The following is a 56,661-nucleotide window of genomic DNA, read 5'->3' as shown; positions in this document are numbered from 1 at the left end:
CGGAGGCGAGGATGAAGTTGTTCTTGCGCTGGTGCGACACGCTGACATTCACGGCGCCGGACGAATAGCCGAGGGTGGCGCCATACGCGCGGTTGTTGGCGCTGCTGTAAGGCGACTCGCCGAAGCTGTAGATGGCGCTGGCCGTCACGCCGCGCAAGGCGGGCGTCACGTATTTGACGGTATTGTCGTAGCGTTTCACGCTGTAGCCGGCCAGGTTGCTGGCGCTGCCGGCCATGCCGCCCTTGAACGGGTCGGCCACGTCGGTGAGCGCCAGGTATTGCAGGTTGTACTGGCGCCCCAAGGTCAGCGCGCCCAGGCGGCTGTCCAGGCCCACGTAGGCTTGCCGGCCGAACAGGCGGCCCTCGTCCGACTGGCCCGTGTCGTTCTGGACGCCCGCTTCCAGGGTAAACACGGCGGAAACGTCGTTGCCCAGCGCTTCGCGCCCCTGCACGCCCAGGCGCGAGCCGGAGGCGACGCCGCCGGACACCTTGGTGCCGGCGCAACCGGCGGCGCAGCCCCGCTCGGCCACGATGCCCGCGTCGAGCACGCCGTACACGGCAACGTTGGTGGATGCGGCACTGCCCGCGCCATCGGCAGCCTGGGCCGTCGCGCCCAGCGCGAAAGGCCCCATCCCTATCACAGCAAGCGCAAAATACGAGGTCTTCATGATAAATATCTCGGTGACGTGAAAAGTAAACTACCCGGTATTGATCAGGACATGCGCTGTGTGTCTGATCCAAGTGTTACCTTATCCTCGCTTTTTGTCCAGCCATCCGTGCGTTGTACAACAGAAACTTCAGCTTAGTCCCAAGAAACACGTCGCACACTGACAACACGCAAGATTGACCATGATTGTGGCAATATGCGGCAAAATGGCGTGAATTGCAGGCCCTGCCGTAAAGCAATGTTCGGTGGCGAACGTTGCGCGATCTGACGCAGGCGGTACACTACTGGTTTTACCGACAGCGGCTCGCCCGTTTTTTCTGCATGCTAGCTATCCTCGAACGCATTGACCCCAACTCCAGCAATATCGACTTGCTGGTGGAATTATTCAACTCATTGCGTCCCAAGCGCCCCCACGACAGCGCTACCGCGATCGCCAACGTGCGCACCCTGCGCCAGCTTCTCAAAGGTAACCCCGCCCAGGCGCGCGCCCTGCACGAATACGTGCTGCGCGTGCTGGCCGCGCGCCGCCACGCCAGCCTGTACACGGATATCGGCGTGCTGTCGAACAGCGGTTTCTTTACAGAATTAAAACGCCGCATCGCCTACCGCATGCTGCCGCCCGCCCTTGGCGATGAATACCTGAACGACGCGCTCGACCAGGTGCTGTACCTGAAGACCGATTATTTGTGGATCAGCAACGTGCCCGCCACGGACTGGCTGGAACTGTTCGACGTGCTCACCAGCGACGAGGTCGAACTGGCCGTCGGCGACGGCAATATCATGCTGCCAGGCATGCTCGACGCCATCCGCACCCTGTCCTACCGCGTCTGCGCCATGGGCCTGGAACCGGAACTGACGCGTTTCCACAATGAAATCGAAGTGTTCCAGTCGCCGTTCATGGTGCAGAACACGGAAGTGAACGCCTACCTGGATGCCTACTCGAGCCTGCTGCAAGGCGACATCGAGCACATCGAGGACGCGCGCCATTTGCTGGTGATGCTCGACCAGTGCGACGCCGTCATCGCCAAGATCCGCAAGAAGGCGCTGTACCAGGGCACCAGCATTCCCCTCACGTATTTACTGGTGGCGCTGGCGCAGAGCATCGACCGCCTGCGCAAGCTGCTGTTCCTCGTCGACACGAGCGGCGAGCTGCCCGCATCGAACAACGTGGACATTAACGCCATCACGGTCGACGCCACGCAGGACTTGCTGCACCCGCAGCCCGTCAGCCGCCGCCGCGCGGGCGCCGTGGGGCTGGCGCTGGAACTGATACGCGCGCACAACCACAAATACAAGGTCAGCGACCTGTTTTCCGACAATATCAACTTGCTGGCGCGCAATGTGACGGAAAACGCCAGCCGCACGGGCGAGCACTACATCGCGGAAAACCGCCGCGAAATGGGCGCCATGTTCCTCTCGTCCGCAGGCGCGGGCGTGATCATCGGCTTCATGGCCCTGTTCAAGATATTGATGTCGTATTTGCGCTCGGCGCCGCTGGTCGAAGCGTTCATGTTCAGCATGAATTACTCGATCGGCTTCATGTTCATCCACTTGCTGCACTTCACGGTGGCCACCAAGCAGCCGGCCATGACGGCCTCACGCATCGCCGCCGGCCTGCACAGCAAGGACGGCCGGAATATCGACCTCGACAGCATGGCGGAACTGATCAACAAGGTCTTCCGCACGCAAAACATGGCCGTGCTGGGCAACCTGGCGACGGCCATCCCCACGGCGTGGCTGATCGCGCTCGGCTACAAGGCGATCACGGGGCACAACCTGGTATCGCCGGAAAAAGCCATGCATCTGCTGCACGATATCGATCCCATCGGCAGCCCCGCCATCTTCTACGCCATGATCGCGGGCGTGTGCCTGTTCGTGGCGGGCCTGATTTCCGGCTACTACGATAACCAGGCCCTGTACACGCGCTGGGCGCAGCGCATCGCGCAATTGCGCGGCCTGGGCCGGGTGATCGGCCAGGAGCGCTTGCAGCGGCTGGGCCTGTACCTGGAAAACAACCTGGGCGGCCTGATGGGTAACTTCTATTTCGGTATTTTGCTGGGCTCCATCGGCACCCTCGGCTTTTTGATCGGCTTGCCCATCGATATCCGCCACATCACCTTCTCGGCCGCCAACTTTGCGACAGCCCTGGTGGGACTCGACCACAACATGAGCTGGCAACTGGCCGTCAAGTCGCTGTCGGGCATCTTCGCCATCGGCACGGCCAACCTGCTGGTCAGCTTCGGCCTGGCCCTGTGGGTAGCCCTGCGTTCGCGCCAGGTGCGCTTCAAGCACGGCATGCAATTGTTGAAAATCCTGGGCAAGCGTTTCCTGCGCTCGCCCATCGTCTTCTTCTTTGGTTCGAAAAACCCGCCGCCACTGGCGCTGGCCGATGATACGGCAAACCTGTCACTGACAAACAAGGCTCAAAAATGACCGCTAGGCGCATGCAACCCTGTCTCACCGCCCTCCTGCTGTGCTGGACCCTGGCTGCATGCGCTTCGCTGCCCAATGTCAAGAACCTCAACACCACCCTGGAACCCGTAGCCAAGCCCAAGGTGATCACGGGCAAGGGCGCCGTGCTGAACGTCAACAGCCGGGCCGCCCTGCTCAACAAACGCTGGGCCAAGTCCGGCATGGACTTGAAGACCCAGGCCGCGCTGGAAGAGGCGGCAACGGGCGTGCCTCTGATCAAGGGCAACAAGGTAACCCTGCTGTTTGACGGCCCGCAAACCATGGCCGCCATGTTCCAGGCCATCAGCGACGCCAAGACCAGCATCAACCTGGAAACGTACATCTTCGACCAGGACCCGCTGGGCCTGAAGTTCGCCGACATGCTGATCGAAAAGCAGCAATCGGGCGTGACGGTCAACGTCATCTACGACAGCGTGGGCACCATCGGCGTGCCGCAAGCGTTTTTTGAGCGCATGCGCGCGGCCGGCGTGCGCCTGGTGGCCTTCAACCCCGTCAATCCGGCCAAGCTCAAGGGCGACGACTGGAAGATCAACAACCGCGACCACCGCAAGGTGCTGATCGTCGACGGCAAGACAGCGTTTACGGGCGGCATCAATATCAGCGATACCTATGCGAAAAGCTCGCTGTTCCGCTCGAAATCAAAGCCCACCGACAAGAAGGACGTGGGCTGGCGCGACACGCACGTGAAAGTGGAAGGCCCGGCCGTGGCCGCCTTCCAGTGGCTGTTCATCCGCACCTGGGCCCAGCAAGACCAGACTGACTTGCCGGACGCCAATTATTTCCCCGTGCTGTCCGAAGTGGGCGACAAGCTGGTGCGCGTGGTGGCCAGCGAGCCGGAAGGCGGCTTTGAAATCTACAAGGCGTATATCCTGGCCATCCAGGAAGCAAAGAAATCGATCCACATCACGTCCGCCTATTTCGTGCCCGACCAGCAGACGGTCGACGCGCTGGTCGCGGCCGCCAAGCGGGGCGTAGACGTCACCGTGGTGCTGCCCGGCGTGTCCGACAGCGGCCTCGTGTTCCATGCGGGACACGCGCTGTACGACCAGCTGCTGGCCGGCGGCATCCGCATCTTCCACTTGAAACTGGCCGTGCTGCACGCCAAGACGGCCGTCATCGACGGCGCCTGGTCGACGGTGGGCTCGACCAACATCGACATGCGCAGCTTCCTGCACAACAGCGAGCTGAACGTGATCGTGCTGGGCGACAGCTTCGGCAGGGAAATGGAAAACGCCTTCCAGGAAGACTTGCGCGACTCTGAAGAGATCACCAAGGCGAAATGGGAAACCCGGCCCATCTCCGACCGCATGAAGGAATGGGCGGCCCGTTTCATGAATTACTGGTTATAAGCACCGATCAGGCGACTGGATATTTGCACAAATATGCACTATATTGCACCAATAGTATGACGATCGTCGTACTGCTCATATCTGGAGTGAACCATCATGGGAACCGTGCGCAAGACCATTACCTTGACGGACCAGCAGGACGACTGGATCAAGGCGCAAATTGACGCCGGGCGCTATACGAACGACAGCGAATACATCCGCGACCTGATCCGGCGTGAACAGGAACGCAGCGCCGAACTCGATGCGATCCGCGCGGCGCTGGTGGAAGGCGAGGCCAGCGGTGAACCCCAGCCTTTCGACGCCAGGGCTTTCAAGCAGAGAATGCTGGCAGCGCATGGCTGAATACCGGCTGACGCCCGCCGCCGAGCATGATCTTGAGGCGATCTGGGCGTATACGTCGCAGCGCTGGAACGTGCAGCAGGCCAGTCTTTATCTTGACAACATGACGGCGGCCTTCGATGACCTGGCACGCGCACCCGAGACGGCACCGGCATGCGAGCAGATTCGGCCTGGCTACCGGCGCCGCAAAGTGGGACGGCACATGATTTATTTCCGCATCACTCACTATGGCATTGCCATCGTCCGCATTTTGCATGACCGCATGGATGCGGCACGCCATCTGTAATTAAAACATCACCGATCACAGCGGCCGCAAGCTGGCCCACACGCCGCCCTGGCGTTCGAACGCTTCCGTGCTGACCTTTTCAAACTCGGCGCTGTCTTCATTCCAGCTGTAGCGCTCGACCCGGATGCAACTGTTTTCCACGCGCAGCACATTGAAGGAGTTCGACTCGCCCCTGCCCCGCGTGGACGTGGCCGTGCCCGCCTGCACCATCAGGGCCGCGTAGCCGGCGATCTTGTAGCGCTCGGCCGTATTGCCCGCCACGCTGGCATGCAAGTGTCCCGCCAGCAATAAATCCACGCCGCATTCGGAAAACATCTGCAGCGCCTGCGGCGCGCGGTCCACCAGGTCATCCTCGTCGAAGTGCTCGGGCAAGTCGAATGGATGGTGCGTGACGATGATGCGCGTCAAACCGGGCGGCAAGCGGCCCAGGCGTTCACGCAGGAAATCGATCTGCTCGTGGCTGATGCGGCCATCCTTGAACGTCAATGAACGGGCCGTGTTGATCCCCAGCACGGCAATTTCCTCGTCCACATATTCGGGCGACAAATCGTCCGTCACGTGGCGCCGGTACTTCACCAGCGGCGTCAGGAAACGGGAAAAGACGTTATACAGGGGCACGTCATGGTTGCCCGGCACCACGATCTGCGGGCCCGGCAAGCTGTCGAGAAAGTGCCGTGCCGCCTGGAACTGGGCGCTGCGGGCCCGCTGGGTGAGGTCGCCCGAGACCACCACCACATCCGGTTCCAGGCGCTCGACCAGCGCGCGCAAGGGCGCCAGCAAATCCCCGTCGACCCGGCCGAAATGCAAATCCGATAAATGCACGATGGTACGCATGGCGTTCTCCTAGCTGGCGGCGGGCACGGACGCCGGCACGATCACTTCGAGCGCGGCCGTGCGGATGCGGTATTGCAGCGGCGTATTCATGACGGTCACTTCGCCATCGGTGGCCACGCGCAGGCGGCGGTGTTTCGTGGCGATCTCCAGGTCGGTGGCCGTCAGCACATCGAAATCCTTAGCCTGCGACAACTTGCCGAACAGCGCGTGCAGGGCCAGGCGCACGAGGCCCAGGCGGCCCGGACGCTGCGCCACGTACAGGCTCAGCTGGCCACCGTTGAGGCGTTCGCGCTCGCCGATATTCAAGCCTTCCATCCGGTATTCATTATTGCCGATGAAGACGAAGGGCGTGCGCCGCGCATGCACGGCGTCGTTGAGTTTCAATTGCACGCTGAGAAAGGGATAGCGGCGCAAGGCGGCCACCAGCGCCCAGCTGAAGGCCAGCCACTTGCCCCGTCCCAGCCGCCGCTGCTGCTTTTCGCGGTCGCGCACGATATCGGGATACAGGCCCAGGCTGGAATTGTTCAGGAAGATGCGGCCATTGACTTCCCCCACGTCGACCTGGTGCGGCACGCCCTGCGCCACATTGGCAATCGCCGCATCGAGGTCAAGCGGGATATTCAAATCCTTGGCGAAGTGGTTCAAGGTGCCCAGCGGCAAGACGCCAAACGGCGTGCCGCTGCCGACGACGACGGACGCGACAGCATTGATGGTGCCGTCGCCGCCGCCGGCCACGACGATGGGCGCGCCATCGCGCAGGGCTTGCTCGGCAGTGGCGATCATCTCGGCCCCGCTTTGCGCCAGGGTGATGGCGGCGTCGAGACCCACGGCCAGGAATTGCGCTTCGAGCTGCTGCGCCCAGTCCGGCGCATAGCCGCAGCCGGCGCCCGCGTTGATGATGACGGCGATTTTGCTCAGGATCGTTCCCCTTATTTGGTTTGCCGGATATGCCGGCGGCGGCGCAGGGTCGACACGCCGGCGATACAGATGGCCAGCCAGCCATAGCTTTCCGCCATGGCCGCCAGCACATCGCTCAGGTAATGCGCGCCCAAATAAATGCGGCTGAAGCCGACGAGCGACGCCATCAGGAATGCGCCCAGCGCGATGCCGATGCGCTTGCCCCAGGCGCCCGGCGCCGTCTGGCAAATCAGGTAGGCGGCCAGCAAGCCGTACAGGGCTGTCGAGGTGGCCGTATGGCCGCTGGGAAAGCTGTACGTGCTCAAGGCCGTCTGCAGGATGGGCTCGTCAAAGCTGGGCCGCGCGCGCACAAAAATGTACTTTAACAGCAGGTTCAAAAACATGACGCCCGGCATGGTGATGACCAGGGTAAACAGCCAATAGTCGGCGCCCTTGCGGTGCAGATACCAGCCCAGCAAGACGGCCAGGGTGATGGCGCCGATCACGCCATGCATATGCGTGACGACCAGCAGCACGCTGGTGATCCACGGCACGGCATGCCGGTTGAACCACTGCGCCACCTGCAGGTCGATCACGGTGATCTGCTCCATGCCCATCACGGCTTCGGCGATCTCGTGGAAGACCACGATGGCCACCAGCATCAAGGCCACGCCGACCGTCATATGCAGGCCCAGCTCGCCTTCGGGCGACAGGCGCGCCTCGACGAAGCGGCGCAGTTTCATGGTCCAGCCCGTGGTCACGCCCATGTCATTATTCTCTTGCAAACTGATCTCTCTTTCTTGTTCCTGGCGATGATCAAAAAAACCACACCAGCAAAAAAATACTGTTTATTCATACAGTAGCTGTGTATTCATACAGTAGTTATGCTATTCTGATGACTCGTTCAACACATCTCCCTCAAAGGAATTGTCATGGCAACATTGAATAGCGGTTTTGGCTCACGGTTCGGCCTGGAATACGCCCCAAGCTCTTTCCTCGTCCGCATGGGCAAGCGCGAAATCCTCGTTTGCCGCGACTTCCGCAAGCGCTACTACACCGTCAATCCCTTGATCGAGTGCGGTACGGGCATCGAGCCGGGCTATGTTGAAGTGCTGCTGATGCGCCGTTGGCTCCTCATTTTATCCAAGGCGCATTAAGAATGACTTTAAAACAAGGTGCTTGCACTCTGTTTTGAAGTCTGCTCCGCCCGGCCACGCCGGGAGCGCGCCAGTACCGGCCAGCGGCAACGCTGGCCGACCCCTCATTACTGCGTGCGTTCCGGTGCGGCCGGGCTGGCAGGTGTATTCGCGCCTGTTTTGACGGGCGCGACCTTGTCAGACACATTCGCCTCGTACCACAAGGTCACGAACAGCACCATCACGACGGGGCCGATGAACAGGCCCACGAGGCCCAGAGTTTCCACGCCGCCCAAAATGCCGAACAGCACGGCCAGGAAAGGCAAGCGGGTAGCGTTGCCGATCATCCCGGGACGCACGAAGTGATCGGCCACGAACAGCACCACGGTGCCCCAGGCGGCCACGCCGATGGCGGCTCCTACATTACCCTGGAACACCAGCAAAGCGGCCGCGCACAGGTAAGCGAGCGGCGCGCCGAACGGGATGATGGCCAAAATACCGGTGGCGAACGCCCACAGGGCCGGCGACGGCAAGCCGGCAATCGCATAGGCGAAGCCGATCAGCACGCCTTCGGCCAGGCCCACGAGCACCAGACCGTTGACGGTGGCACGGATGGCCGTGGGGATCTTTTGCGCATAGCGGCCCCAGCGCTCGGGACGCAGGAAATGGCTGCCGACGGCCGTGATCTGACGCGTCAGCGCTTCGCCATCCTTGTAGAAGAAAAACAGGCATAAGAAGGCCAGGCCGAAATCGACCAGGCGGTGGAAGACGTCCGCGCCCAGCACCTTGAGCATGTCGCGCGCGGAATGAAAACCGCCCACGGCGCTGCCCGCAAAAAAGTGACCGAGGCCGTGGGGCTGGCTCAGGGTGGCTTGCCACCAGTCGCCGATGGCGCTGCCGGCCAGCGGAATATGCGCCACCCAGTCCGGCACGGGCAAGCCGTCCGTATTCGCATGGACGACGAAATTGGCCAGCACGGGCACTTCGCGCGCCGCCTGCGCCACGCCGAACAGCACGGGGATGATAAAGATGCAGGCGAACGCCAGGGTCAGCACGGCGGCCGCGATGATGGTGCGCTGGCCCAGCGCCGCGCGCACGCGCAGATACAGGGGCCAGGTGGCCACGCACAGGATGCCGGCCCACACGAGCGGCAAAAAGAAACGCTGCATGACGAAGGCCGTCACGGCGATCAGGGCCAGGGAAAAGCCTGCGCTGACGATGTCGCGCTGGGTATCGGTCATACCACTCCATTCGTGCCCCGCACACTTTAAAGGTGTACGGGCTTATAGCGCCTAACAAAACCGTAGCGAGCGGAAGGAAGTTGTGGCTGAGAAGCGCAACTGTACGAAGGTACAGTGAGCATCGCAGGCCGCAAATTACGACGCGCAGTAGGTTTTGATAGGTGCTAGGCTACGCGCCAGTTGCGCAGGCGTAGCGTAACACGGAGCCATGGCGATTTATACGAGGCCCAGCTCCACCGGCTTGACGCCGGCAAACACATGATCGAGTTGCGCCGGCGTCAAACCGAAGGTGCGGCGCAGCAAGCCGCCCAGCACGGCGCGGTATTCATTGAGTACGGGCATGTCGCGGTTCTGGAACAGCGTCGCCTGCGACATCGCCACCTGCTCGCCCGCCACCTGCTTGCCCTTGATGCCGCCACCGAGCACCCAGAACACGCTGCCGTGGCCATGGTCCGTGCCGCGGTTGCCGTTTTCGCGGAAGGTGCGGCCAAATTCGCTGACGACGACGACGACGGTATTGCGCCACTCGCTGCCCATTTCCTGCGAAAACGCGGCCAGGCCCCGGCCCAGCTCATCGAAGCGCCCCGCCAGGTAGCCATTCGCGCCGCCCTGCCCCACGTGCGTATCCCAGCCGCCCACGTCGACGAAACCGAGGTTGTATTTGTCCTTCATCAAGCGCGCGATGCGCTGCGCTTCCAGTTCAAAGCCCTTGGTACTGATGGCGTTGCGGTTGGCCGCCTGCATTTCTCCCGTTAATTCCTTCGTCACGTCCTCGCGCACGGCAAAGCCCGCGCTGACCGGTTGCTGCAAGGGCGTGCCCTTGTACATGGCGGCGATGAGCTGGCTTTGACGCGCATCGATACCGGACTTGCCCACGGAACGCAGCCCCATGTTCGGCACTTGCACGCCGCCCTGGAAGATCAGGGGCAGCTGGTCCGTGAAGGAAATGGCGTGCTTGCCGCTGTTGAGGCTTTGCGCGAGCCGGTTCAAAAAGCCCGAGCGGAAATCGCGGCGCCCGCCCAGTTCCTGTCCCAGTTCGATGCTGTCCTGCGTCTCGAAATGGCTGCGCGTCAAATCCGTCGTGCCGGCAAACGGAATGAAGGCCGCCTCGCCGCCCGTGAACATCGGGTAGATGGTGTCGCGCAAGGCCGGATGCAGGGCCCAGTCGGCGTTCAAGGCCAGCGCGCCGTTGTCCGCACCCGGTTTCGCGATGGCGATATTCGGCCGCGATGCATAGTAAAAATCGCTGCCGATGGGCACCAGCAGGTTGTTCGCGTCATAGCCGCCGCGCAGGAAGACGAACAGCAGCTTCGCATTCGTGGCGGGCGCGGCCAGCAAGCCGCCCGCGTGCGACAACAGAGGCGCGGCGGCCAGGGCTTTCAACAGGTCACGACGGTTCATGGCGATCCTTTCAATCTAGCGGTGCATCATTTCCGGCGAAGAGAGCAGAAATGTATTCCACTCCTGCGGCGAGGCGGCCTGTTCCAGGGCCTGGCGCGTGGCGGGACTCAAGGTCGGCTGCAGCGACTGGTAATACAGGGCGCTGGCCAGCTGGGGAAACGCGACCTTTTCCTGCGGCTGCGGGCCGTCCGTCTTGAACAGGCCGGCGCTGCCCGAACCGATGGTGCGGGCGATATCGAAACGCGTCGTCATCTGGCCGGGGCTGGCCCAGGACGCATCCGTCAGCGGATAGCCGTCCGGCGTCTGGCGCCCGTACAGGGGCTGTCCCATGCGCGCGAGCCAGCTCAGCATGGGACCGGCGTTGAGGATGGGCTTGTCGTCGTAGCTGAGGCGCACGGCCGACACCACGTAATGCATGGGGTCCTTGAATTTCTTGCCCAGCGACTGACTGAACTCGGGACTGCTGAACATGGTCTGCAGCACGTCGGCGATCATGCCGTCGCTGTGCTGGAAAGTGGCCGCCATGCGCGCCACCAGCGCTTCTGGAGGGTTATCTCCCACGAAATACTGGGCCAGCTTGCCGCTGATAAAGCGCGCGGTGGCGGGACTGCGGCTCAGGCGGTCCAGCGCTTCATCGAGTTCGGCCAATCCCCGCCCCTTCACCGTTTGCCCAAGGAATTGCTTATCGCCGTAATCGTGGCGGTTCGGATTGAATTCGAACAGGCCCCGGCGCACGTATTGCGATTGCAGCGCCGGTTTCACCTTCGGCGTATCCGTGCCCAGGTTGACGCCCACGCCGGTGAGGATACGCGCCAGTTCCTGCACGTCGGTCTGGCTATAGCCGCCGTTCACGCCCAGGGTGTGCAGCTCCATCAGCTCACGCGCATAGTTTTCATTGATGCGCTTGACGGCGTTGGCTTCATTATCGAGGTAGCGCAGCATGGCCGGGTGGTGGACGGTCGCGCCCAGCAAGTCGCGGAATTTCCCGAGGGCATGCGGCGCGATGGCGTTCGCCTCGTAATCGCCGACCATGGCGCGCAAGTTGTGCTTGCCCTGGTGCACGCTGAAATGGTTGAGCCAGAACCAGCTCAGCTGCTGCTGCAGCTGGTTCGGCGAATACACGTCGAGCAACAGCGAGCGCGTGGCCGCCTCGCGCGCCAGGCGGTTGAGTTCCTGCTGGTATTCCTTTTGCGCTTGCTGCTTCGCCATGTCGTCCATGACGCCGGCCGATTCCTTGCGCTTTTGCTCCACGGACATGACGAGCTGATCGAGCGGCACCTGGCTGATGGTCATGGCGTCGATCTGCGCCTGCACGGCGGGCGGCAGGCTGGCTTTGCCTGGGTGTAACTGCGCCTGCAGCCAGGCGTTCCAGCCTTCCTTTTGCAACTGGCGCACGCTGCCGCCGTTCACGCCCCAGCTGACGCGCTCGAGCATCGCGATGCCTTGCGCGGCATTGTCGGGCGCGGCGACGGCATGCTGCGCGGCCGGCGGCGCCGTTGCGGCACAGCCGGCCAGCAACAGCAGGGATATCAAGGTCGTCGGCAATAATCGGTTCGGGCTCATGGCAATCTTTCAAGCGGTTTCAACCAGAATGCCTGAGGGTACGCCCAGGTTGACCCGCGCATGATTGCCATTTGCAACGAGTTGTAATCAAGCGGGCGTGTTCGCCAGCCGATCGCGCGCGGGCGCGGGCACGTTAGCAATGAACAATCTCGGATAAAATGATATCGAGAGAATGGCGTACTGCAATGGCAGCTGCGTATTTTCTCTTAAACCAGACATTATCCATACAATACGTCCACATTAAAAAGAAATGAAAATATTATTTATCGCCGCATTGGGAATCTTATCGTTCATTCAAACGCCCTTATCCTTCGCCGAGAATCTGAATGGAAAAACCCTGTATGTGCAGCGATGTGCCGTGTGCCACGGAGCAGAGATCAAGGGCACCGGGCCATTGGCGAATAAAAGCAATCCCCCTACACCGGATCTGACAACGGCCGCTTTTAAAAAACGCCTGAAGGATTATCCGGGCGTGATCGTATCGTCGGTCATACTGCGCCCGAATGGCGATTTGATTCCAAAGACCTTGAAAGAGAATGGCGTCAAGATCGCGCCATACGCCTGGCGGGTAAAGGATTTTCGCGATTTGAATCAATACATGAATGATGAGATTTTCAAAAACCGCTGATCTTGAAATCAGCGGAGTACACCTCGCGCAGGAATACTCCGAAATCAATTATCCTGTTTGAATAACTCCACGCACTGATCCCGCAGGAAGTCGCGCAACTGCAGCACCAGCGGCGTCACCTGCGCCCGGTGCGTGCAGACCAGGTGCAGGGGCGTCGCCTCGCCCGCCACGTCGGGCAACAGCGCTTGCAGGCGGCCGGTGGCCAGGTCGCCAGCCACGTCGAGCCGCGATTTGTAGGCGATGCCCAGGCCCGCCACGGCCCAGCGGCGCACGAGATCGGCGTCGTCGGCGCTGCGGTTGCCGCTGACGGCAATCGTCACCTGCTCGCGCTGGGGCAGGCGGTAAAAAGTCCAGCGGTCGTGCAAGCCGTCTTCCAGTGCGAAGCGCAGGCAATTGCGCTGCGACAAGTCTTGCAGCGCCAGCAAGGGGCCATGCTCGCGCAGGTAGCCGGGCGAGGCCACCAGCACCCGGTCGTTGGCGGGCGCGATGGGCATGGCGACCATGCTCGAATCATCCTGCTGGCCATAGCGCAGGGCAATGTCCACTTGCTGACGCACCATGTCGGCCACCCGGTCGCTGACGCTGAGCTGGTAGTGCAGTTTCGGATGGCGCGCCTGGAATGCGTCCAGCCAGCCCAGCATCAGGTTGCGGCCCAGGTCGGAAGGCATAGCAATTTTCAAGGTTCCGCCGAAACTGTCCTTGCCGGCCAGCAGTGCGTCGTGGCCCGCGCGCAGCAGGCGCAAGGCTTCGCGCGCATGCTCGAGATATTGCGTGCCTTCCGGCGTCAGGCTCAGCGAACGGGTCGTGCGGGCCAGCAGGCGCAAGCCCAACTCCCCTTCCAGGCGCTTGACGGCGGCGCTGGCCAGCGCGGGCGAGATGCCGATCTCGCGCGCGGCCGCCGACAAACTGCCCCGGTCAGCCGTGCGGACAAATACCTGCAAGTCATCGAGTCGCAGCAATTTTCAGCATTCCTTTGAAAGTGTTTCGGTACGCGCCCTCTTTTTCGCTGGCGAGAAAATGGCCATGATACGTCATCAAGCCTGTATGGCGTAGGTCGGATGAGGTCCAAAGGACCGTAATCCGACAACATTGTTGGCGTGGCCGATGGTGGTGTCGGATTACGCGCGGTACAGCCGCGCTAATCCGACCTACCCGACTCCATCACTGTTTTACCAAAGGAAGAATATGAAAGCCATCGCCTACCACCACAGCCTGCCCATCACGGATGCCGACGCCCTGGTCGACATCGAGCTGCCCGTGCCCGCCGCCACGGGACGCGACCTGCTCGTCGCCGTCAAGGCCGTCTCCGTCAATCCCGTCGACACCAAGGTGCGCCAGAACCGCGCGCCGAAAGACGGCCAGCCGGAAGTGCTGGGCTGGGATGCGGCCGGCGTCATCACGGCCGTCGGGCCCGACGTCACCCTGTTCCAGGTGGGCGACAAGGTCTGGTACGCGGGCGCCATCAACCGCCCCGGCAGCAACAGCGAATTCCAGCTCGTCGACGAGCGCATCGTGGGCCACATGCCGGCCAGCCTCGATTTCGCCCCTGCCGCCGCCCTGCCGCTCACGGCGATCACGGCCTGGGAATTGCTGTTCGACCGCCTGCAGATCAGCCGCGACAAGAATCTGACCGGCAAGTCGCTGCTCGTGATCGGCGCGGCCGGCGGCGTCGGCTCCGTGCTGGTGCAACTGGCGCGGCAGTTGACGGGCGTCACCATCATCGGCACGGCCTCGCGCGCGGAAACGGCCGATTGGGTCAAGCAACTGGGCGCCCACCACGTGATCGACCACAGCCTGCCGCTGGCCGCCGAAATCACGCGCCTGGGCTTGCCGCCCGTCGATTACGTGATCAGCCTGAACCAGACGGACAAGCATTTCGAGCAGATCGTCGAACTGATCGCGCCGCAGGGCAAATTCGCCCTGATCGACGACCCCGAGCACATCGACGTGCGCAAGTTCAAGGGCAAGAGCGTGTCCTTGCACTGGGAACTGATGTTTACCCGTTCGCTGTTCCAGACGGCGGACATGGTCCAGCAGCACGCCTTGCTCGAGGAACTGGCGCAGCTGGTGGACGCCGGTATCATCAAGACCACCGTGGCCGAGCGCTTCGGCACGATCAACGCGGCGAATCTGAAGCGCGCGCATGCCCTGCTGGAAAGCAATACGGCCAAAGGCAAGATCGTCCTTGAAGGGTTCTAAACTCAGGTAATCAGAATGGCCCGGAAATCATTGACATTCGTCAATGTCGGGCCCGTGATCACACTATCTCCCAGCGCCTGGAAGAAGCCGTGTCCATCGTTGTTGTCGAGGCTATCGCGGGGCTTGATGCCCTGCGCCCAGGCACGCTGCAGGGTGTCGGGCGCGAGATAAGCGCCGGCGATGTCTTCCTGGCCGTCGACGCCATCCGTGTCGCCGGCCAGCGCGTGGATGCCCGCTTGCCCATCCAGCGCGATGCCCAGCGCCAGCAAAAATTCCACGTTGCGCCCGCCGCGGCCCTTGCCGCGCACGGTGACCGTCGTTTCGCCGCCCGACAGCAGCACGCACGGGGCGGGAAACGGCTGGCCCCGCATCGCCGTTTGCAGCGCGATGCCGGCCATGACTTTGCCCACGTCGCGCGCCTCGCCTTCCAGGCTGTCGCCCAATATATACGGCGTGACGCCGGCCGCGCGCGCCACGGCGGCGGCCGCCTCGAGCGCCATCTGCGGCGTGGCGACCAGGGTCGTGCGCGTGCGCGCCAGCCGTGGGTCACCGGGTTTCACGGATTCGCCGCGCCCGCTTTCCAGCGTTTTTCTTATGCTGTCCGGCAAGTCCATGCCATAGCGGCGCACGATGGCCAGCGCGTCCTCGCACGTCGTCGCGTCGCCCACCGTGGGGCCGGAGGCGATATCGCCGAGCTTGTCGCCAGGCACGTCGGAAATCGCCAACGTCACCACTTGCGCCGGATGGCAGGCGGCTGCCAGCCGGCCGCCCTTGATGGCGGACAAATGGCGGCGCACGCAATTCATTTCGCCGATGGTGGCGCCCGACGCCAGCAATGCGCGGTTCAAGGCTTGCTTGTCTTCCAGGGTGATGCCGTCCAAAGGCAATGCCAGCAGCGACGAGCCGCCGCCCGAGATCAGGCACAGCACCGTGTCGTCCGCCTGCAGATTGCCCACCAGGTCCAGCATGCGCCGCGCGGCCGCCATGCCGGCCGCATCCGGCACAGGATGCGACGCTTCCACGATCTCGATGCGTTCACAGGGCACGGCATAGCCGTAGCGCGTGACGACGAGGCCCGACAGCGGCCCCGGCCAATGCCGCTCCACGGCTTGCGCCATGGCGGAGGACGCCTTGCCGGCGCCGATGACGATCAAGCGTCCCTTGGGCGCGGGCGGCAGATGGGGCGGTATGCAGTGCGATGGCTGCGCCGCCTCGACGGCGGCATGGAACATGGCTTGCAGCAAGGCGCGCGGCGCGGGGGGCGTCGTCATGGTGTTCTCCTCGGGTATCCGAACCCGATCATAGCAGGGACGGCGCTGCCCAGAGACTACAATGGCGGCTTGATCACGAACAGGAATGCAATGAGCGACGCCATCGAATGGACCAGTCTTGCCCGCACTTTCGGGCTGTTTACCGTCACGGCCGTGGCCGAACTGCTGGGCTGCTACCTGCCCATGCTGTGGTTGAGCAACAAGGGCAGCGCCTGGCTGCTGTTGCCGGCCGCCCTCAGCCTGCTGGTCTTCGTGTGGCTGCTGACCCTGCATCCGGCCGCCAGCGGCAGGGTCTACGCCACGTATGGAGCCGTCTACATCGCCACGGCGCTGGGATGGCTGTGGCTGGTGGACGGCGTCACGCCCGCCTGGACGGATGTGACGGGCGTGGGCCTGGCCCTGGCCGGCGCCGCCGTGATTGCCATGGGACACAAGGCGACGTAATTACGCCGCGTGCTGGCGGAAATTCGTTTCCGCAGACCACGCCGCGCTGGCGCGGGCCAGCAGTACGGCTTCGCCATCGGCCAGCCAGTCGTCCGCGTCGGCAATCTTCCACATGGCTTGCAGCAGCTTGCGGCGCAAGTCCGGGTCCGTGATTTCATCGAGCAGGCTGTCGATCACGCCATGGGCCAGCTGCACGGCGCCATGCACGGTCGAGGTCAGCATGTCATCGCACAAGTCTTGCAGCAGCTGTTGAAAGGCGGCCGGCGCCAGGTCGATGTGCTCGAGGATCTTGCTGCGGTGCATGGCTTGCAGCTCGGCGCTGGCCAGGTTGCCGTCGACCACCATCATCAGGGCCAGGATACGTCCCGCTGCCTGGGGACTGTTCGCTTCATAGGTACGCATGATTTCATTCTTTCATTGTGATTGATCAAAAGACGCGCCACCGCCTTGCGGGGCGCGCCGTACTGCAGTTTTACTCTGTTTATTTCTTGTCGCTGCGGGTGATGAATACGCTCGCCACGCAGCTCGACACGATCAGCACCGCCACCACCAGCAGCGACGCTTCCACCGGCACGTGGTACCACGGCATGATCAGCATCTTGGCGCCGATAAACACCAGCACCATCGCCAGGCCATACTTGAGCATGTGGAAGCGGTCCGCCACGTCCACCAGCAGGAAGTACAAGGCGCGCAAGCCCATGATGGCGAACAGGTTCGACGTGAAGACGATGAACGGGTCCGTCGTGATGGCGAAGATCGCCGGGATCGAGTCGACCGCAAACACCAGGTCCGTCACCTCGATCAGGATCAGCACGAGGAACAGCGGCGTGACATAGCGCAAACCGCCCTTGGCCACGAAGAAACGCTCGCCGTGGTCGCCGTCCGCTACCCGCAAGTGACGGCGGGCAAAGCGCAGCACGGGGTTGTTCGCCACGTCCGGTTCCGCATCGGCCGCCACCAGCATGCGCATGCCGGTAATCAACAGGAAGGCGCCGAACAGGTACAGCACCCAGCTGAACTCGCTCACCACCCATGCGCCGGCCATGATCATCACGGCGCGCATGACGATCGCGCCCAGCACGCCATAGATCAGCACGCGGCGCTGGTACTGGATCGGCACCTGGAAGGCGCTGAAGATCAGCAGGAAGACGAACACGTTATCGACCGACAGGGCTTTCTCGATCAGGTAGCCGGAGAAAAACTCCAGCGCCTTCTGGTTGGCGATCTCGGGACCGGCCGTGCCGTTCAGATACCACCACAGGCCGCCGTTGAACAGCAGGGCCAGGCTGACCCACACGAGCGACCACGTTGCCGCTTCCTTGACACTGACCTTGTGCGCCTTGTTGCCGCCGAAGACGAACAAGTCCAGCGCCAGCATGAACAGGACGAATACGATGAAACCGGCCCACATGGGTGCCGTTGCAATACTCTCCAGGCCGTTCATCGGCGACCTCCGCAACTGTCTGTCTCTATCCTGATGCCCATGGCACTCTCCTTGCATGAATTGAGCAGTCATCATAGGCTGAATATAAACATCGAACAAATCGAATATAATTTACGAATACATCGAAAAATTCGATGTATTAATTTTACCGGGAACAAACATGTCCACACTCAACTTCAAGCACTTGCGCTATTTCTGGATGGTGGCCAAGACGGGCAGCATCGCGCGCGCGGCCGAGCAGCTGCACCTGACGCCGCAATCGATTTCGGGCCAGCTCAGCGACTTTGCCGACACCCTGGGCGTGGAACTGTTCCGCCGCAGCGGGCGCAAGCTGGAATTGACGGAGACGGGCAGGCGCATCCTCAGCCATGCGGAAGAGATTTTCAGCACGGGCGACGAATTGCTGGAAATCGTGCGCGACCAGTCGCGCACGGCGACGACCACGTTTCGCGTGGGCTGCGCTGATTCCGTGTCGAAACTGATCGCCTGCCGCCTGGTCGAACCGGCGCTGGGCCTGGCCGAACCGCTGCGCATGATCTGCCGCGAAGGCCGGCTGGCCAGCCTGCTGGCGGACCTGGCCGTGCACCGGCTGGACCTGATCATCGCCGACCGCCCCATGCCGTCCCATCTGAGCGTGCGCGGCTACAACCACCTGCTGGGCGAAAGCGGCATGACCCTGTTCGGCACGCCGGCGCTGGCCGCCACGCTGGAAGGCGGCTTTCCGCTATGCCTGAACGGCGCGCCGCTGCTGCTGCCGGGCGAGGATTTCGCCATATATGGCCGCCTGCTGCAATGGCTGGGCGACAACCACCTGCACCCGCGCATCGTGGGCGAGTTCGACGACAGCGCCATGATGCAAGCCTTCGGCCAGTCCGGCGCCGGCCTGTTCTTCGCCCCCACCGTGATCGCGCCCCAGGTGTGCGAACAGCATGGCGTGGTGGCGCTGGGCCGGGTCGACAGCCTCGTCGAGCAGGTGTATGCGATCACCACGGAACGCCGCCTGAGCCACCCGGCCACCGTCGCCATCAGCCAGAGCGCGCGGCGCGAACTGTTCGTGTAGTAGTTCCACAACTGAAGTTCCACAATTAAAACCCCGTAAATACATTTGAGCAAATACATCTATATAATGGCAAGCCTCCCCGACGCCCTGCGCGCCCCTTCCAGGACTTGCCGCAATGAAGCACTTGCACGACATCCCCTCTGCCTTCAAGCATGAATTTGCCAACCCGCGCCTGTGGTGGTCGCGTGCCGTCGTCGTCGGCATGGCCGCCGTCGCGGGCCTCGTCGTCGTGGGCTTTACGTGGCTGGCGGAAACAGCGCTCGATTGTTTTCTCTTTTTTAACGGCAAGGCCTGGTGGTTCGCCCTGCTGTGGACACCGGCTTGCGCCGCCCTGCTCGTCTGGCTGACGCGCCGCTATGCCGTGGGCGCGGCCGGCTCCGGCATCCCGCAAGTGATGGCCACGCTGGATCCGGCCGTGGCACCGGAGCAGCGCTCGCTGTTCGTGTCCCTGAAACTCAGTGCCGCGAAGATAGTCCTGACGGCGGGCGGCTTGCTGGGCGGCTTGTCGCTGGGGCGCGAAGGGCCGTCCGTGCAGATCGCCGCCGGCGTGATGCTGGCCGCGCGCCGCTGGCTGCCGCGCCATTCGCAGGTGAGCGCCCATTCGCTGCTGGTGGCGGGCGGCGCGGCCGGCATCGCGGCTGCCTTCAACACGCCGCTGGCGGGCGTCATGTTTGCCATCGAGGAATTGTCACGCTCGCCCGAGCAGCGCAACAGCGGCCTCATCGTCGCCGGCATCGTGCTGGCCGGCATGATGGCCGTCTCGATCCACGGCAACGCCACCCACTTCGGCATCATCCACCCCGGCCCCATCGGCCTGGCGCTGGCCCTGCCAGGTTTACTGGTCACCCTCGTGGCGGGCGTGGCCGGCGGCCTGTTTGCGCGGCTGCTGCTGGCGTCCGCCCGGGGCAATCCGCTGGGAAAATTATCGGCGTGGAGAACAGGCCGGCCCGTGCTGTTTGCCGCCGTCTGCGGTTTGCTGGTGGCGGCCATCGGCATTGCCAGCCACGGCGCCACGTTCGGTAGCGGCACCGTGGCCACGCGCGCCATGCTGGAAGGCTCCAGCGACGTGGCGCCGGCCTTTGTGGCCTTCAAATATGTGGCGACGTGGCTGACCGTCTGGTCGGGCGTGCCGGCCGGCATCTTCGCGCCATCCCTGGCCATCGGCGCCGGCATCGGGCATGACATCGCGCAATTGCTGCACTACCCGCACGCGCCTGCCCTGATCGCACTGGGCATGGTGGGCTTCCTGGCCGCCGCCACGCAGGCGCCGCTGACGGCGTTTATCATCGTCATGGAAATGGTCGATGGCCACGGCATGGTGCTGAGCTTGATGGCCTGCGCCGTGGTGGCCAGCACCGTCTCGCGCGTGCTCAGCGAGCCGCTGTACGGGGCGCTGGCGCAGCTGCAGCTGCAACGGCTGCCGCAGGCCAGCCGGGACACTACATCGTAAACGGAAACGGCTGCATGCCCGCCTGCCTGTCATCGGGGGCGACGACGGCCAGCAAGGCGTTCAAGCCCTGGTTCAGGTGCGCCAGGCTGTCGGGGTCCAGCTGGGCCAGCGCACTGGGCAGCAAGCCGCGCGCCGGCTGCGGCGCGCCGGCGATCACGGCTTGCCCTTCCGCCGTCAGGGTGAGCGTAACGACGCGCTGGTCGGGCTGGTCGCGCGCCTTGCGCACATAGGTTTTTTTCACCAGCGCCTCGACCAGGTTGCTGGCCGTCGTCTGGTGTATCGACATCTTGCCGGCCAGCTCGCCCATGCGCAGGCCCGGCCGCTCCAGCAATTCCTGCATCACCCACAGTTGCGCGCCAGACACGCCGCATTGCTTCTCGATCTGCGCCGAGTGCCGCTGCGCCGCGCGCATGACGACGCGCATGTTTTGCAAGGCCATGCCCTGCGCCCGGGCCACCGCCGAAATGTCCGCTTCCACCACCATTGCCTCCGTTATCGTACCGGCTGCGCGCCTGCTGGCGGGCCGGAATCCCTGCATGATACCTGCAAAGGCGGGGGGATTCCTAGCGCATGGGGACTGGCTCTCCAGCTTGCCAAGCCTGCTCCAGCACCAGCTTGCCGGCCTGGTCCCACTGGCGCTCGATGCCCTGTTTCTTGTCATGTTCATACGGCACGACCTGCTGCGGGCTGCCGTCCGCGTACCAGGTCTGCAGCAAGCCATGGCGCTGGCCGTCGCGCATGGGCGTGACACTGGCGCGCGCGCCGTTGTCATGCCATTGCGTCACGTCGCCCTGCTCGCGCCCTTGGGCATCCTGCTGCCAGGCAACGGTCGGCTGGCCATTGCTGCCCCACTTCTGCATGCTCAGCAGCTTGCCCTTGCGGTACAGCGCTCTCTGCGCCAGTTGGCCATTGTCATGGCTGTCGAACGACCAGCCGTCGGGCTCACCATGGCGCCACATCGTGCTGGCGACTACCTTGCCGTCCGGCGCCAGGGTGACGGCCTCGCCATCCTGCTCGTCATGGATGAAATGGCTGCGCTGGAACAGCTTGCCGTCGGCGTAAAACACTTGCTGCAGCCCATGCATCCTGCCGCCTTTCAGGAAGGCGCGGCTGCTCACCTTGCCATTCGGGCCATACGACACATACTCGCCATCGGCCATTTGCTGGCCGTGGTAGCGGATGCGGTTCATCAGCTGGCCATTCTCATGGTAAGACTCGACAATACGGTCGCCTCCGTTCGGCAGCACGGTCACTTTTTGCTTGAGCTGGCCGTTGTCATAGAACGACGTGCCGCGAGCCGGTGCCTGTGCCTGCGCCGCCAGCGGCAGCACCGTCATGAGCGCTGCCAGCAGCGCCAGGCGCACTTTCTGTGCATACCGCATGCGCCCCCCCTACTTTGCCACGGGCTGGCCATCGTGCCACGTCTGTTCCAGCACCAGCTTGCCCGTCTTGTCCCACTGGCGCTCGATGCCGTGCTTCTTGCCGTGTTCGTACGGCACGATCTGCCGCAGGCTGCCATCGCTGTACCAGGTCTGCAGCAAGCCGTGGCGCTGGCCTTCGACAAACGGCGTCACGCTGGCGCGCACGCCGTTGGCATGCCAATCCGTCGTGTCGCCATGGTCGCGCCCCTGCGCGTCTTTTTGCCACGCAAACACGGGCCGGCCATTCGGGCCCCACGTTTGCAAGCTGAGCACGGCACCTTTCTGGTACAGCGTCTTGTTCGACACGACGCCATTGCCATGGCTTTCAAACGACCAGCCGTCGGGCTGGCCGTGCACCCAGACGGTCCTGGCCAGCACCTTGCCATCCTCGGCAAGCATGACAAACTCGCCCTCGCGCTGGCCATCGACGTGCCGTCCCCTTCGGAACAGCTTGCCATCCGGATAAAACGATTCCTCCACGCCATCCATCTGGCCATTGCGGCGATACGAGCGGTTGCTGACGGCGCCATTCGCGCCATACGACACGTGCTCGCCATCGGCCATCTCGTCGCCGTGGTACAGCGTGCGGCTCATCAATTGGCCGTTCTTGTGATACGTTTCCGAGATGCTGTCGCGCCCGTTCGGCAGCGGCGTGACCTTCTGCTGGATCTGGCCATTCTCGAAGTACACGCAGCCGCCCAGCAGCTCCTCGCCCTGGGCATTGAAGTAGGTTTCGCGCAGCAGCTGGCCATTCTCGTGGTAATACTTGCGAAAACGCACGAACCTGATCTGACTCAGGTCCAGGTCCGTGGCATAGGTTTCAAAGGCCAGCACGCCCGGCGTGTCGGGAAATTCGAGCCGCACATGCCAGGCGCCCAGCGACTCGTCGCGCACGGGCGGCGTGCGCAACGCATACACGGCGCGGCGTTGGTTGCTTGGCATGAAATTTTCATCCAGATACATGGTGTGGTCTTCCTCCTGCAAGGTTGGCGTTGGCATTTGCCCTTCGGGCTGTTCCTGAGCCGCCAATGGCAGGGCTGCGCCCATGCCCAGCGCGGCGGCCAGCAGCCAGCGCATCGTCTTGTGATTCTTCATGTTGCTCCATTGTTCATGTTGCTTTGCGGCCACTATCATAAAGGCAAGCGCCGTTCGCCATGGGCACGATTGCCGTCCCAACAATAAAAAACCGGGACCAGACCTGCTGGTCCGGCCCCGGTCCGGGGACATGCGCTGGCGCGGCAAGCGCGCCACACATCAGCCCATGCCATCCTTGACAGGCGACAACTGGCTCGCATGCAGCCTTGCATACGCGCCGCCCTGCTGCAGCAAGGCGGCATGGCTGCCCGACTCGACCAGGCGCCCGCCCTGCATGACGACGATGCGGTCGGCGCTTTCGATGGTGGATAAGCGGTGGGCGATGACGATGGTGGTGCGGTTGCGCATCAGCACTTCCAGCGCCGCCTGCACGGAACGCTCCGACTCCGTGTCCAGCGCGCTGGTCGCTTCATCGAGCAGCAGGATCGGCGCATCCTTGTACAGGGCGCGCGCGATGGCCAGGCGCTGGCGTTGCCCGCCCGACAGACGCGAACCGTTCTGGCCCGCCTGGGTCGCGTAGCCTTGCGGCAGCTGCATGATGAAATCGTGGGCGTAGGCGGCGCGCGCCGACGCTTCGATGCGGGCCATGTCCGGGGCCGGGTCGCCGTACGCGATATTCGCCGCCATCGTGTCGTTGAACAGGATCACATCCTGGCTGACGAGAGCGAACTGGCGCCGCAGGGCCAGCAAGGCGTAGTCGCGCACGTCGACGCCGTCGAGCAAAATCCGGCCGCCGCTGACGTCATAGAAGCGCGGCAGCAGGCCCAGCAAGGTCGTCTTGCCGCCGCCCGAGCCGCCCACCAGGGCCACCGTTTCGCCGGCGCGGATGTCGAGCGTGATATCGCTCAAGGCCGTGGGCGCATCGGGATCGTCGCTGTTGTAGCGGAAGTGCACGTTCTGCAGAGACAGATTGCCCTGCACGGCGGCCGGGGCGATGGTGCCCGGGTCCGGTTCCAGCGGCGTGTCGATCAAACCGAAGACGGACTCGGCCGCAGCCAGGCCCCGCTGCAGCGGCTCATTGATCTTGGTCAGGTTCTTGATCGGCGACTGCATGGCCATCAGCGCGCCCATGAAGGCAACAAAAGCGCCCGGCGTGATGGCGCCGCTTTGCGCGCGCAGCATGGCGAAATAAATCACGGACGACAGGGTAATGCCGACGAGCATCATGATGAAGCCGGAATTCATGGCCGAGGTGGCCGCGTGCTTGACGGCCAGCTGGCGGTTGCGCTTGACGACGTTGCCGAAGCGCGCCTGTTCATAGTCTTGCCCGCCGAAGATTTTCACCACGCGCTGGCCGCCGATGCTTTCATCGAGCACGGACGTCAGCTCGCCCACGGCCTGCTGCGAACTCTTGCTCAGGTGGCGCATGCGCCGTCCCGCCAGGGTCACGACGATGGCGACGATGGGCATCGAGGCCATGCAGAACAGGGCCAGTTTCACGTCGATACTGAACAATAAAATCAGGTAGCCGACGGTGGCGACGGAATCGCGCACCATCACGTTGAGCACGTTCAAGCCCGCCTGCGACACCTGGCTGGCGTCGAAGGCCACGCGCGACTGCGTCAGGCTGGTGGTGGTGGTATCGAAGAAGCGGCTGGGCAGGCGCATGATGGTGGCGAACATCTTTTCGCGCAAATCGGCCTGCACCCGGCTCGATAGCCAGACGGAACCGTAATCGCCGGCAAAGCTCGACACCATGCGCAGCACGGCCAGGCCCAGGATGGTGGCGGGAATCACCCACAGATCCACCTGTCCCGCCTGTGCCGGCAAGAAACGGTCGACCCAGCCCTGCAGCATGCCCATCACGCCGGACGCGGGCGCAACCTGCGTGCTGGCCGTCGTGCGCATGGCGTCGACGACGTTTTGCAACTGGCGGATTAACAACACATCGGTGGCGGACGCCACGCCCACGGCCAGCAAAGTGGCGGCAACGATGGCGCCATAGCGGCGAAACTGGCCGGCCAGGCGGAAGAACAGGAGGCGACTTTGCTGCATGCAGGAGAGAAAAGTAAGGGTAAAACGTGATTCTAACCGCTGCCAGACTCACCTATGAGAAAGTCGTCACCTTGCCGGCGCAGGACCGGCAAGGAAAACACGGACGATCAGCTCTTCGCCACTTTCCACGCGGCTGTGCCAGCCTTGCAGACTTTCAGCTTGAGGGTCTGTTCCTGGCCCTTGGCGTTCAAGCCCACCTGCACCTTGCGGCAGGTTTGCGCATCCGTCTTTTCCGTATCGCTGGCCGTGATGTCGGCGGCGATGCGCACGGAATTGCGCAAGCCTTCATTGCTCCATTGCACGGTTTCGCCATCCTTCTTGTCGTTGAGCACGTCGGTGACGGCTTTCACGAAGACGGGCTTGTCGTTCTTGTTCAGGTAAGCCATCGGCGTATCGGCCAGGAAACCCAGGCCGACGGCGGAAGCGGAAGCGCACAGGACGGCGCTGCCGAGGATCAGTGCGGAAAACAGTGGTTTGGTAGGGATACGCATCGTAAGACTCCTGGTAAGAAAATAAATAAGGGCAATTGTACGGGCAAGCCGTGCTTTACCGGAATCGGCTGGCGAAATACCGCCCGTTTCAACAGGGCGGCCGCGCGACAGATCGGCAGCACGCTCTGTGAATTTTCATGACCAAAGTTCCTATCTCCATTGCCGGGGCTGCCACTATGCCACCGTGACGGCGGAAACACGGGGCAAGTCTACCGTTTGGCAAGCCGATGCCACATTCTTTGCCGTAAAGCAAGTGCACGCTTGACTTGCCCCCGCTAGCGGCTTTCAATGGCAATAGTTTCTAATCATCAACTTTGCCTGCTGCTACGCTCCTGACGCGGCAGCGATGAAAGGATGGCGCGATGGCCCTGGCACACGAGCAGCATCTGGCAGATACCTGGCAGACGGGCGGCCTGAAGCCGCGCGCCTGCGACTGCGGCGGCACCGTCTTCACCATCCTGCACCAGCGCGTGATGGCGGACATGCGACGCCGGCAATTTCTCGGCGGCACGGCTGCCATGCTGGCGCCGTTCATCGGCCTCGGCCTGTCCAGCGGCAACGCCATCGCCCAGCAGCCGCAAGCATCCGACCGCCCCCTGTTGCTGACCAATCTGCGCCTGTTCGACGGCACGGGCAAGGCGCCCCGTTCCGGTATCCACGTGCTGGTGACGGGGGCAACTATCACGGCCCTGCTGCCGGCCGGCGAGAAAGTCGAGGGCGCGCAAGTGATCGATTGCCAGGGCAAGCTGGTGATGCCGGGCCTGATCGACGCCCACTGGCATACCATGCTGGCCGCCATCAACCAGGTGACGGCCATGACGTCCGACGTCGGCTATTTATATCTGGTGGCGGCGCAGGAAGCGCGGCGCACCCTGCTGCGGGGGTTCACGTCCGTGCGCGATCCCGGCGGCCCCGCCTTTGCATTGCAACGCGCCATCGATGAAGGCATCGTCGACGGTCCGCGCATCTTCCCGTCGGGCGCCATGATTTCGCAAACCTCGGGCCATGGCGACTTCCGCATGCGTTCCGATATCCCGCGCGCGGCCAACGCGCCGCTGGGCATGGCGGAAACGGCCGGCATGGCCATGATCGCCGATGGCGAAGCGGAAGTGCTGCGCCGCGTGCGCGAGCAGCTGATGCTGGGTGCGACGCAAATCAAGATGATGGCCGGCGGCGGCGTCGCCTCGATGTACGACCCGCTCGACAGCACCCAGTATTCGGAACGCGAACTGCGCGCCGGCGTGGAAGCGGCCGCCGACTGGGGCACGTATGTGATGACCCACGTCTACACGCCGAAAGGCATCCAGCGCGCCATCCGCGCGGGCGTGCGCAGCATCGAGCACGGCCAGCTGGCCGACGACGAATCCGCGCGCATGATGCGCGACACGGGCACGTGGTGGAGCTTGCAGCCGTTCCTGCAAGACGCGGATGCAAACGTGTATCCCGACGCGGCGCGCAAGGCCAGCCAGGCCATCGTCTCGGAAGGTACGATACAAGCGTATGCGCTGGCGCAAAAGTACGGCATCAAAACGGGCTGGGGCACGGATATCCTGTTCAACGCGAAAAACACGCCCACGCAGGGCCGCCAGCTGGCCAAGCTGACACGCTTTTACGATCCATTGACCCTGCTGGCGCAGGCGACGGGGCAGAATGGACAATTGCTGGCCCTGTCCGGCCAGCGCGCGCCCTACCCGGGCACTTTGGGCCGCCTGGCCGTGGGCGCGCTGGCCGACTTGCTGGTGGCCGAGGGCGATCCCACGAAAAACCTCGATTTCCTCGCGCACCCCGAGGAAAGCCTGTTCCTGATCATGAAGAACGGCCGCATCTACAAGGACAAACTGGGCGCGCCACTGGCAGGCTGAAGGCGGGCGCGTTGGCAACGGCGGTGGCTTGCCGCATAATGCGCCCATGTTCAAACTGACTTTTCTCGGCACGTCTTCCGGCGTGCCCACGCGCCACCGCAATGTCACGTCGCTGGCCCTGCAAACCACGCACAACCGCGACTGGTGGATGATCGATTGCGGCGAAGCGACGCAACACCGGCTGCAGCGCCTGCCCTTGTCCGTGCACGACTTGGTGGGCATCTGCATCACCCACGTGCATGGCGACCACAGCTATGGTCTGCCGGGCTTGCTGGCCAGCGCCTCGATGACGGGGCGCAAGAAACCCTTGCTGCTGATCGCCCCGGCCGCCATCAAGGCCTGGATCGACGCCACCCTGCTGCACACGGAACTGTTTTTGACGTACCCGTTGATCCATATCGACGTGGACAGCGCGCCAGTCGTGCATGCAGCAGCGGGCTTGACCGTCTCGCGCCACGCGCTGTCGCACCGCGCACCGAGCGTCGCGTATCGCTTCGCGCTGGAAACGAGCAGGTGGAAGCTGGACAAGACGGCCCTGCAGGCGGCCGGCGCGCCGCCCGGCCCCGCCTGGGGGCTATTGCAGGCGGGCCAGGATGCGCTGCTCGACGATGGCACGGTCTTGCGCGCCGCCGCTTTCCGCCAGACGGAAACGCAGCGCGCCACCGTGGTGATCGGCGGCGACAACGACACGCCGTCCTTGCTGGCGGACGCCTGTGCCGATGCGCAGTTGCTCGTGCATGAAGCCACCTACACGGAAGCCATGCTGCAGAAAGTGGGACCCGGCCCCACGCACAGTTCCGTGCAGCGCGTGGCGCAGTTCGCCGAAGCGGTGCGCTTGCCGAACCTGATCCTCACCCACTTCAGCGCCCGCTATCACAATGCGGATGGCATGGCCGAGCTGGAAGCGGAAGCACGGCTGCATTACTCGGGTGAACTGTTCCTGGCGCGCGATTTCGACAGCTATGAACTCGATGCGGCGGGCGTGCTGACCAAGGTGCCGGCGAAATCGTCGTTCAGTGGGGATTGACGCCGTACTGCGCCGCATACTCGGCCGCCAGCGCGCGCGCCGCCTGCTGCTGTGACGGCGTGAGGATTTCCAGCAACTGGTCGCGGTTCTTGATCGATTGCGCGCTGCCTGCCTCGGCCGGCATGGCGATCCATGCATACGCCTGCACGTAATCGAGCTCGACGCCCTGCCCTTGTGCGTACAGCAAGCCGTATTCGTTCTGCGCCGACAGGGAACCGGCCTCGGCCGCCTGCTTGTACCAGAACGCCGCCTCGGCATAGTCTTGCGGTACGCCATCGCCCTTGCGATAAGCCTGCGCCAGATTGAATTGCGACTGGCCATCGCCCGCCTCGGCTGCCTGGCGCCCGTAGGCCAGCGATTGCGCCATGTCTTGCGCGACGCCATCGCCGCTCGCATACATCAGGGCCAGGTTGGCCAGCGACGGCGGAAAGCCCGCCTGCGCTGCCGCCGTGAACAGTTCCACCGCCTTCGGCAAGTCTTGCGTCACGCCATGGCCCTGGTAATACAGGCTGGCCAATAAATGCTGTCCCGCGGGATCGCCAGTGCGCGCCGCGGCGTCGAATTGTTTAAAGGCCTCGGCGTAATTACCGTCGTTATAAGCGAGGATGCCCGCTTCATTAAAAGATGCGCTGGAAACAGTCATGAAGATTCCTTGTTCGGGGATTTTTGGCATTGTACACAGCACTGTTACAGGCAGAATGCACGATAGAAACCGTGTGGCGCCTTGCCCATATCCTGCGTTATGATCATTCTCCACCTGATGCAATCGGGGCATTGTGCCCGAAGAATAACGCCATGAAATTGATTGTTCTGCTTTTATCCCTGCTTTCCACGTCCGCTTATGGCGGCACCTTGCATCTGGATAAAGCCGCGACAGGGAAAGTACGGCAAGCGGCCGATATCCGCTATGCGAATCATGATGAAAAACAGACCTACCAGCTGAAAATCGGCAAGCAGTGGATGGCTGGCAGTTGCAGCACCAGCGGCACGGGCAATTTGCACGCGCTGCTGGCCGACATGAATTTCGACGGCCATGCCGACCTGTGGGTCACCGGCTATACGGATAGCCAGGGACGCATCCGCTGTTCCGACGTGTGGCTGTGGGATGCGCAAGCAAAACAATACAGTTTCAACAAACCCTTATCGGCCATTCCGAATCTCGATATCAGCATCGCCGAGCAAAGAATCGAAGGCGGCATCGCCAATTGCGGTTGCGCGGCGCAATGCTTTTATGAAGACAGCTATAAGTGGCAGGCTAACAAATTAATCACCGTCGCCCGGCGCGCACAGGATTGCGAGCGCTACCGGGAATATGGATTGAACGATAAAAACGACCTGGTCATCGTCAAGGATGAAAAGATCGATAGCGGCAATCCCGGCCAGCAAGCCATCGAACATACCCAAGCCTATGACTGGCAGCGCCACGCGCAGATCATGCGCAAATCCTGGGAATAAATCCTTCACTACCATCGAATAATTCACTTACACATGACGACACATTCAGCATCAATTACTTTCCATGCAGCCAGGGCGGAAGATACCGCGGCCTTCATCGCCTTGCGCGGCAAAACGCGGCAAAACGCCGTTTCCAAAGAACGCCTGGCGGAAGTGGGCATCACGGCCGACACCTGGGCCGAGATGATGCGCTCGGGCAGCCTGCCCGGCCAGGTCTGCCATCACGATGGCCAGCTGGCCGGCTACTGCTTCGGCGAGCGCGACACGGGCGAAATCATCGTCCTGGCGCTGCTGCCGGAATTCGAAGGCCTGGGCATCGGCAAGACCTTGCTGGAACTGGTGATGGCCGAGCTGCGCGCGCAGGGCCACCAGCGGCTGTTCCTCGGCTGCTCCAGCGACCCCGCCTCGCGCTCCTACGGCTTTTACCGCTACCTGGGCTGGACGGCGACGGGCGAGATGGACAAGTATGGCGACGACGTGCTGGAATTCGTGCTCAACTGACAGCAAGGGACGCCGTCGCAGCGCTTTCGTCGTCCCCTGTCATGCGCAGCTCCATCGTATTTCCCGCCACCACTCGCGCTGCCGAGCATGACGATTTCGCGTATTGGCGACAGCCACGCCACTGTTATCAAAAAAACGCCTGTTGACAATTTCCTCAATGCATGAATTGCCTACAAGGCAATCGCCTTGAAGCATGGGATTCCCGTCTGGAGCGGCATGTTCTCTCATGCCCACCGCCTCGTTGCCTCACGCTGCGCGCGTTTCCTTCCGATCATCATCTTCCGAAAACACGGAACTTTCAGCAGCATCCACTTGTAAAGAAAATCTTTACTGTTGTAAATAAGAGCAACAGTGATAGATAAAATTGACATTTCCCATATGGAAATGTTTTTATGTGTCTTCTAGGTAAAATGAATATCACATTTTACAAAAAAATGACTGCAATTGAACGGTCAAACTAGATCGAGTTGGCAGGCGCGTGCCTATCGCAAGGTGCTTGTTTCAACAGTTTTTCACATATAACGGGTCCTGAGAATGACTCGTACGGAGAAGTGAATTGACTAAGAAGTTTGTTTTGAAGCGCAGCGTCGTCGCTGTCGCATTGACATTGTCCTCATCCCATATGGCGTTTGCCCAGGAAGCACCGGCAGAACCGGCATTGCAAAAAGTCCTGGTGACCGGTTCGAACATCAAGCGCACTGAAAAAGAAGGCTCCTCGCCTATCCAGACCTTGAATGCCAAGCAGATTGCCGCTACCGGCGCCAATACTGTGGCCGAACTGTTGCACTCGATTCCTGCCTTCGGCTCGGGCTCGTCGGTGGACGTGACCGACGGCGGCTTTGCCCGCGGTGCGGCAACCGCCTCCATGCGTGGCCTCGGTTCGTCTTCCACGCTGATTTTGCTCAATGGCCGCCGTATCACCGCATCCGCCTATGCCGACCCGAATCAGGGAAAATCGGCCGTCTATGACTTGAACAGCATTCCCGTCTCGGCCATCGAACGCGTCGAAGTATTCAAGGATGGCGCATCGGCCGTGTACGGTTCCGACGCCATCGCCGGCGTCGTCAACTTCATTACGAAAACCAAGTACACTGGCGCCGAAATGAGCGCCAGCATCAGCGCCAACGACGACGGCGAATTTGCCCGCAAGAGCGCCAGCGGTATCTTCGGCTTTGGCAAGGACCGCTTCAATGCCTTCGTCAGCTTTGACGTAGCCAAGCGCGACAGCACCATCATCAAGAACGAAAATGACGTCGAGAAAGGCATGTATGCCGACATCAACGGCCGCCTGAACCCTTTCTCCAGCAGCCTGACCACGTCGCCTTTCTTCTACGCTGAAACGAAGCCTGGCACGAAGAACTTCGCCACCACCTACGCCCAGCGCGCGCAAATCATCAACCGCCTGGACTGCCCGGCGTCGCAGCAAATCACCGGCAACATGGCGGCGCATAACATGCTGGCAAGCGACCCGCTGGTAGGCCGCACCTTCTGCAACTTCAACATCGACGATTACGCCGAAGTGCAAAGCGCCGGCAAGGATGCCAACGTGCTGTCGCGCGCCACGTTCGAGATCAATGACGACGTGACCGCCTTTGCCGAAGCCGGCTACAGCCGTTCGGAGCGCACCTATCTGCGCGTGCCGACGGCCTTCCGCAGTACAGCTTCGACCACCGTGTATCAACTCAACGGCGCACCGCAGCAGTTCCAGATGATCTTGCCGGTAGGTCATCCTGACAATCCATTCCCGACACAGCGCGCCGCTGTTGGCTACCGCGTCAGCGCCCCGGGCGGCGCCTCCAATCTGAACGAAAGCTATCGCTTGCTCGCTGGCGTGCGCGGCACGACAGGTGCGTGGGATTGGGAAACGGCCGTACTGTGGAACCGAGCCGAACGCACCGAAAACTGGAACGGCATGCTGTATCGTCCGACCCTGGAAAAGGTCATGACGCAGAACTGGACCCTGGCGCAGGTCAATGCCGACCCTAGCGTCACGCGTGACCTGGAAAACCGCGGCTTTGCCCAGGTAACGCAAGTCGACGCCAGGGCGAGTACCGCATTTGGCCAGCTGGCCGGCGGCCAGGTCGGCGTGGCGTTCGGCGCCGAATTCCGTCAAGAAAAAATCGGCCTGACGCCAGACATGGCGACGCAGCGCGGCGACATCATCGGCCTGGCCAACTCGTCGGCCGATGGCCAACGCAATGTCAGCTCGACATTCATCGAAGTACGCACGCCGTTTGCGAAATACTTTGAAATGGACTTTGCCGGCCGTTACGATAAATACCCTAACCTGAAGGGCAACTTCGTGCCGAAAGTCGGCGCTAAGTGGACCATCAGCGACCGCGTAGCCGTTCGCAGCACCTATGCCGAAGGTTTCCGTGCACCAGCGCTGACCCAGGTTTCGCCTGGCGGCGTGCAATCGTTCAGCAACGTGGTTGACCCGCTGCGCTGCCCGGACGGCGTCAATCCGGCCACCGGCGCGGATAAAACTGATTGCAAGAAAGGCATTTCCAGCCTATCCGCAGCCACGCCTGATCTGCGCCCTGAAACATCGAAGAGCTACTCGCTGGGCCTGATTCTGGCGCCGACCAAGGAAATCGACGTGCTGGTCGATTACTACCGCATCAAGAAAGTGGATGAAACCGCTTTGTTCAGCGCGCAGTACATGGTGGATCGCCAGGACCGCTATCCTGGCAGCGTGATACGCGATAACAATCCGGCCAATCTGGTGACCGATGCCAATGGCAACGTGGTGCCTAACTCGGGTCCGATTTCCCAGGTCAACCGTTCGTATGTGAACCAGGGCAGCACCGAAGTGCAGGGCATCGATTTCGAAGTGGCGTACCGCAAATCGCTGGGCGATCTGGGCCGTCTGACCGCCAACCTGAACTGGAGCTATCTGATGAGCTTCAAGCGCGCCGAACGTCCGGGCGAAGTGGCAACCGATACCTCCGGTGCGAACGGCGGCCTGTCCGACTATGCTACTTCGGTCGGCGACAATCCCAAGAACCGCGGCAACCTGTCGGTCAACTGGACCCGTGGCGACCACTCGCTGACGACATCGGTAGATTTCGTCGGTCCCGTATCGTTGCTGCGCCGTAGCGACAACAATGTGGTCTACGAGAAACCATACTGCCAGTACGGCGTGGGTCAGCCGAAGTCGGCATATGGGCTCGGTGGTTTGCCGAAGTACAGCAACTACATCAGCAGCTGCGACGTGAAGAGCTGGACGACGACCAATATGGCGTACTCCTACACGGGCTTCAAGGATCTGACCCTGTCGTTCAATATCAAGAACCTGTTTGATATCAAGGCGCCATATGATCCACGTTACCCAGTGGAAGGCTTCAATCCGCAGTTGCACAATGGTCAAGGCCGCTACTTCCGCATCAGCGCCAACTACCACTTCATGTAATCCTCTGCTGCCGGCGTGATGGTGCGCCAATAGCCAAGGGCTGAGTCCTGTGTTGCACAGGGCTCAGCCCTTTTTAGTTTCAGATGGGGAATGCCGAAAGGTCAGCCCATGCACCAAGCCCGGAATCGACGGCTTCCGCCAGGTTTCAGCCGCTGACAAGCAGTGTGCCGCCTGGCCACCGTCGGCTCAAGGCGTCGTCGTATCCTCTTCCTTGTCGGCCGCCGCCAGCCCCCAGTCATTCCAGCCTTCGCCAAACAGCTCGACCGGATGCTGCGTGCGTTCGGAACCATTGCCGCAGCGCATGGCGTCCGGCGGACAATACTTGTCGCAACCCCAGCAGATGCGCTCGGGGTTCTTGGGGTTCAGGGGAAAAGGCTTGGCCATGGGGGCGATGGGGTCGGTTGAGGTCTCGTTGACGACTCTAGACCTGGCGCGGAGGACGGTCAAACGAATTTCGGTTGGGAATTTGCTTAAGTCAATTTTGCGAAGATTACTGCGGCGGCAGCTTGCACCCTGCGTGCCCCCAGAAGACCAGCGTATGTCATTCCCCCTCATAACTGCTTACCGCATCATTGGCATGACTCTTGATGACCTTCATTATTTTGGCATTGCCTTTATATTTCACCTCAAGAACTCTCAGCTGATTTTGCGCCACCTTGCAGTATTGATGTATGTTCTTGAGGAGATCATCCTGCTGCCGCTTAGGTAGCTCTCCATCAAATTCTCCCGCCAGGTGCTCACATGCTTCGGCGTTATAGATAAATCTGCTGACATCCTTAGGGAGTGGCTCGGCTGAAAAGGCAAAAGGAAGAACAAAGCAAATAGGCACTATCAGAAGAAATTTTCGCATGACTTTCCTTTAATAGCCATTATTGGACCAGTGTGGCCGGTCGCTTCCAGGCCCGCTGTATTTCTTTACCCCATATGTTGCAGCGACCGCAATAAGTTGCCTGTTCATGCCCGTCCTAGGCAAAGTGGCAATCCTCACCAGATTGCCGCTCGCATCTTTCACCTCAACCGTTCCGCTCCACAGCAAATCCATATCAATCGCCAGACCAGAATTGTGTTGCGAGCGCAGTGCGGGTTTGATGGGTAAATGATTAATCTGCAAGACAATCAACATTGCCTTTGCAGCCTTGACAGATGCGTCAATTTCGCCGTGATCCCATTCTATATGCACACCCGCCATTTTCGGGATGTGTTGGGGATCAAGCTGTTTTCTTGCGATTCTCCACGCATAATGCATCAGGTAGGAGCGCTGCGGCGGTCTGTAGGTGGCATTGATTGCAACCCTGATCCCCGCCTCTTTCATTGCATATAGAAAATCTTCTACTGCCAAACGAAAATTTCCTGACAAATCCCTGGTGTTGGTGCTGCCTGGAAATTTTCGCCCCCATTTCTCACCACTGAGTTCGTCGTTCATCTCGCCTCCATCATCATCAAATACCCTTAATTTAATGCAAACCTGGAGGGATGTTGTTGACAGAGAACAGGAGGCTTATGGCAGTGGTATCAAGTGGATATAAGCGCCTTATGACGCAGAAACGGACACTTCCAGCACGATCCGCGCGTAGCAGGCACCACCGTCAGCCGCCTGCGCCTTCATCTCGTCCAGCGCATACACCATCGTCACCGTGGCGCCGGGCACGAACAGCTTGATGTCCTGCTTCCGATGCGTGTAGATGCTCTCGTCGACTGTCGAGCCATCGGTCAGACGCAAAGTGAAGCTGTTGACTTGATCGCCGCGCCGGCTATCCTGGCCCGCGAAATACGTGCGCTCGATACAGCCCGTCAACGTTTGCGTCTGGATGCGGCCGGCTTTGATGCTTTCCCACCATGCTACGGAGGCGAACAGGCCGTGCCTGCCTTTCAGGCCCATGTGGGGCCGGGAGCTGTCGAGGGTAAGAGCCTGGGTCTTGGCCACGCGAGCGGGGTCTTGCGCCAGGGCTTCGGCGAGGGTGTAGACGGGTTTCATAAGGGCACAAGCGTTCCTGGAAGCGCTCACTTAATGTTTGCGCCGAATGATAAAAGCATTGGCGGCAGGCTCAAAACCGAGCGTCGGATAGTAGGACATGGCATCAGGGGCGGAAAGCAATATCAGGGACACTTCGTCGCCGATGACGGCCTGGGTGCGCTGGACAAGCGCTTTGCCGATACCCAGGCCCTGGTATTGCTTGTCTACCGCCAGATCCGAGAGATAACAGCAATACGCATGGTCGGTCAGCGACCGGGCCAGCCCCACAAGCTGGCCATCCACCCATGCCGACAGCACCAGACAAGGCGCGGCAAACATGCGCGCGATTCGCGGGAGGTTGCTGGTGGGCCGCTTGATGCCGGACTGATCGAAGACGCGAACAACGTCCAGCGGATCAAGAGGAAAGTTATGACGATATTCGACAGTGGTGTTTTTCATTGGTTCACGGGTGTAAGGAGATGGCGCATGGGAAACCTCTGCCATGCACCTAGTATAAGCAGCGATGATCGCGGCATGTGGACGATACGGCATCGGTGACGGGGCGCCAGGAGTGCGCGCCAGAGGCGCCATGCTGCCAGCGGCCACATCGCCGGCATGCCCGTTCAGTGATTAAACCGCCTCCGATCTGCTAAAATAGTTGAAAATTTTAATAATCCGTGAATAACCTGTATTTTCCGACACAAGGAATGTGTTTAGCAAATGAAAGCCATTATATTCTGCACCAGCTTTATAAAAGATGCACCATCATGGGAAAGCCGGTATCAACGGTGGCTCGATTACTATAAAGACATTCCAATCGATGCAGTAAAGAAGATAATGATTGACGATGGGTCGCCATTTCTTCCACCTGCAGACATTATCAAGACAGTTTCCGATAGCGCTCCTTTGGCTTCGAATGACGATAAAAATCTCATCATTCGCTTCGACAACAACCTGGGACGGCAAAGCGGGGCTGACTACCCTGGCTGGTGGCGCAGTTTTCTGCACTCGGTCAAGGTGGCCAATGAATTAGGCGTGGATAAAATCATCCATATCGAGTCGGACGCCTATATCATGACGCCGCGCCTGGTAAAATTCATCAATGAAATCGAATCAGGCTGGAATGTCCTGTGGTCCCCGCGCTATCGCATGCCAGAAACGGCCATTCAAGTCATCTGCAGAGATCAATTTGGAATTTTCGAGAAATTCAAGGATAACCACCCAGATTATTCTTTCCCGGATATTGCGGAAAAGTTGCTTCCTTTTACAACTGTACATAAACAGTTCAAGGGCGACCGTTACAGCGATTTCACGAAAAACAGATGGATATTTCGTTCGAAAAAATTCAACAAAATCCCCATTTTTAAACATGTTTTTTTCTGGGAAACAATCCCGCCCGATGCGGACTTCGTCACGCAAGGCATTCAGCGTCAACAATTCGTGTTCAGGCGCGATGAAGTGGCTTGATTTTGTGATGGCGGGGGATATCAAACAGCCTCGGCAAGGATTGTAAAGATGCAGCTACCGTTACGATGGAATCAACGCATGTGTGCCGCCCTTGCTTGCTCTCTTTTTCTAGTCGCTGGCATCGCCTCGGCAATCGCCGCCACGCTTGACGAAGATAGAACCCGCGGTGACATACATGGCTTGTTTGAGATCAGGGAGGCCGCAGTCAAGTTCATGGCAGCAGAAAATGCCAAAAACGGCACACGGTGGCAGGTATTGGAGCCGAACCGGAAGATTCTGGTGACGAAATGCGCGCTACCTTTGCATGTGGCATGGGTGCCGAAGAGCCATGGCCTTTCTGGACCGAATGTTGCTGTGAGTTGCGCCAGGACCGTAAAGCCGACAATACAACATAAATGGGAAGTGTTTGTGCCGGTCGACAAGAGGCCACAACGCGCCGCGGGTATGCCAGCAAACTCCTGAGATTCCCCAACGCGACGGGCAGTTCCGTCATTTGGACACGAACGGATGCGTTGGGCGTCGTAGAAGGCGGCTCGGCGCAAAAGCTACGCAGGCCGACTCGTCAGAGGCTCGATACAGTCGATACGGTGATGACGCGGACTGATGGTTACTCTCGCCCCATGCCGCTCGGTCAACGTCTTCCCAAACGGTCATGTAACGCACAACTCGTCCCTGCCCGAGTCAAGCTCCGCCAGGGACGAGACTCAAGTACATTGGCGGCGGAACTACTCTGCCGTAGTCGGATCAATGACTGAGATGACTTCCGACACGCGGTTTGCAGGAAAGCCACCTTGCTGGGCATGTTCGCGAACCTGCGCTTCATTTTCAGCGATGTAAACACAATAGATTTTATCGCCAGTAACATAGCTTTGCAGCCATTGAATTTGTGGCCCCATCTTGTTTAAGACACTGCAGGACTTCCGCGAAATGGCTTGAAGTTCTTGCTCAGACAACTTCCCGGCCCCGGGAATATCACGCTCAATAACGTACTTTGGCATAGCAGTCTCCTTATGAGGTTTCCGGGCGAGCACGACACTCGCCGGTTCTGTGCGTCACACATGCAGTGACATGTATTCGTTATATACCATGCTGATGGGGTGGTGTTGTTGGAATTGCCATGAAATGTACTGGAGTCTGGTCTGCTATTCAGAGACGGGCTGATGTGTGGCGTGCTGTGAGAGCTGGTTCGGCTGATTGGAACGACGAATACGCGGCTGGGGCGCGTGGAGCTGCGGCGCGGAGGCTGCAGGTGAATTGCACACATCAAGAATTGATGCGGGTTGCGAGCCTATTCACAATCTTATGCCTACAAAAATGCCTACAACGCCACGCCACCAGACGACATCACACCGCTCTTATTTGTGCTCACGAGCGGAAGCAATATAGCCAGAAGCATTGCTGGCCGGATCAATCTTCCTTCTTGGGTTCATCCGACGCCACGATCAACTTCGCTGCTTCGACAACCTTCACAGCTTCAGCCTTCGCACTCTTCGCTTGCTGAAGGCTTTCGCTGACCATCGCCATTATTTTCGCTGGTAGATCGGGCGCCGCTTTTAAAGCTTCTTTTACCGTATCCGAGTTGAGCAATTCTGACCAAGGAGAACCATGCTGCTCCGCCTCCACCAACCTCAACGGTGCTTCGTCCAAACGAGTCAATGCGGAGCGGAAAAGCGTCGCCTGGAACTCAGGATCAAGAACAGCAGCCTCTTTCCGGTAACCTTCGTAGGCTTTGGCAACAGATGCTTTAAAGGCATAGTCCTCCGACAAGCGGAATCGCTGGCCAATCTGTTTGGTGGCTAACCACGAAAACCATAGGGGCGCACCTACTCCTAAGAATGCAAGAAGTATCTGAGCAACTATGGCAGGCCAGTTTGGATTGTCTGCTCGGAGCTCCGCAGCCAATGAAGACAAACGGTTGATTCCCACTACAGAGCCGGCGATCAAGGCTACGACCAAACCCCCGACCCATAACTGCATAGAACTACCAAGCGAGGCAGCTTTTTGGTCGAATGCTCCTGCTAGTCCTTTGGTCGTTGTGATGTGGTAGGCCTCTTCACACTTTGCGATAAGTTTTTCAGCTATGTCTTCATTTTTTTTCATACTATCCAAAGTAGCCTGGATCTTCTTCTGCATGTCATCCAACGCATTCTCGGTTTTCACCTGAACCTCGCTCCAGGCAGTACTGGCTCGGCTCTCTATAGAATCGAGTACTTCCGCCGCCTTTGTTGCTGACTCGGCGCTTTTGGAGGCATTTCTGTCGGTTTCTTGAGCGGTCTGCTCGACTGCCTCCCGAGCCTCTCTCAAGGATTGCAAATCCAACTCAAGATTTTCTGCTACATGATGCGCGGTATTGATTGCTGCAACCTTCTCGGTCAGGCCTGGAATAGCTGACTCAATGTCTTCCACGCGACGTTGTGCGGCAACCGAGCGCCGGGCAAGCTGGGCTGGCAAAGAAGCATTAGATACGGCCACCCATCCTGACGAAGGTAGCAATTTATTACGTATATATTTTAGGGTTTCAAACATGGCTGGAAACCCCTGTACGCCTCCGTTGTAGGTATTCGGCAGCGTCTGGGTTTGCATCACAGAAATACGATGTGACAAATGCAATACCCATGGCTTCATCTCATCGGGGTACTTTTCGGCGTTCACGGAGCGTAGATCATCGGCAATACTGCGAACGACCCAAGAGAAATCTTGCCGGTTTAAGGCTGGGGCTGGCCACCCCCAGTAATCAGTGAAGATCTGGTCCGTATTATGGGGAAATGAACTCACTATTTCATCAGCGAACTGGTCGAGTGCGGTACACACTAAGGATAGATCTTGATGCATAGCTTGCTCCTCCCCGGAAACTAAATTATCCAAATGGTAACATGCGAGTGAGACTAGCAATCAGAAATTGTCAATGCGACGCGAGGGGAATATCCGCCATCCAGACACGGGATAACGCGCGGGGGCGTAGAAGCTGGCTAAGTCGGAAAGCAAATTAGGATCAAGACCGCGCGTATGCGGCGCTCGAGGTCGCCGCGTAGCTGCAGTTTGAGGAATCAGGGTGGGCTGGGCCGGTAGGCCCATTCCTTCGAACGTCACGAACAGGTTAAGCCGTCGCTAGTTTTCAAGTCTCCAAAAGAACGAATTTCAGTCCGCACTCAACGTTTTTCAAGCAACTTGCCCGCCCCTGCTAAGACAGCCCGGCACAGACAATGCGGAAATGGTTTTTGTCCGAGCAACGACTTTAATACAGTGAAGTATGCAGTGTATTGTCCCTACGAGTCGCGGCCATAGACTATACAAATTACGCCAAAAGCTGCGCTAATCATTTCCCCCCTTCGGTTCTGACTTGCGCCCTTTCGAAACCTCAATTGGCGGCGGGGTTGACTTGAGTTCTCTAGAAATTTCAACTGTCGGCCGGCTTGGCTTGAGTCCTCCAGAAAACTCTACATACCCTGACTCACTCACCCGCACTCTTGATCGCCCCCCAATTGAAGGGCGGCTTGAACCGGGGCGCGAGGGTCAGGTCCGCTATTCGGACACGAACTGATGCGTCGGGTGCTGTGAAAGCTGGCTCAATCGCAAACCTAATTAGAACCACGAACGCGCGCCCTCGGCGCGCGAAGCTGCCGCGCAGCGGCAGCGGTTGGAGGATTCGGGGCGGGCTGGGCCGGTAGGCCCAGCCCTTCGAATCTCACACGCAGGGCGCGAAGGCGCCCTGCTCGCTTCCGCCAGGCAATAAAAAACCGCCCGAAGGCGGTTTCTTTATTTCCTGGCGGAAGCGGTGAGATTCGAACTCACGAACAGTTTAACCCGTCGCTAGTTTTCAAGACTAGTGCCTTCAACCACTCGGCCACGCTTCCAGATGGCAGCATTATACATAAAGGTCACTGGCTTACCAATGGCTAGTACTGTCGTGGCCTTACTCCCCCAACGGCAAGGGCTGGGGCAGGCACCTACACCCCCCAGTTTTCCCGCAGCGCCCGCTCGAACTCTCTCGCCGGCAGCGGGCGCGAGAACAGGTAGCCTTGTACTTCGTCGCAGCCGGAACTCTTCAGGAAGGCCAGCTGTTCGGCCGTTTCCACGCCTTCGGCGATCACCTTGTGGTGCAGCTGCTGGGCGATGCTGATGATGGTGCTGGCGATGGCGCAGTCGCTGGCGTCGGTGGGGATGCCGGTGGTGAACGAACGGTCGATTTTCAGGGTATCGATGGGGAAGCGCTTCAAATAGGACAGGCTCGAATAGCCGGTGCCGAAGTCGTCCAGCGACAGGGCCACGCCCAGAGCCGTGATGCGGTCCATGATGGCGATGACCCTCTCGATGTTGTGCATCAGGGTGCTTTCCGTGATTTCCAGTTCCAGCCAGGCCGCTTCCAGGCCGTAGCGGGCCAGGGTCGCCGCCACCCTGGCGGGCAAGGCTGCCGTGAATTCGCGCGCGGAAACGTTGACGGCCAGGCGGATCGGCGGCAGGCCAGCCAGCTTCCATGCTTGCGCCTGGGCGCAGGCCGCTTCCAAGACCCATTCGCCCACCTGCACCACCAGGCCCGTCGATTCGGCCAGCGGGATGAATTCGGCGGGCGGGATCATGCCGTGCTGCGGGTGATGCCAGCGCACCAGCGCTTCGGCGCCGATGATGCGCCCGCTGCCGAGCGCGTACTTCGGCTGGTAGTGCAGCAGCAGTTGCTGTTCCGACAGGGCCTGGCGCAAGCCCGTTTCCAGGCGCATGCGCGCCTGCATGCCCTGGTTCATGTCCTGGCTGTAGAAGGCCACGCTTTCCGCTTCGCCGCCGCTATCCTGCTTGGCGCGGTACATGGCGATGTCGGCCAGGCGCAGCAGGGTTTCCGCATCCTGCCCGTCCTGCGGATACACGCTGATGCCGATGCTGGCGCCCACGCGCAGGTCGTGGTCCTCGATCAGGAATGGCTCCACCAGCGAGGCGAGGAGCTTTTGCGCCACCATGCTCGCTTCGAAATGCTGGCCGATGTCGAACAGGCCGACGGCGAACTCGTCGCCGCCCAGGCGGGCCACCAGGTCCTGGTCGCGCAATACTTGGCGGAAACGCAAGGAGACCTGGCGCAGCAGTTCGTCGCCGATGCGCCGGCCCAGGGTGTCGTTGATCAGCTTAAAACGGTTCAGGTCGATGAACAGCACGCAACCGAGCATCTTGCTGCGCTGCGCCACGCTGAGAGCCTGGTCGACCAGTTTGGCCAGCAAGGTACGGTTGGGCAGGCTGGTCAACGGGTCGTAGTAGGCCAGGTGGTGCAGCCGCTCTTCGGCCAGCTTGCGTTCCGTGATGTCCGTCAGGTAGGCGATGAGTCCGATGGGCTTGTCGTCCAGGTCTTGCAGCGGCGACAAGGACAGGCTGGCCCAGAAGACCTCGCCCGACTTCTTTCGCCGGCGCACCTCCATCAGGCGCCCTCCCTGCTCCAGGAAGGCGTCGTGGAAACCCGTGTCTTCGTCGTCGTACAGGAACAGGATGTTGCGCCCCACGGCTTCCACCGAGGTGTAGCCGAACAGGCGTTCGGCGCCCTTGTTCCAGCTGGTGATGTAGCCCGTCAAGTCCATCGTCAGCACGGATTCGTGCAACTGGTCGAGGATTTGCGTCTGCTGCGCCAGCAAGGCTTCGACTTGCGCGTAGGCATGGGTCGAGCGTTGCGCCAGCGAATGCACCTGCAAGACGCCGGCCGTCAACGATGCCAGGCTGGCCAGGTGGCGGCGGTCGGCATCGTTATACAGCGGTCGGCCGGCCACGCTGTAATGACCGAAGCAATGGCCGTCGAAGCTGACTTCCTGCAACAAAGCAGGCGTATCGCGGGGAAACGGCACGGCTGGCGCAGCGGCGTCCGTACTGGCCGCGGGCAGGAACTGGCCATGCGGGCTGGCCATCACGGTGCTGGCGATACGGCCCAGCTCAGCTACCAGCGCGGAGCCGCGCAAACGCACGACGGCGTCGCACAGGGCGGCGCTGTCAGCGAGGAAATCCGACACCGGAAACAGGGTCATGCTAGAGGTTCCGGCTGACCTGGATGGCCCATTGGTAGGCCTGCAGCAGGCTGCGCCAATAGGTTTCTCCATCGATGCCGGCGCGGCGCAAGCCGTCGAGCGGCGGCGTGGCGCTTTCGACCAGCGCCAGCAAGGCACCCAGCTCGCCATTACGCTCGAGCAAGGCCGTGCTCACTTCGGGCGCCAGGTTCAGGGTGGCGATGATGTCTTCCATCGGCATGCCCAGCAAGACGTCGAGCAGGGAAAACACGCCTGCCATGAAGGCCAGGTCTTGCGCGTCGCGGTCGCCGCCGCGCAGCTGGCACAGCGCTTCCATCTGCGCCGCGCGCACGGCCGCCAGCGGCAGCAGCGCGTGGATTTTGCCATCGTCTTGCTGGCGCGCATACAGCAGCAGTTGCAGCCAGCGCTGCAGCTGGCGCCGGCCCAGCAGGGTGATGGCCTGGCTGAAGCTGCTAATCGGCGCCGTGAAACCGAAGGCGGCGGAATTGACCAGTTTTAATAGATGATAGCTGAGCGATGGGTCTTGCTTGAGCGGCACTTCCAGCTCGTGCGCGTCGGCATCGCGGGCCAGCAGACCCAGCAGCGCCAGCACGCGGCGCCGCGACGTGGCGTCTTCCGGCTCGCTTTGCTGGCGCGCATGGTGCAGGGCGTAATCGCCGGCAAACCAGCTCACGCCGAGTTCTTGCAATTCGGCAATCTGCCCCGCGTCGGCGATGTTGTAGGCCAGGTGCGGCCCCGGCAAGGGCAGCAGCTGATGCAGGGCCGGGCGGGCGCCGGCCGCGTCAAAGCTCAGCGCACGCGCATCGACCTGCGCCGCCGTCACGGGACCGGCCTCGGCGCCATCGAGCAGGATGCGGTAGCCGGCGTCGCGCCATTGCCGGCATTTTTTCTGCAGCGCTTTGTCGTCGGCAAGATGGGCAGGCAAACGGAAGATGGTGCGTTGCGGCGCCAGTTGCGCCAGCACGGCCTCGTCCACGCCATGCGGGTCGGCCAGGGGAATGATGCAGTCGAGCGGCGCCAGGAAGGCATACGCATCGGCGGCGGCCAGCGCCGCCAGCAGCGACGCCGTCGAGGCCTGCGGTACATGCAGGGTAACAGCGACCCACTCGTTATGAGCATTGGCTACTGCTTGTAATCCCACCAACGGAAACAGGTTTGATTCAGACGCTGACATCGGTATCTCAGTGTGGGTAGGGCGCCATAGTAAATAAACTGACCAGCATTGGCAACCCTGGCCCGACAGGGATGCCATTTCGACAGCGAGATTCATTCTATCCGAATCTCACCCATGAAACAGTTTAATTTTGGCAATAAATATTCAAAAAGAACATTCCCCCGCGAGACCCGCCTGTCATGCGGGTTTAATGAAAGCGCGGCGCCGCGCGCGCCTTCTCAGGCGCTGCCGCCTTGTGCATGCTCGACCGCATATTTGATCAATTCGGCCTGCCCTTCGATGCCGAGCTTGCGCTTGATGTTCAGCCGGTGCGTCTCCACCGTGCGCACGCTCAGGTCCAGCACGCGGGCGATCTGCTTGTTCGACTGGCCCGCCGCGATGTGCTGCAGCACTTGCTGCTCGCGCGTGGTGAGGAAGGAATCGTGGACTTGCGGGCGCGACAGCTGCCGCGCCAGCGCCGCGCTGTAATAAATGCCGCCGGACATCACCGTCTCGATGGCAAACACAATATCTTTCCCTGGGGCATCTTTGAGTACATAGCCGCGTGCGCCCGCGGCGATGGCTTGCGACACGTATTCGAGCTTGTCGTGCATGGACAGGATCAGCACGGCAATCTGCGGGAACGCCTGCTTGAACAGCGCCGTCGCCTCGATGCCGTTCGTGCCGCGCATATTGATATCCATCAACACGAGGTCCACCTGGTGTGCGCGCGCCTGGGCCAGCGCTTCGTCGGCGCCGCCCGCCTCGGCCACCACGTCGAAATGCGCCACCGCTTCCAGGCGCGCGCGCAAGCCGTCGCGCACGAGGGGGTGGTCGTCCACCAGCAGGATGTTGATCTTCTCGGTCATGGTTGCGTATCTGTTCTTAGTGGGTGGATGAAAGGGCGAGCCGCGCCAGCACCACGGTGCCGGCCGGGGACGAGGTGATGTGCAGGCTGCCGCCGATGGCTTCCATGCGTTCCGTCATGTTGCGCAGGCCGATGCCGCGCTGCGGATGCAGGGCGATGCCGTCAAAGTCGAAGCCGCCGCCGTTATCCTCGATGCGCAATTCCACGGCCTTGCCCGCCTCGCGCAGGCTCACTTCCACGCCGCGGGCGTGGGCATGGCGCTCGCAATTGGTCAGCGCTTCCTGGGCGATGCGGAACAGGACGGTATTCACCATGTCGGGCAAGCCCTCGCCCGCCGCCGCCGGACTGGCCGTGAAACTGGCTTGCGCGCTGCTGCTGTCGTTAAACTCATGCACGAGATGGTCGAGCGCGGCGGCCAGGCCCAGGTCATCTAAAATGGCCGGACGCAGGTTGTGCGAAATGCGCCGCACCTCGCCCAGCACCTTGTTCAGCTGCTCGGCGGCACGCTCGAACGTGGCCGGCGCCTTGTCTTTCTGTTCCGCATTGCCGGCCAGACGCGCGATGCCCGCCTCGATCTGCAGCTTGATCGACACCAGCCACTGGCTGATGCCGTCATGCAAGTCACGCGACAGCCGCGCCCGCTCTTCCTCCTGCGATTCAACCACGCGCTGCGCCAGCACTTTCAGCTTGGCATCGGCCACGCGCAGTTCGCGCAGGTTCAGCACGAGGCCGCAGGCGGCCACCAGCAGGGAGCCGAGGATGGCGATGGCGGCGATCAGCTCCATGGTCGAGCGGATATTGCGCGACTGCTGGGCGTCGACCTTGGCCAGCGCCTGGTCCACGTCGTCCATGTAAATACCGGTCCCCATCATCCAGCCCCATTCCGGCATCAGGATCACATAGCCGAGCTTGGGCGCGGACTTGTTGGTCGACGGCTTGATCCAGTTGTAGCGCTCGAAACCGCCGCCGCTCTTCGCCCGCTGCATCAGGCGCTGGATGGTCAGATTGCCCTCGGCGTCGCGCAGCTCCCACAGATTCTGCCCCACCAGCTCGGGCTGGCGCGGATGCATCAGCGACTTGCCCTGCAAATCATAGATGAAGAAATAGCCGTCGTCGCCATAGCTGAGGGCGGACAGGATGCGCTTGGCCTCCTCTTGCGTGGCGTCATCCTTGCGGCCAGAACCATATAAAGAGGCGATGGAATGGCTGGCCAGGGTCACGTAATGCTTGAGCTCGGCTTCCTTGCTGGCCAGGTACGCTTGCTGGATGGTGGCGCGCTGCTGCTCGGCCAGGGTGATCGCCTGGTGCCGCACGGCAAACGCAATGGCGCACAGGGCGAGGATGAGCGGCGTGATGGCCAGGAAGATGACTTTCTGTCTGAGTTTCATGGCCTTGCGCGCTCCGGCGGCGTCGATGCTGGTGGGAATGGGTGATTTTACGTCGCGGCGCGGCGATCGGTCTGCGTAGTAATACTGAGCGTTACTGCGTAGTGCTGCGCTTGCGGCAATTATACGATTCCTGAATACTCGCCATAAGCTGCAGATACACCAAAAGTCACATCCAAACTGGCGACGACCAGGCTCGGCAGCACACATCTTCGCACGGCACAGCGCCCGTCAATCTCTGGAGGAAGCATGAACCGCATTTTCAAACAACTCGGCTGGGCAGCGCTTGCGCTGGCAGGCGCCGGGTCCCTGGGCGTTGTCGCCCTGCAACGTGGCGAACCGATCAGCGCGATCTGGATCGTCATCGCCGCCGTCTGCGTCTATCTGATCGCCTACCGTTTCTACAGCCTGTTCATCGCCGACAAGGTGCTGGGCCTCGATGCACGCCGCATGACGCCCGCCTTCAAGCACAACGATGGCCTCGACCACGTGCCGACCAACAAATATGTGCTGTTCGGCCACCATTTCGCGGCGATTGCCGGCGCCGGCCCCCTGGTCGGCCCCGTGCTGGCCGCGCAGATGGGCTATCTGCCCGGCATGCTGTGGATTTTGGCGGGCGTCGTGTTTGCCGGCGCCGTGCAGGATTTCATCGTGCTGTTCATTTCCATGCGCCGCGATGGCCGTTCCTTGGGTGACCTGATCAAGGCTGAACTGGGCGAAATTCCCGGCATGATCGCTCTGCTCGGCTGCTTCATGATCATGGTCATCATCCTGGCCGTGCTGGCACTGATCGTCGTCAAGGCGCTGACGGGCTCGCCTTGGGGCAGCTTCACCGTGATGGCGACGATTCCCATCGCCCTGTTCATGGGCGTGTACTCGCGCTTCATCCGCGTGGGCCGCATCGGCGAAATTTCCATCATCGGCTTTGTGCTGCTGATGCTGGCCATCATCGGCGGCCAATACGTGCAGGAACATGCCGTTCTCGGCCCGATGTTCACGTTCACGGGCACGGAACTGACGTGGATGCTGATCGGCTACGGCTTCATCGCTTCCGTCCTGCCCGTGTGGCTGCTGCTGGCGCCGCGCGACTACCTGTCGACTTTCCTGAAAATCGGCACGATTCTGGGCCTGGCCATCGGCATCATCGTCGTCGCGCCTTACCTGAAAATGCCGGCCATGACCAAGTTCATCGACGGCTCCGGCCCCGTCTGGTCGGGCAATCTGTTCCCCTTCCTGTTCATCACGATCGCCTGCGGCGCCGTTTCCGGCTTCCACGCGCTGATTTCCTCGGGCACCACGCCGAAGATGATTGAAAACGAAAGCCACGCCCGCTTCATCGGCTACGGCGCCATGCTGATGGAATCGTTCGTGGCCATCATGGCCCTGGTGGCCGCCTCGACCATCGAGCCGGGCATCTATTTCGCCATGAACAGCCCGGCCGCCCTGATCGGCACCACGGCGGAATCGGCCGCCCAGGCGATTTCGCAGTGGGGCTTCTATGTCACGCCGGAAATGCTGACGCAAACGGCCAAGGACGTTGGCGAGCACAGCATCATTTCGCGCGCGGGCGGCGCACCGACCCTGGCCGTGGGCATGGCGCAGATCCTGTCCGGCGCCATCGGCGGCAAGGCCATGATGGCCTTCTGGTACCACTTCGCCATCCTGTTCGAGGCGCTGTTCATCCTGACAGCCGTCGATGCGGGCACGCGTGCCGGCCGCTTCATGCTGCAAGACTTGCTGGGCAGCTTCGTGCCAGCGCTGAAACAGACGGAAAACGTCATCGCCAACCTGCTGGCCACGGGCCTGTGCGTGGCGGCCTGGGGCTACTTCCTGTACCAGGGCGTGGTCGATCCATTGGGCGGCATCAACACCCTGTGGCCGCTGTTCGGCATCGCCAACCAGATGCTGGCGGCGATTGCACTGATCCTCGGCACGTGCGTGCTGTTCAAGATGAAGCGTGGCCAGTACGCATGGGTCACCATCACGCCGACGATCTGGCTGCTGCTGTGCACATTGACGGCGGGCTGGCAAAAGATTTTCGACGCCAACCCGCGCGTCGGTTTCCTCGCGCATGCGAAGAAATACTCGGCGGCCCTCGATGAAGGCACCCTGCTGGCGCCGGCCAAGTCCGTGGCGCAGATGCAGCAGATCATCTTCAACGATTACCTCGACGCCGGCCTGGCCGCCTTCTTCGTCATCGTCGTGATCAGCGTGCTGTTCTTCGGTATCCGCACCATCATGAAGGCGCGCGCCGACAGCAAACCGAGCACCAAGGAAACGCCGTTCCAGGCCATGCCCACGGTGCAATGATGATAGATGAAATCATCAAGGCTGGACGGTATCTGGGGCAAAGCATGCGGCTCATGTGCGGCTTGCCCGAGTACGACACCTATGTGGCGCACCGGGAAGTGACCCATCCCGGCGAGCCGATGATGACGTATGAAGAGTTTTTCCGCGAGCGGCAGGAAGCCCGTTACGGCGGGGCGGGAAAACGTGGAGGTTGTTGTTAATAGTATGGTCAGTCCCTTCGGGATCGGCATGTGCCCCATTGGGACACATGCCCCCTCCTGGGTCTGACCCCGGCCTTTCAGGGGTTTAATTGCATCCCCAAAAGCAAATACCGGGGTCAGTTGCGTAGGTCGGATTAGCTCGTAGAGCGTAATCCGACAACATCGTTGGCGCGGCCGGTGGTGGTGTCGGATACGCGCGGCTTTGCCGCGCTAATCCGACCTATGTGCTGCCCTCCGTTGTTTCATCTCTTATAAGTTCCCCTCCCCTCTCCTCCATTAGACCCACATCAATATCGGGATGTGTCTTCGCGTCTATATTTTTCCAATAGGAAATTAAAAAACAGTCAACAGGCCGACCGGAGAAGCGCCACAACCATGTTCAATTTCCAACGCTCCAGCATCAGCCAGAAGCTGACCATGATTTCGGTATTGTCGTCGGGCTGCGCGCTGCTGCTGGTGTTCGTGGCGTTTGCGCTGACTTCCGTGCTCAACCACAAGAACGATGAAGGCAAGCAACTGCTGTCGCTGGCGGGCGTGATCGGCGCGGCCAGCGCGGCGCCCATGCAGCTGGGCAAGCCGGCGCAGGCGCAGGCGGAACAGGTGCTGGCGGCACTGTCCGCGCGCGACGAGGTGGCCCAGGCGGCCCTGTTCGACAAGGGCGGGCGCCTGTTCGCCCTGTACCGCGCGCCGCAGCATGCGGACGGCCTGGCAGCGCCGGAAGACATGGACCCGGCCCTGCTGGCCGACATGGCCGTGCAGCCCGTCACGCAAGGCTCGGGCACGACCCTGGCGCCCGCCATGCGCTTGTACCGCCCCGTCTACCGGCCAGGCGAGCCGCAACAGATCATCGGCGCCGTGCTGATCGAGGCGGACCTGAACCACATGTGGCGCGACATCGGCCGCCACGTGGGCGCCATCGGCGGCGCCACCGTGCTGTCCTTCCTGATCGCCGTGTTCCTCGCGCGGCGTTTCAAGAGCGTGATCGCCGAACCGATCACCAAGCTGATCGATACGGCGCAAAAAGTGTCGAGCAGCCAGACCTACAGCCACCGCATTGCGCACCAGCGCAGCGACGAGCTGGGCGTGCTGATCGACAGTTTCAACGACATGCTGGCGCAGATCGACAGCCGCGACAGCACCCTGGCCAATTACCGCGACCAGCTCGAGCGCCAGGTGGGCGTGCGCACGGCGCAGCTGGAAAAAGCCAAGGATGCGGCCGAGGCGGCCAGCCAGGCGAAGAGCGCGTTTCTCGCCACCATGAGCCATGAAATCCGCACGCCCATGAACGGCGTGCTGGGCATGACGGAATTGCTGCTGGCCAGCCCTTTGAGCCCGCAGCAGCGCCACTACACGAGCATGGTGCAGCGCTCGGGGCAGAATCTGCTGGTGATCATCAACGACATCCTCGACTTTTCCAAGATCGAGGCAGGCAAGCTGAGCGTGGAATACATCCGCTTCAATTTCCGCGAATTGCTCGACGACATAGAACACGTGTTCGCGCCGCAGGCGGAAGCGAAGAATATCAGCCTGGAATTCGACATCGCCTACGACATTCCGATCGCCATCTGCGGCGACCCGAACCGTTTGCGCCAGATCATCGTCAATCTGCTGGGCAACGCCATCAAGTTTACGGAAACGGGCAAGGTCACCGTGAAGGTGACCGTGTGCAGCGAAGACGCGCCCAGCGTGGGCTTGCGCTTCGAGGTACACGACACGGGCATCGGCGTATCAAACGAGGCGCAGACGCGCATCTTCGAATCGTTCTCGCAGGCGGACGGCTCGACCACGCGCAAGCACGGCGGCACGGGCCTTGGGTTGACGATCTCGAAACAGCTGGTGGAACTGATGGGCGGCACTATCGGCGTTGATAATGCTTTAACGCAAGGCTCGATCTTCTGGTTCGAAGTAAATTTCGATAAGCGGCGAGTCGACAGCGACGACCCCTCCTTCAACCTGAAAACCACGCGAGGGTTACGCGCCTTGATCGTCGACCACACACCCGCCACGCGCGCCGTGCTGGAGCGGCAACTGGCCAGCTGGCACATCGTCAGCGACAGCGCCGGCACGGCCAGCGACTGCCTGGCCAAGCTGCGCGCGGCGGCCCAGGCGGGCACGCCATATGGCGTGGCCCTGCTCGACATGGAATTGCCGCGCACCAGCGGCCTGGCCCTGGCCGCCACCATCAAGAGCGACCCGCTGCTGGCCGACCTCAAATTACTGCTGCTGAGCACGGAACAGGCGGCGGCCGACCCCGTGCAGCGGCGCGAGGCGGGCGTGGCCTTCCAGCTGATCAAGCCGGCCCGCGAATGCGATTTGTTCGACTGCATCGTCACGCCGCCGCGCGCCAGCGATAGCCTGCGCATCCATCCGCCGCATGCGGCGCGGCAGGTGGGCCGGCGCCAGCGCCGCCGCGTGCTGCTGGCCGAAGATAACCCCGTCAACGTGGAAGTGGCGCTGGCCATGCTCGACAGCCTGGGTCTGGACGTGGTCTGCGCGCGCAACGGCGAAGAAGCCCTGCAGGCGGCGCAGGCCGAGGATTTCGATCTGATCCTGATGGATTGCCAGATGCCCGTGATGGACGGCTTTGCCGCCACGGCGGAAATCCGCCGCCACGAACAGCAGTGCGGCCACGCGCGCGTGCTGCCCATCGTCGCCATCACGGCCAATGCGCTGCAGGGCGACCGCGAAGCATGCCTGGCGGCCGGCATGGACGATTACCTGAGTAAACCGTTCACGCAGCAGGACCTGGGCCACACGATTGCGCGCTGGATCACCCTGCCGCGCGCCGCCACCGTGCACCACAGCGAAGCGCCGGAGCCGCAGACGCCGCAAGAAGCGCCGCAGGAAGCGCCGCCCGAGGTGACGCCGCCATCCGCCGCCACGGCATCGGTCCAGCCGCTGAACCGGCAGGCGCTGGAAAACATCCGCGCCCTGTCGCACGCCGACGGCGATGCGCTGCTGGAACGGGTCATCCAGGCCTTTACCGGCGAGACGCCGCGCCAGTTGAGCGCCATGCGCGAAGCGATCGCCGGCGCGGACGCGGAAGCGCTGCGCAAGGTGGCGCACAGCCTCAAATCGGGCAGCGCCAACGTGGGCGCCGACGGCCTGGCGCAGCTGTGCAAGGAGATGGAAAAACTGGGCCGCGCCGGCAGCACCGAGGGCGCGGCTCCCCTGCTGCTGCAGATGCAGCAAGCCTTCCTGACCGTACGCGAATCGCTGAACGCCATCCTCGTGAAGGAACACTGACATGACAGCGCCCCTCTCCCCTCCCCGCGGCCTGGTGCTGGTGGCCGACGACGATCCCGTGATGCGCTTGCTGATGCGGCAAATGCTCACGCAAGTGGGCCTGGACGTGATCGAGGCCGAAGACGGCGTGCAGGCGCTGGCCAGCTACAAGCACAGCGGTCCGGACCTCGTCATGCTCGACGTCGACATGCCGGCCATGGACGGCTTTGCCGTGTGCCGCGAAATCCGCCACCAGGAAGTGGGCGGCACAGTGCCCGTCATCATGGTCACGGGCGGCGACGAACTGGAAGCCGTCACGCGCGCCTACGAGGTGGGCGCCACCGATTTCATTTCCAAACCCATCAACTGGCCCATCCTGGGCCACCGCGTGCTGTACGTGCTGCGCGCCAGCGACGCCATCGCCCGCCTGCGCATCGCCGACGCGCACAACCGCGCCGTGCTGGCCGCCATCCCCGATACCTTCTTCCGTCTCAACCGCGAAGGCTTCTATCTCGACTACGAACAGGGCCACGATGCCAGCGCCGGCTTTTCCATCAGCGACTGCGTGGGCAGCCATATCCGCGACGTGCTGCCGCACGAAATCGCCGCGCGCCTGCTCGACAAGGCGCACGCCGTGCTGACCACGCAGCACATCGGCTCGGTCGACTACACGCTCACGCACGAGGACAGCACGCGCCATTTCGAGGCGCGCCTGGTGGCGACGGGGGCCGACGAGGTGCTGGGCCTGGTGCGCGACATCAGCGAGCGCAAGCGCACGGAAGAGCAGATCCGCCGCCTCGCCTATTGCGACAGCCTGACAGGCATCCCCAACCGCCAGGCCTTCCTGGAAACCCTGGAACGGGAACTGCTGCGTTCGAAAGAGCACGACAAGAAATTCGCCGTGCTGTTCATGGACCTGGACGCCTTCAAGCGCATCAACGACACCCTGGGCCACGACGTGGGCGACCATTTGCTCAAGGTGGTGTCCGAGCGTCTGCGCGAAACCATCCGCCCCAGCGACCTGGTGCTGCGCGCCGAACACGAGTTCGAGGCGTCCTCCGGCGGCAGCAACCTGGCGCGCCTGGGCGGCGACGAATTCACTATCCTGATCCCCGACCTGGAGCGGGTGGAAGACGCGCTGAACGTGGCGCACCGGGTCAAGGAAGCCATGCGCCGGCCCTTCATGATCGAGGGGCACGAGATTTTCGTCACGGCCAGCATCGGCATCTCGCTGTATCCGGAAGATGGCGAGGACTGCAACTCGCTGTTGAAATATGCGGACACGGCCATGTATCACGCGAAGAACTGCGGCAAGAACAACGCCAAGCTCTACAGCTCCTCGCTGACGATGGAAATCATGAGCCACGTCAAGATGGAAGTGGGCTTGCGCAAAGCCTTGCAAAACAACGAACTGTATTTGCTGTACCAGCCGCAGATCGACGTGCCCAGCACGCAGATCGTGGGCGTGGAAGCGCTGGTGCGGTGGCGCCATCCGGAGCGGGGCATCATCTCGCCCACGGAATTCATCCCGCTGGCCGAAGAGACGGGGCTGATCGTGCCCATCGGCGAATGGGTGCTGCGCACGGCCTGCAACCAGGCCAAGGCCTGGCAAAGCCATGGCGGGCGCGCCATCCGCATGGCCGTCAACCTGTCGGCCAAACAATTCAAGGATGAAAACCTGATGCAGATCGTGCTCTCGGCCCTGGCCGACACGGGCCTCGATGCGCGCCTGCTGGAACTGGAATTGACGGAAGGAACCCTGATGGACGATGCGCGCGCCACCATGGTGACCCTGGAGCAATTGCGCGGCATCGGCGTCTACCTGTCCATCGACGACTTCGGCACGGGATATTCGTCGATGAATTATCTGAAGCGCTTCGACGTGCGGGCTTTAAAAATCGACAAGAGTTTTATCGCCGGCTTGCCGCAGGATACGGAAAATGCGGCCATCACGCGCGCCATCATCGCCATGGCGCACGGCTTGAAAATGGTGGTGGTGGCCGAGGGCGTGGAAACGGACGAGCAACTGCTGATGCTGGAAGAATACGGCTGCGACATGGCCCAGGGATACTTTTTAGGCCACCCGTCGCCGCACGACACGATCACGGCCATGCTGGCCAGGCAGGCGGGCCAACTGGCCAGCATGGAAACTAGAGCACTTCGAAGGCAAGGATTTGCGTGACTTGCTGCGGATTGAAATTGTCGTCGGAAATCACCACCAGGCTGCGGCGGCCGTTTTCCAGGCGTGGCCCCCAGCTGATGCCTTCGATATTGTCGACCTTGGGCAAGCCGGTCTTTTCCAGGTCCAGCAGCAATCGCTTGCGCGCCGGCACATAAGCCGCGCCCGCCAGGGCCGGGATGGCCTGGATATCGGTGGCGCCATCCGTCTCCATTTCGTAGATGCGCACGTGATTCGTGTACAGGCCGTTCGCGTTGGCCACGCCGGCCCGCTCCACCACCAGCACCTGATGGCCGTTCACGGCGAGGATTTCCGACACGCCATTGTCCGCCTCGCGCCCCGGCGCGGGCCGCGACGCCACGGGCTCAATCGGATACGCATACTGGCCCAGCACCTTGCCCGCGCGGTCCAGGCGCGTGATGCGCACCACGGAGCCGTTGTCGGGCGTGGCCAGCGGGCCGTCCTGGTACAGGGCCGCTTCCATGCCCAGCCACAAGCTCTTGCCATCGCTGGCAAACGACAGCGCTTCAAACGTCATGTTGTTGCGCGAGCCGATTTCTTCCTTCGAGACATTGAACATGGCGGGCGTGGGCAAGGTAGCCAGGAATTTTCCATCGCGGTCCGCATGGCGCACAAACGGATGCAAGCCCACCTTGCGGTTGCCTTCGCTGCCGTACCACAGGCTGCCGTCCTGCGGATCGACGCGGATGGTTTCGATGTCGGGCACCTGGTCGCCCCGCTCCAGTTTTGCATGGGCCAGGTTCGGGTAGCGGCTGCCATCGGGCTGCGTGAAGAAATGCACGCTGCTCAAAGTCACGCCGGAGAACGCCTTGCTGTCGTAATTCAAGGCAGCACGGTAGAAGCGGGCCGGATTGATTTCCGAGCGGTCATCGCTTTCCATCACCCAGCTCTTGCTCGTCGCATCGTAGTCGATGCCCGACAAGCCGCCCACCGTGGTGCCCTCGAACGCGTACTTAAGCGCGATGCGCTGCTCGCCGATCAGGCGCAGGCCGGTAATCGGCGCGTCGTGGGGGAAGCTGGCGCAGGCGGAGAGGAGGATAGTGCTGGATGCCAGGACAAGCGCGGTACGGAAAATTCGATGCATGACAGGTATCAGTGAGTTGCGTAGGTCGGCTTAGCGCGAAGCGCGTAAGCCGACAACATTGTTGGCTTGGCTGGGGGTGTCGGTATAACGTGGTGGTGTTGGTAACGTGGCGCGGTGGTGTCGGATTACGCGGCTACGCCGCTAATCCGACCTACCCGACCTACCCGCCCTATACCACCCCATCGGCCTTCAGTTGCGCGATGGCGGCGGCGTCATAGCCGAGCGACGCCAGCACCTCGTCGTTGTGCTGGCCCAGGGCCGGCCCCAGCCACTGCGTCTTGCCCGGCGTGGCGGACAGTTTCGGGCTGATGGCGGGCAGTTTCACAGGGGTACCGTCGGCGAAATGGTGCTGTTCGAACATGTCGCGGGCGAGAAATTGCGGATCGCTCATCATGTCGCGCACCGAGTAGATTTTACCGGCCGGTACGTCGGCCGCCTTCAGCACGGCCAGCGCGCTGGCTATCGTGTGCGTGGCGCACCAGGCGCCGATGGCGTCGTCGATTTCCTGCGTGCGCGCCACCCGGCCGTCGTTGCGCGCCAGTTGCGGGTCGCCCGCCATGTCGATGCGGCCCATGGCCAGCATCAGGCGCTTGAAGATGGCGTCGCCATTGCCGGCGATGACGATGTTTTCACCGTCGCCCGTCGTGTAGGTATTCGAGGGCACGATGCCGGGCAGCGAGCCGCCCGTGCGCTCGCGCACGACGCCCGCTTGGTCGTATTCGGGCACCAGCGACTCCATCAGGTTGAACACGGATTCGTACAGGGCCACGTCGACCATCTGCCCTTTCCCGTGCTCGCGCCCGCCCGTCACGTCGCGGTGGCGCAAGGCCATCATGGCGCCGATCACGCCGTGCAGGGCCGCCACGGAGTCGCCGATCGACAC

The 56,661-nt window shown here is 61.7% G+C and carries 51 protein-coding genes and 1 tRNA gene (2 of these 52 cut by a window edge); 21 read left to right on the top strand and 31 right to left on the bottom strand.

What is annotated here, in order from left to right:
• A protein-coding gene (locus IGS60_RS19480; protein WP_070291350.1) for a porin crosses the window boundary here: on the bottom strand, positions 1–667 show its 5' portion. The gene continues 443 nt to the left of window position 1, outside the view; 667 of the gene's 1,110 nt are visible here — the first part of the coding sequence; it begins with the start codon at positions 665–667; its stop codon lies beyond the left edge, outside the window.
• Positions 668–987: 320 nt separating this feature from the next.
• On the opposite strand from IGS60_RS19480, the gene IGS60_RS19475 reads away from it, so the two are divergent.
• The 4 genes from IGS60_RS19475 to IGS60_RS19460 all read left to right on the top strand — a co-directional run bounded on the left by IGS60_RS19475 (position 988) and on the right by IGS60_RS19460 (position 5,112).
• Positions 988–3,099: a site-specific recombinase gene (locus IGS60_RS19475; RefSeq protein ID WP_230505890.1), complete on the top strand. Its 2,112-nt coding sequence runs from the start codon at positions 988–990 to the stop codon at positions 3,097–3,099.
• On the top strand, positions 3,096–4,487 hold the full coding sequence (gene cls, locus IGS60_RS19470; protein WP_230505889.1) for a cardiolipin synthase: 1,392 nt from the start codon (positions 3,096–3,098) through the stop codon (positions 4,485–4,487). Before IGS60_RS19475 ends, cls begins: the two co-directional genes overlap by 4 nt.
• 96 nt (positions 4,488–4,583) lie before the next feature.
• The gene (locus IGS60_RS19465; protein WP_070224900.1) at positions 4,584–4,829 is read left to right on the top strand and encodes a type II toxin-antitoxin system ParD family antitoxin; all 246 of its coding nucleotides are present in this window, start codon (positions 4,584–4,586) and stop codon (positions 4,827–4,829) included.
• Positions 4,822–5,112, top strand: a complete 291-nt coding sequence (locus IGS60_RS19460; protein ID WP_070291352.1) for a type II toxin-antitoxin system RelE/ParE family toxin — start codon at positions 4,822–4,824, stop codon at positions 5,110–5,112. The genes IGS60_RS19465 and IGS60_RS19460 overlap by 8 nt, the downstream gene beginning before the upstream one ends.
• 15 nt (positions 5,113–5,127) lie before the next feature.
• Here IGS60_RS19460 and IGS60_RS19455 read toward each other — a convergent pair whose 3' ends face one another.
• The 3 genes from IGS60_RS19455 to IGS60_RS19445 are packed head-to-tail and all read right to left on the bottom strand — an operon-like array spanning position 5,128 to position 7,628.
• Positions 5,128–5,946, bottom strand: coding sequence for a metallophosphoesterase (locus IGS60_RS19455; protein ID WP_070224898.1), 819 nt, complete (start codon positions 5,944–5,946; stop codon positions 5,128–5,130).
• 9 nt (positions 5,947–5,955) lie between these two features.
• On the bottom strand, positions 5,956–6,864 hold the full coding sequence (locus IGS60_RS19450) for a diacylglycerol kinase family protein (protein WP_230505963.1): 909 nt from the start codon (positions 6,862–6,864) through the stop codon (positions 5,956–5,958).
• Positions 6,865–6,875: 11 nt separating this feature from the next.
• Positions 6,876–7,628, bottom strand: a complete 753-nt coding sequence (locus IGS60_RS19445) for a phosphatase PAP2 family protein (protein WP_306798503.1) — start codon at positions 7,626–7,628, stop codon at positions 6,876–6,878.
• Between the two features lie 147 nt (positions 7,629–7,775).
• Between IGS60_RS19445 and IGS60_RS19440 the strand changes: the two genes are divergently transcribed.
• Positions 7,776–8,000 (top strand): hypothetical protein, encoded by a 225-nt coding sequence (locus IGS60_RS19440; RefSeq protein ID WP_010396348.1) that lies wholly within the window; start codon positions 7,776–7,778, stop codon positions 7,998–8,000.
• 107 nt (positions 8,001–8,107) lie between these two features.
• Here IGS60_RS19440 and IGS60_RS19435 read toward each other — a convergent pair whose 3' ends face one another.
• The 3 genes from IGS60_RS19435 to IGS60_RS19425 all read right to left on the bottom strand — a co-directional run bounded on the left by IGS60_RS19435 (position 8,108) and on the right by IGS60_RS19425 (position 12,184).
• Positions 8,108–9,220: an AI-2E family transporter gene (locus tag IGS60_RS19435; protein WP_230505888.1), complete on the bottom strand. Its 1,113-nt coding sequence runs from the start codon at positions 9,218–9,220 to the stop codon at positions 8,108–8,110.
• Between the two features lie 216 nt (positions 9,221–9,436).
• Complete coding sequence (locus IGS60_RS19430; protein WP_230505887.1) at positions 9,437–10,621, bottom strand: DUF1501 domain-containing protein; 1,185 nt, start codon at positions 10,619–10,621, stop codon at positions 9,437–9,439.
• Positions 10,622–10,636: 15 nt separating this feature from the next.
• Positions 10,637–12,184, bottom strand: a complete 1,548-nt coding sequence (locus IGS60_RS19425) for a DUF1800 domain-containing protein (RefSeq protein ID WP_230505886.1) — start codon at positions 12,182–12,184, stop codon at positions 10,637–10,639.
• Between the two features lie 250 nt (positions 12,185–12,434).
• Between IGS60_RS19425 and IGS60_RS19420 the strand changes: the two genes are divergently transcribed.
• Entirely contained in the window at positions 12,435–12,812 is a 378-nt protein-coding gene (locus IGS60_RS19420; RefSeq protein ID WP_230505885.1) for a cytochrome c, read from the top strand.
• Positions 12,813–12,856: 44 nt separating this feature from the next.
• Here the strand turns inward: IGS60_RS19420 and IGS60_RS19415 are convergent, their stop codons facing one another.
• Entirely contained in the window at positions 12,857–13,771 is a 915-nt protein-coding gene (locus IGS60_RS19415) for a LysR family transcriptional regulator (RefSeq protein WP_230505884.1), read from the bottom strand.
• Positions 13,772–13,997: 226 nt separating this feature from the next.
• Between IGS60_RS19415 and IGS60_RS19410 the strand changes: the two genes are divergently transcribed.
• Positions 13,998–15,011: a zinc-binding alcohol dehydrogenase family protein gene (locus IGS60_RS19410; protein ID WP_230505883.1), complete on the top strand. Its 1,014-nt coding sequence runs from the start codon at positions 13,998–14,000 to the stop codon at positions 15,009–15,011.
• Between the two features lie 2 nt (positions 15,012–15,013).
• On the opposite strand, the gene IGS60_RS19405 is transcribed toward IGS60_RS19410, so the two are convergent.
• Positions 15,014–16,282 carry a glycerate kinase gene (locus tag IGS60_RS19405; protein ID WP_230505882.1) on the bottom strand — a complete coding sequence of 423 codons (1,269 nt, stop codon included), beginning with the start codon at positions 16,280–16,282 and terminating at the stop codon, positions 15,014–15,016.
• 90 nt (positions 16,283–16,372) lie between these two features.
• Here IGS60_RS19405 and IGS60_RS19400 point away from each other — a divergent pair, with 90 nt between their 5' ends.
• On the top strand, positions 16,373–16,726 hold the full coding sequence (locus IGS60_RS19400) for a YnfA family protein (RefSeq protein ID WP_230505881.1): 354 nt from the start codon (positions 16,373–16,375) through the stop codon (positions 16,724–16,726).
• Here the strand turns inward: IGS60_RS19400 and IGS60_RS19395 are convergent, their stop codons facing one another.
• Both IGS60_RS19395 and IGS60_RS19390 read right to left on the bottom strand, forming a co-directional pair.
• Entirely contained in the window at positions 16,727–17,128 is a 402-nt protein-coding gene (locus tag IGS60_RS19395) for a TerB family tellurite resistance protein (protein ID WP_070224889.1), read from the bottom strand.
• Between the two features lie 79 nt (positions 17,129–17,207).
• The gene (locus IGS60_RS19390; RefSeq protein WP_099409921.1) at positions 17,208–18,170 is read right to left on the bottom strand and encodes a TerC family protein; all 963 of its coding nucleotides are present in this window, start codon (positions 18,168–18,170) and stop codon (positions 17,208–17,210) included.
• A gap of 160 nt (positions 18,171–18,330) precedes the next feature.
• On the opposite strand from IGS60_RS19390, the gene nhaR reads away from it, so the two are divergent.
• Positions 18,331–19,230: a transcriptional activator NhaR gene (gene nhaR, locus IGS60_RS19385; protein ID WP_230505880.1), complete on the top strand. Its 900-nt coding sequence runs from the start codon at positions 18,331–18,333 to the stop codon at positions 19,228–19,230.
• 115 nt (positions 19,231–19,345) lie between these two features.
• Positions 19,346–20,680, top strand: coding sequence for a chloride channel protein (locus IGS60_RS19380; RefSeq protein WP_230505879.1), 1,335 nt, complete (start codon positions 19,346–19,348; stop codon positions 20,678–20,680).
• On the opposite strand, the gene IGS60_RS19375 is transcribed toward IGS60_RS19380, so the two are convergent.
• From IGS60_RS19375 to IGS60_RS19355, 5 genes are all read right to left on the bottom strand, one after another.
• Positions 20,670–21,164 (bottom strand): MarR family winged helix-turn-helix transcriptional regulator, encoded by a 495-nt coding sequence (locus IGS60_RS19375; protein WP_070224885.1) that lies wholly within the window; start codon positions 21,162–21,164, stop codon positions 20,670–20,672. The genes IGS60_RS19380 and IGS60_RS19375 overlap by 11 nt on opposite strands.
• Before the next feature lie 79 nt (positions 21,165–21,243).
• The gene (locus tag IGS60_RS19370; protein WP_230505878.1) at positions 21,244–22,062 is read right to left on the bottom strand and encodes a toxin-antitoxin system YwqK family antitoxin; all 819 of its coding nucleotides are present in this window, start codon (positions 22,060–22,062) and stop codon (positions 21,244–21,246) included.
• Positions 22,063–22,071: 9 nt separating this feature from the next.
• Positions 22,072–23,196 carry a toxin-antitoxin system YwqK family antitoxin gene (locus tag IGS60_RS19365; RefSeq protein ID WP_230505877.1) on the bottom strand — a complete coding sequence of 375 codons (1,125 nt, stop codon included), beginning with the start codon at positions 23,194–23,196 and terminating at the stop codon, positions 22,072–22,074.
• 159 nt (positions 23,197–23,355) lie between these two features.
• Positions 23,356–25,191 (bottom strand): lipid A export permease/ATP-binding protein MsbA, encoded by a 1,836-nt coding sequence (gene msbA, locus IGS60_RS19360; RefSeq protein ID WP_230505876.1) that lies wholly within the window; start codon positions 25,189–25,191, stop codon positions 23,356–23,358.
• Positions 25,192–25,298: 107 nt separating this feature from the next.
• Positions 25,299–25,682, bottom strand: a complete 384-nt coding sequence (locus IGS60_RS19355) for a hypothetical protein (protein ID WP_076570510.1) — start codon at positions 25,680–25,682, stop codon at positions 25,299–25,301.
• A gap of 362 nt (positions 25,683–26,044) precedes the next feature.
• Between IGS60_RS19355 and IGS60_RS19350 the strand changes: the two genes are divergently transcribed.
• Positions 26,045–27,544 carry an amidohydrolase family protein gene (locus IGS60_RS19350; protein ID WP_230505875.1) on the top strand — a complete coding sequence of 500 codons (1,500 nt, stop codon included), beginning with the start codon at positions 26,045–26,047 and terminating at the stop codon, positions 27,542–27,544.
• A 46-nt stretch (positions 27,545–27,590) separates the two neighbouring features.
• Complete coding sequence (locus IGS60_RS19345; RefSeq protein WP_230505874.1) at positions 27,591–28,571, top strand: ribonuclease Z; 981 nt, start codon at positions 27,591–27,593, stop codon at positions 28,569–28,571.
• Here IGS60_RS19345 and IGS60_RS19340 read toward each other — a convergent pair.
• The gene (locus tag IGS60_RS19340; RefSeq protein WP_230505873.1) at positions 28,558–29,214 is read right to left on the bottom strand and encodes a tetratricopeptide repeat protein; all 657 of its coding nucleotides are present in this window, start codon (positions 29,212–29,214) and stop codon (positions 28,558–28,560) included. The two genes, IGS60_RS19345 and IGS60_RS19340, sit on opposite strands and share 14 nt — an antisense overlap.
• Before the next feature lie 152 nt (positions 29,215–29,366).
• On the opposite strand from IGS60_RS19340, the gene IGS60_RS19335 reads away from it, so the two are divergent.
• The 3 genes from IGS60_RS19335 to IGS60_RS19325 all read left to right on the top strand — a co-directional run bounded on the left by IGS60_RS19335 (position 29,367) and on the right by IGS60_RS19325 (position 33,939).
• Positions 29,367–30,026 carry a hypothetical protein gene (locus IGS60_RS19335; RefSeq protein ID WP_070224868.1) on the top strand — a complete coding sequence of 220 codons (660 nt, stop codon included), beginning with the start codon at positions 29,367–29,369 and terminating at the stop codon, positions 30,024–30,026.
• A gap of 33 nt (positions 30,027–30,059) precedes the next feature.
• Positions 30,060–30,527: a GNAT family N-acetyltransferase gene (locus tag IGS60_RS19330; RefSeq protein ID WP_230505872.1), complete on the top strand. Its 468-nt coding sequence runs from the start codon at positions 30,060–30,062 to the stop codon at positions 30,525–30,527.
• A gap of 607 nt (positions 30,528–31,134) precedes the next feature.
• Positions 31,135–33,939 carry a TonB-dependent siderophore receptor gene (locus IGS60_RS19325; RefSeq protein ID WP_230505871.1) on the top strand — a complete coding sequence of 935 codons (2,805 nt, stop codon included), beginning with the start codon at positions 31,135–31,137 and terminating at the stop codon, positions 33,937–33,939.
• A gap of 186 nt (positions 33,940–34,125) precedes the next feature.
• Here IGS60_RS19325 and IGS60_RS19320 read toward each other — a convergent pair whose 3' ends face one another.
• The 5 genes from IGS60_RS19320 to IGS60_RS19300 all read right to left on the bottom strand — a co-directional run bounded on the left by IGS60_RS19320 (position 34,126) and on the right by IGS60_RS19300 (position 36,352).
• A complete protein-coding gene (locus tag IGS60_RS19320; RefSeq protein ID WP_230505962.1) occupies positions 34,126–34,323 on the bottom strand; it encodes a DUF3079 domain-containing protein in 198 nt (65 codons plus the stop codon).
• Positions 34,324–34,480: 157 nt separating this feature from the next.
• Positions 34,481–34,789 carry a hypothetical protein gene (locus tag IGS60_RS19315; protein ID WP_071653839.1) on the bottom strand — a complete coding sequence of 103 codons (309 nt, stop codon included), beginning with the start codon at positions 34,787–34,789 and terminating at the stop codon, positions 34,481–34,483.
• Between the two features lie 9 nt (positions 34,790–34,798).
• Positions 34,799–35,362: a hypothetical protein gene (locus tag IGS60_RS19310; protein WP_070313004.1), complete on the bottom strand. Its 564-nt coding sequence runs from the start codon at positions 35,360–35,362 to the stop codon at positions 34,799–34,801.
• Between the two features lie 108 nt (positions 35,363–35,470).
• Positions 35,471–35,914, bottom strand: a complete 444-nt coding sequence (locus tag IGS60_RS19305; protein WP_070313005.1) for a hypothetical protein — start codon at positions 35,912–35,914, stop codon at positions 35,471–35,473.
• A 30-nt stretch (positions 35,915–35,944) separates the two neighbouring features.
• Complete coding sequence (locus tag IGS60_RS19300) at positions 35,945–36,352, bottom strand: GNAT family N-acetyltransferase (protein ID WP_070224861.1); 408 nt, start codon at positions 36,350–36,352, stop codon at positions 35,945–35,947.
• A 261-nt stretch (positions 36,353–36,613) separates the two neighbouring features.
• Between IGS60_RS19300 and IGS60_RS19295 the strand changes: the two genes are divergently transcribed.
• Entirely contained in the window at positions 36,614–37,360 is a 747-nt protein-coding gene (locus IGS60_RS19295) for a hypothetical protein (protein ID WP_230505870.1), read from the top strand.
• Positions 37,361–37,438: 78 nt separating this feature from the next.
• Positions 37,439–37,822, top strand: a complete 384-nt coding sequence (locus IGS60_RS19290) for a hypothetical protein (RefSeq protein WP_230505869.1) — start codon at positions 37,439–37,441, stop codon at positions 37,820–37,822.
• A 263-nt stretch (positions 37,823–38,085) separates the two neighbouring features.
• On the opposite strand, the gene IGS60_RS19285 is transcribed toward IGS60_RS19290, so the two are convergent.
• The 7 genes from IGS60_RS19285 to IGS60_RS19255 all read right to left on the bottom strand — a co-directional run bounded on the left by IGS60_RS19285 (position 38,086) and on the right by IGS60_RS19255 (position 46,762).
• Positions 38,086–38,358, bottom strand: a complete 273-nt coding sequence (locus IGS60_RS19285) for a DUF4242 domain-containing protein (RefSeq protein WP_070224858.1) — start codon at positions 38,356–38,358, stop codon at positions 38,086–38,088.
• A gap of 409 nt (positions 38,359–38,767) precedes the next feature.
• Positions 38,768–40,192, bottom strand: a complete 1,425-nt coding sequence (locus IGS60_RS19280; RefSeq protein WP_230505868.1) for a hypothetical protein — start codon at positions 40,190–40,192, stop codon at positions 38,768–38,770.
• A 932-nt stretch (positions 40,193–41,124) separates the two neighbouring features.
• A tRNA-Ser gene (locus tag IGS60_RS19275) sits at positions 41,125–41,214 on the bottom strand.
• Between the two features lie 93 nt (positions 41,215–41,307).
• Complete coding sequence (locus tag IGS60_RS19270; protein WP_070224855.1) at positions 41,308–43,353, bottom strand: bifunctional diguanylate cyclase/phosphodiesterase; 2,046 nt, start codon at positions 43,351–43,353, stop codon at positions 41,308–41,310.
• 1 nt (position 43,354) lies between these two features.
• Complete coding sequence (locus IGS60_RS19265) at positions 43,355–44,527, bottom strand: EAL and HDOD domain-containing protein (RefSeq protein ID WP_230505867.1); 1,173 nt, start codon at positions 44,525–44,527, stop codon at positions 43,355–43,357.
• Positions 44,528–44,745: 218 nt separating this feature from the next.
• The gene (locus IGS60_RS19260; protein ID WP_070224853.1) at positions 44,746–45,375 is read right to left on the bottom strand and encodes a response regulator transcription factor; all 630 of its coding nucleotides are present in this window, start codon (positions 45,373–45,375) and stop codon (positions 44,746–44,748) included.
• A gap of 16 nt (positions 45,376–45,391) precedes the next feature.
• A complete protein-coding gene (locus IGS60_RS19255) occupies positions 45,392–46,762 on the bottom strand; it encodes a cache domain-containing protein (protein WP_230505866.1) in 1,371 nt (456 codons plus the stop codon).
• 246 nt (positions 46,763–47,008) lie between these two features.
• Between IGS60_RS19255 and IGS60_RS19250 the strand changes: the two genes are divergently transcribed.
• The 4 genes from IGS60_RS19250 to IGS60_RS19235 all read left to right on the top strand — a co-directional run bounded on the left by IGS60_RS19250 (position 47,009) and on the right by IGS60_RS19235 (position 54,676).
• Entirely contained in the window at positions 47,009–49,069 is a 2,061-nt protein-coding gene (locus tag IGS60_RS19250) for a carbon starvation CstA family protein (RefSeq protein ID WP_070224851.1), read from the top strand.
• A complete protein-coding gene (locus IGS60_RS19245; RefSeq protein ID WP_010396213.1) occupies positions 49,069–49,269 on the top strand; it encodes a YbdD/YjiX family protein in 201 nt (66 codons plus the stop codon). The genes IGS60_RS19250 and IGS60_RS19245 overlap by 1 nt, the downstream gene beginning before the upstream one ends.
• Positions 49,270–49,644: 375 nt before the next feature.
• Positions 49,645–52,515: a response regulator gene (locus IGS60_RS19240; RefSeq protein ID WP_230505865.1), complete on the top strand. Its 2,871-nt coding sequence runs from the start codon at positions 49,645–49,647 to the stop codon at positions 52,513–52,515.
• Position 52,516: 1 nt separating this feature from the next.
• A complete protein-coding gene (locus IGS60_RS19235) occupies positions 52,517–54,676 on the top strand; it encodes an EAL domain-containing protein (RefSeq protein ID WP_230505864.1) in 2,160 nt (719 codons plus the stop codon).
• On the opposite strand, the gene IGS60_RS19230 is transcribed toward IGS60_RS19235, so the two are convergent.
• Entirely contained in the window at positions 54,645–55,778 is a 1,134-nt protein-coding gene (locus tag IGS60_RS19230; RefSeq protein ID WP_230505863.1) for an esterase-like activity of phytase family protein, read from the bottom strand. The two genes, IGS60_RS19235 and IGS60_RS19230, sit on opposite strands and share 32 nt — an antisense overlap.
• Positions 55,779–55,947: 169 nt before the next feature.
• Positions 55,948–56,661 carry the 3' portion of a CaiB/BaiF CoA-transferase family protein gene (locus tag IGS60_RS19225; RefSeq protein WP_230505862.1) on the bottom strand. 507 nt of this gene lie beyond the right edge of the window, so 714 of the gene's 1,221 nt are visible here — the last part of the coding sequence; its start codon lies beyond the right edge, outside the window; the stop codon is at positions 55,948–55,950.

This window comes from Janthinobacterium sp. FW305-128 (assembly GCF_020858135.1).
Taxonomy (GTDB): Bacteria; Pseudomonadota; Gammaproteobacteria; order Burkholderiales; family Burkholderiaceae_D; genus Janthinobacterium.
This window is presented reverse-complemented; position numbering and strand designations above follow the sequence as displayed.

Excerpts from the sequence above, each read along its gene's own strand:
- IGS60_RS19475 (WP_230505890.1), top strand. The coding sequence starts at position 988 with ATGCTAGCTATCCTCGAACGCATTGACCCCAACTCCAGCAATATCGAC.
- cls (WP_230505889.1), top strand. The coding sequence starts at position 3,096 with ATGACCGCTAGGCGCATGCAACCCTGTCTCACCGCCCTCCTGCTGTGC.
- IGS60_RS19465 (WP_070224900.1), top strand. The coding sequence starts at position 4,584 with ATGGGAACCGTGCGCAAGACCATTACCTTGACGGACCAGCAGGACGAC.
- IGS60_RS19460 (WP_070291352.1), top strand. The coding sequence starts at position 4,822 with ATGGCTGAATACCGGCTGACGCCCGCCGCCGAGCATGATCTTGAGGCG.
- IGS60_RS19455 (WP_070224898.1), bottom strand. The coding sequence starts at position 5,946 with ATGCGTACCATCGTGCATTTATCGGATTTGCATTTCGGCCGGGTCGAC.
- IGS60_RS19440 (WP_010396348.1), top strand. The coding sequence starts at position 7,776 with ATGGCAACATTGAATAGCGGTTTTGGCTCACGGTTCGGCCTGGAATAC.
- IGS60_RS19435 (WP_230505888.1), bottom strand. The coding sequence starts at position 9,220 with ATGACCGATACCCAGCGCGACATCGTCAGCGCAGGCTTTTCCCTGGCC.
- IGS60_RS19430 (WP_230505887.1), bottom strand. The coding sequence starts at position 10,621 with ATGAACCGTCGTGACCTGTTGAAAGCCCTGGCCGCCGCGCCTCTGTTG.
- IGS60_RS19425 (WP_230505886.1), bottom strand. The coding sequence starts at position 12,184 with ATGAGCCCGAACCGATTATTGCCGACGACCTTGATATCCCTGCTGTTG.
- IGS60_RS19420 (WP_230505885.1), top strand. The coding sequence starts at position 12,435 with ATGAAAATATTATTTATCGCCGCATTGGGAATCTTATCGTTCATTCAA.
- IGS60_RS19410 (WP_230505883.1), top strand. The coding sequence starts at position 13,998 with ATGAAAGCCATCGCCTACCACCACAGCCTGCCCATCACGGATGCCGAC.
- IGS60_RS19405 (WP_230505882.1), bottom strand. The coding sequence starts at position 16,282 with ATGACGACGCCCCCCGCGCCGCGCGCCTTGCTGCAAGCCATGTTCCAT.
- IGS60_RS19400 (WP_230505881.1), top strand. The coding sequence starts at position 16,373 with ATGAGCGACGCCATCGAATGGACCAGTCTTGCCCGCACTTTCGGGCTG.
- IGS60_RS19395 (WP_070224889.1), bottom strand. The coding sequence starts at position 17,128 with ATGCGTACCTATGAAGCGAACAGTCCCCAGGCAGCGGGACGTATCCTG.
- IGS60_RS19390 (WP_099409921.1), bottom strand. The coding sequence starts at position 18,170 with ATGAACGGCCTGGAGAGTATTGCAACGGCACCCATGTGGGCCGGTTTC.
- nhaR (WP_230505880.1), top strand. The coding sequence starts at position 18,331 with ATGTCCACACTCAACTTCAAGCACTTGCGCTATTTCTGGATGGTGGCC.
- IGS60_RS19380 (WP_230505879.1), top strand. The coding sequence starts at position 19,346 with ATGAAGCACTTGCACGACATCCCCTCTGCCTTCAAGCATGAATTTGCC.
- IGS60_RS19375 (WP_070224885.1), bottom strand. The coding sequence starts at position 21,164 with ATGGTGGTGGAAGCGGACATTTCGGCGGTGGCCCGGGCGCAGGGCATG.
- IGS60_RS19370 (WP_230505878.1), bottom strand. The coding sequence starts at position 22,062 with ATGCGGTATGCACAGAAAGTGCGCCTGGCGCTGCTGGCAGCGCTCATG.
- IGS60_RS19365 (WP_230505877.1), bottom strand. The coding sequence starts at position 23,196 with ATGAAGAATCACAAGACGATGCGCTGGCTGCTGGCCGCCGCGCTGGGC.
- msbA (WP_230505876.1), bottom strand. The coding sequence starts at position 25,191 with ATGCAGCAAAGTCGCCTCCTGTTCTTCCGCCTGGCCGGCCAGTTTCGC.
- IGS60_RS19355 (WP_076570510.1), bottom strand. The coding sequence starts at position 25,682 with ATGCGTATCCCTACCAAACCACTGTTTTCCGCACTGATCCTCGGCAGC.
- IGS60_RS19350 (WP_230505875.1), top strand. The coding sequence starts at position 26,045 with ATGGCCCTGGCACACGAGCAGCATCTGGCAGATACCTGGCAGACGGGC.
- IGS60_RS19345 (WP_230505874.1), top strand. The coding sequence starts at position 27,591 with ATGTTCAAACTGACTTTTCTCGGCACGTCTTCCGGCGTGCCCACGCGC.
- IGS60_RS19340 (WP_230505873.1), bottom strand. The coding sequence starts at position 29,214 with ATGACTGTTTCCAGCGCATCTTTTAATGAAGCGGGCATCCTCGCTTAT.
- IGS60_RS19335 (WP_070224868.1), top strand. The coding sequence starts at position 29,367 with ATGAAATTGATTGTTCTGCTTTTATCCCTGCTTTCCACGTCCGCTTAT.
- IGS60_RS19330 (WP_230505872.1), top strand. The coding sequence starts at position 30,060 with ATGACGACACATTCAGCATCAATTACTTTCCATGCAGCCAGGGCGGAA.
- IGS60_RS19320 (WP_230505962.1), bottom strand. The coding sequence starts at position 34,323 with ATGGCCAAGCCTTTTCCCCTGAACCCCAAGAACCCCGAGCGCATCTGC.
- IGS60_RS19315 (WP_071653839.1), bottom strand. The coding sequence starts at position 34,789 with ATGCGAAAATTTCTTCTGATAGTGCCTATTTGCTTTGTTCTTCCTTTT.
- IGS60_RS19310 (WP_070313004.1), bottom strand. The coding sequence starts at position 35,362 with ATGAACGACGAACTCAGTGGTGAGAAATGGGGGCGAAAATTTCCAGGC.
- IGS60_RS19305 (WP_070313005.1), bottom strand. The coding sequence starts at position 35,914 with ATGAAACCCGTCTACACCCTCGCCGAAGCCCTGGCGCAAGACCCCGCT.
- IGS60_RS19300 (WP_070224861.1), bottom strand. The coding sequence starts at position 36,352 with ATGAAAAACACCACTGTCGAATATCGTCATAACTTTCCTCTTGATCCG.
- IGS60_RS19295 (WP_230505870.1), top strand. The coding sequence starts at position 36,614 with ATGAAAGCCATTATATTCTGCACCAGCTTTATAAAAGATGCACCATCA.
- IGS60_RS19290 (WP_230505869.1), top strand. The coding sequence starts at position 37,439 with ATGTGTGCCGCCCTTGCTTGCTCTCTTTTTCTAGTCGCTGGCATCGCC.
- IGS60_RS19285 (WP_070224858.1), bottom strand. The coding sequence starts at position 38,358 with ATGCCAAAGTACGTTATTGAGCGTGATATTCCCGGGGCCGGGAAGTTG.
- IGS60_RS19280 (WP_230505868.1), bottom strand. The coding sequence starts at position 40,192 with ATGCATCAAGATCTATCCTTAGTGTGTACCGCACTCGACCAGTTCGCT.
- IGS60_RS19270 (WP_070224855.1), bottom strand. The coding sequence starts at position 43,353 with ATGACCCTGTTTCCGGTGTCGGATTTCCTCGCTGACAGCGCCGCCCTG.
- IGS60_RS19265 (WP_230505867.1), bottom strand. The coding sequence starts at position 44,527 with ATGTCAGCGTCTGAATCAAACCTGTTTCCGTTGGTGGGATTACAAGCA.
- IGS60_RS19260 (WP_070224853.1), bottom strand. The coding sequence starts at position 45,375 with ATGACCGAGAAGATCAACATCCTGCTGGTGGACGACCACCCCCTCGTG.
- IGS60_RS19255 (WP_230505866.1), bottom strand. The coding sequence starts at position 46,762 with ATGAAACTCAGACAGAAAGTCATCTTCCTGGCCATCACGCCGCTCATC.
- IGS60_RS19250 (WP_070224851.1), top strand. The coding sequence starts at position 47,009 with ATGAACCGCATTTTCAAACAACTCGGCTGGGCAGCGCTTGCGCTGGCA.
- IGS60_RS19245 (WP_010396213.1), top strand. The coding sequence starts at position 49,069 with ATGATAGATGAAATCATCAAGGCTGGACGGTATCTGGGGCAAAGCATG.
- IGS60_RS19240 (WP_230505865.1), top strand. The coding sequence starts at position 49,645 with ATGTTCAATTTCCAACGCTCCAGCATCAGCCAGAAGCTGACCATGATT.
- IGS60_RS19235 (WP_230505864.1), top strand. The coding sequence starts at position 52,517 with ATGACAGCGCCCCTCTCCCCTCCCCGCGGCCTGGTGCTGGTGGCCGAC.
- IGS60_RS19230 (WP_230505863.1), bottom strand. The coding sequence starts at position 55,778 with ATGCATCGAATTTTCCGTACCGCGCTTGTCCTGGCATCCAGCACTATC.